The sequence below is a fragment of the Psychrobacillus vulpis genome (assembly GCF_006861825.1).
In the GTDB taxonomy this organism is placed as follows: domain Bacteria; phylum Bacillota; class Bacilli; order Bacillales_A; family Planococcaceae; genus Psychrobacillus; species Psychrobacillus vulpis.
Genome location: NZ_VDGI01000024.1, coordinates 1 through 47,644 on the forward strand (window position 1 = coordinate 1; position 47,644 = coordinate 47,644).

49 protein-coding genes are annotated in these 47,644 nt (G+C 35.6%); 14 read left to right on the forward strand and 35 right to left on the reverse strand.

The window, feature by feature from the left end:
- Positions 1–203: 203 nt before the first annotated feature.
- From bshC to FG384_RS17065, 10 genes are all read right to left on the reverse strand, one after another.
- Entirely contained in the window at positions 204–1,820 is a 1,617-nt protein-coding gene (bshC, locus tag FG384_RS17020; RefSeq protein ID WP_166462473.1) for a bacillithiol biosynthesis cysteine-adding enzyme BshC, read from the reverse strand.
- A gap of 68 nt (positions 1,821–1,888) precedes the next feature.
- Positions 1,889–2,275, reverse strand: a complete 387-nt coding sequence (locus FG384_RS20480) for a DUF3397 family protein (RefSeq protein ID WP_142643887.1) — start codon at positions 2,273–2,275, stop codon at positions 1,889–1,891.
- Entirely contained in the window at positions 2,259–3,149 is an 891-nt protein-coding gene (locus tag FG384_RS17030; RefSeq protein WP_142643888.1) for a ketopantoate reductase family protein, read from the reverse strand. Before FG384_RS17030 ends, FG384_RS20480 begins: the two co-directional genes overlap by 17 nt.
- 555 nt (positions 3,150–3,704) lie before the next feature.
- A complete protein-coding gene (locus FG384_RS17035) occupies positions 3,705–5,246 on the reverse strand; it encodes an acyl-CoA carboxylase subunit beta (RefSeq protein WP_142643889.1) in 1,542 nt (513 codons plus the stop codon).
- Between the two features lie 187 nt (positions 5,247–5,433).
- Positions 5,434–5,646, reverse strand: a complete 213-nt coding sequence (locus tag FG384_RS17040) for an acyl-CoA carboxylase biotin carboxyl carrier protein subunit (protein ID WP_142643890.1) — start codon at positions 5,644–5,646, stop codon at positions 5,434–5,436.
- Complete coding sequence (locus FG384_RS17045) at positions 5,643–7,004, reverse strand: acetyl-CoA carboxylase biotin carboxylase subunit (RefSeq protein ID WP_142643891.1); 1,362 nt, start codon at positions 7,002–7,004, stop codon at positions 5,643–5,645. The genes FG384_RS17040 and FG384_RS17045 overlap by 4 nt, the downstream gene beginning before the upstream one ends.
- A 218-nt stretch (positions 7,005–7,222) precedes the next feature.
- Positions 7,223–7,621 carry a transcriptional regulator gene (locus tag FG384_RS17050; protein ID WP_142643892.1) on the reverse strand — a complete coding sequence of 133 codons (399 nt, stop codon included), beginning with the start codon at positions 7,619–7,621 and terminating at the stop codon, positions 7,223–7,225.
- Positions 7,622–7,724: 103 nt separating this feature from the next.
- Positions 7,725–8,489, reverse strand: coding sequence for an enoyl-CoA hydratase/isomerase family protein (locus FG384_RS17055; RefSeq protein ID WP_142643893.1), 765 nt, complete (start codon positions 8,487–8,489; stop codon positions 7,725–7,727).
- A gap of 91 nt (positions 8,490–8,580) precedes the next feature.
- A complete protein-coding gene (gene rpmF, locus FG384_RS17060; RefSeq protein ID WP_093263953.1) occupies positions 8,581–8,754 on the reverse strand; it encodes a 50S ribosomal protein L32 in 174 nt (57 codons plus the stop codon).
- A gap of 24 nt (positions 8,755–8,778) precedes the next feature.
- Positions 8,779–9,312, reverse strand: coding sequence for a YceD family protein (locus FG384_RS17065; protein WP_142643894.1), 534 nt, complete (start codon positions 9,310–9,312; stop codon positions 8,779–8,781).
- A gap of 234 nt (positions 9,313–9,546) precedes the next feature.
- Between FG384_RS17065 and FG384_RS17070 the strand changes: the two genes are divergently transcribed.
- On the forward strand, positions 9,547–10,761 hold the full coding sequence (locus FG384_RS17070) for a nucleotidyltransferase (RefSeq protein ID WP_142643895.1): 1,215 nt from the start codon (positions 9,547–9,549) through the stop codon (positions 10,759–10,761).
- Between the two features lie 4 nt (positions 10,762–10,765).
- On the opposite strand, the gene FG384_RS17075 is transcribed toward FG384_RS17070, so the two are convergent.
- Positions 10,766–11,812: a SepM family pheromone-processing serine protease gene (locus FG384_RS17075; protein WP_205961814.1), complete on the reverse strand. Its 1,047-nt coding sequence runs from the start codon at positions 11,810–11,812 to the stop codon at positions 10,766–10,768.
- Between the two features lie 92 nt (positions 11,813–11,904).
- Here FG384_RS17075 and FG384_RS17080 point away from each other — a divergent pair, with 92 nt between their 5' ends.
- Positions 11,905–12,786, forward strand: a complete 882-nt coding sequence (locus FG384_RS17080) for a hypothetical protein (RefSeq protein ID WP_142643896.1) — start codon at positions 11,905–11,907, stop codon at positions 12,784–12,786.
- A gap of 940 nt (positions 12,787–13,726) precedes the next feature.
- Here FG384_RS17080 and coaD read toward each other — a convergent pair.
- The 3 genes from coaD to FG384_RS17100 are packed head-to-tail and all read right to left on the reverse strand — an operon-like array spanning position 13,727 to position 16,215.
- Entirely contained in the window at positions 13,727–14,212 is a 486-nt protein-coding gene (gene coaD, locus FG384_RS17090; protein WP_142643898.1) for a pantetheine-phosphate adenylyltransferase, read from the reverse strand.
- A gap of 1 nt (position 14,213) precedes the next feature.
- Complete coding sequence (rsmD, locus tag FG384_RS17095; protein ID WP_142643899.1) at positions 14,214–14,780, reverse strand: 16S rRNA (guanine(966)-N(2))-methyltransferase RsmD; 567 nt, start codon at positions 14,778–14,780, stop codon at positions 14,214–14,216.
- A 16-nt stretch (positions 14,781–14,796) separates the two neighbouring features.
- Positions 14,797–16,215: a hypothetical protein gene (locus FG384_RS17100; RefSeq protein WP_142643900.1), complete on the reverse strand. Its 1,419-nt coding sequence runs from the start codon at positions 16,213–16,215 to the stop codon at positions 14,797–14,799.
- A 43-nt stretch (positions 16,216–16,258) separates the two neighbouring features.
- Between FG384_RS17100 and FG384_RS17105 the strand changes: the two genes are divergently transcribed.
- Positions 16,259–16,654 carry a DUF7147 family protein gene (locus FG384_RS17105; RefSeq protein ID WP_338101354.1) on the forward strand — a complete coding sequence of 132 codons (396 nt, stop codon included), beginning with the start codon at positions 16,259–16,261 and terminating at the stop codon, positions 16,652–16,654.
- Positions 16,655–16,662: 8 nt separating this feature from the next.
- Here the strand turns inward: FG384_RS17105 and FG384_RS17110 are convergent, their stop codons facing one another.
- The gene (locus FG384_RS17110; RefSeq protein WP_142643902.1) at positions 16,663–16,935 is read right to left on the reverse strand and encodes a YlbG family protein; all 273 of its coding nucleotides are present in this window, start codon (positions 16,933–16,935) and stop codon (positions 16,663–16,665) included.
- Positions 16,936–17,071: 136 nt separating this feature from the next.
- On the opposite strand from FG384_RS17110, the gene FG384_RS17115 reads away from it, so the two are divergent.
- Positions 17,072–17,974, forward strand: coding sequence for a glycerophosphodiester phosphodiesterase family protein (locus FG384_RS17115; protein WP_142643903.1), 903 nt, complete (start codon positions 17,072–17,074; stop codon positions 17,972–17,974).
- Positions 17,975–18,327: 353 nt separating this feature from the next.
- On the opposite strand, the gene FG384_RS17120 is transcribed toward FG384_RS17115, so the two are convergent.
- Positions 18,328–18,777, reverse strand: coding sequence for a YlbF/YmcA family competence regulator (locus FG384_RS17120; RefSeq protein ID WP_142643904.1), 450 nt, complete (start codon positions 18,775–18,777; stop codon positions 18,328–18,330).
- A gap of 82 nt (positions 18,778–18,859) precedes the next feature.
- Here FG384_RS17120 and FG384_RS17125 point away from each other — a divergent pair, with 82 nt between their 5' ends.
- Positions 18,860–19,357 (forward strand): PaaI family thioesterase, encoded by a 498-nt coding sequence (locus tag FG384_RS17125; protein WP_142643905.1) that lies wholly within the window; start codon positions 18,860–18,862, stop codon positions 19,355–19,357.
- On the opposite strand, the gene FG384_RS17130 is transcribed toward FG384_RS17125, so the two are convergent.
- Positions 19,306–20,736, reverse strand: coding sequence for a UDP-N-acetylmuramoyl-L-alanyl-D-glutamate--2,6-diaminopimelate ligase (locus FG384_RS17130; RefSeq protein ID WP_166462474.1), 1,431 nt, complete (start codon positions 20,734–20,736; stop codon positions 19,306–19,308). The genes FG384_RS17125 and FG384_RS17130 overlap by 52 nt on opposite strands.
- Before the next feature lie 138 nt (positions 20,737–20,874).
- Between FG384_RS17130 and FG384_RS17135 the strand changes: the two genes are divergently transcribed.
- Positions 20,875–21,606, forward strand: coding sequence for an amino acid kinase family protein (locus tag FG384_RS17135; protein ID WP_142643907.1), 732 nt, complete (start codon positions 20,875–20,877; stop codon positions 21,604–21,606).
- Here FG384_RS17135 and FG384_RS17140 read toward each other — a convergent pair whose 3' ends face one another.
- Positions 21,607–22,683 carry a CAP domain-containing protein gene (locus FG384_RS17140; RefSeq protein WP_142643908.1) on the reverse strand — a complete coding sequence of 359 codons (1,077 nt, stop codon included), beginning with the start codon at positions 22,681–22,683 and terminating at the stop codon, positions 21,607–21,609.
- Positions 22,684–22,835: 152 nt separating this feature from the next.
- Between FG384_RS17140 and FG384_RS17145 the strand changes: the two genes are divergently transcribed.
- Positions 22,836–23,201 carry a YugN family protein gene (locus FG384_RS17145; protein WP_142643909.1) on the forward strand — a complete coding sequence of 122 codons (366 nt, stop codon included), beginning with the start codon at positions 22,836–22,838 and terminating at the stop codon, positions 23,199–23,201.
- Positions 23,202–23,302: 101 nt separating this feature from the next.
- Complete coding sequence (gene ytvI / locus FG384_RS17150) at positions 23,303–24,364, forward strand: sporulation integral membrane protein YtvI (RefSeq protein ID WP_240793462.1); 1,062 nt, start codon at positions 23,303–23,305, stop codon at positions 24,362–24,364.
- 496 nt (positions 24,365–24,860) lie between these two features.
- Here ytvI and FG384_RS17160 read toward each other — a convergent pair whose 3' ends face one another.
- The 7 genes from FG384_RS17160 to cyoE all read right to left on the reverse strand — a co-directional run bounded on the left by FG384_RS17160 (position 24,861) and on the right by cyoE (position 31,394).
- Positions 24,861–25,322 carry a DUF420 domain-containing protein gene (locus FG384_RS17160; protein WP_205961815.1) on the reverse strand — a complete coding sequence of 154 codons (462 nt, stop codon included), beginning with the start codon at positions 25,320–25,322 and terminating at the stop codon, positions 24,861–24,863.
- Positions 25,323–25,359: 37 nt separating this feature from the next.
- Positions 25,360–26,268, reverse strand: a complete 909-nt coding sequence (gene ctaG, locus FG384_RS17165) for a cytochrome c oxidase assembly factor CtaG (RefSeq protein ID WP_142643933.1) — start codon at positions 26,266–26,268, stop codon at positions 25,360–25,362.
- Between the two features lie 157 nt (positions 26,269–26,425).
- Entirely contained in the window at positions 26,426–26,761 is a 336-nt protein-coding gene (gene ctaF, locus FG384_RS17170) for a cytochrome c oxidase subunit IVB (RefSeq protein WP_142643912.1), read from the reverse strand.
- A 1-nt stretch (position 26,762) separates the two neighbouring features.
- Positions 26,763–27,389 carry a cytochrome (ubi)quinol oxidase subunit III gene (locus FG384_RS17175; protein ID WP_142643913.1) on the reverse strand — a complete coding sequence of 209 codons (627 nt, stop codon included), beginning with the start codon at positions 27,387–27,389 and terminating at the stop codon, positions 26,763–26,765.
- A gap of 2 nt (positions 27,390–27,391) precedes the next feature.
- Positions 27,392–29,254: a cytochrome c oxidase subunit I gene (locus tag FG384_RS17180; protein WP_142643914.1), complete on the reverse strand. Its 1,863-nt coding sequence runs from the start codon at positions 29,252–29,254 to the stop codon at positions 27,392–27,394.
- 33 nt (positions 29,255–29,287) lie between these two features.
- Positions 29,288–30,370, reverse strand: coding sequence for a cytochrome c oxidase subunit II (gene coxB / locus FG384_RS17185; protein WP_142643915.1), 1,083 nt, complete (start codon positions 30,368–30,370; stop codon positions 29,288–29,290).
- 100 nt (positions 30,371–30,470) lie between these two features.
- Positions 30,471–31,394 carry a heme o synthase gene (cyoE, locus tag FG384_RS17190; RefSeq protein ID WP_142643916.1) on the reverse strand — a complete coding sequence of 308 codons (924 nt, stop codon included), beginning with the start codon at positions 31,392–31,394 and terminating at the stop codon, positions 30,471–30,473.
- 324 nt (positions 31,395–31,718) lie between these two features.
- On the opposite strand from cyoE, the gene FG384_RS17195 reads away from it, so the two are divergent.
- Positions 31,719–32,630, forward strand: coding sequence for a COX15/CtaA family protein (locus tag FG384_RS17195; RefSeq protein ID WP_142643917.1), 912 nt, complete (start codon positions 31,719–31,721; stop codon positions 32,628–32,630).
- 1,062 nt (positions 32,631–33,692) lie between these two features.
- Here the strand turns inward: FG384_RS17195 and pyc are convergent.
- From pyc to FG384_RS17210, 3 genes are all read right to left on the reverse strand, one after another.
- Complete coding sequence (gene pyc, locus FG384_RS17200; RefSeq protein ID WP_142643918.1) at positions 33,693–37,133, reverse strand: pyruvate carboxylase; 3,441 nt, start codon at positions 37,131–37,133, stop codon at positions 33,693–33,695.
- Between the two features lie 16 nt (positions 37,134–37,149).
- The gene (locus FG384_RS17205; RefSeq protein WP_142643919.1) at positions 37,150–38,313 is read right to left on the reverse strand and encodes an FtsW/RodA/SpoVE family cell cycle protein; all 1,164 of its coding nucleotides are present in this window, start codon (positions 38,311–38,313) and stop codon (positions 37,150–37,152) included.
- A gap of 212 nt (positions 38,314–38,525) precedes the next feature.
- A complete protein-coding gene (locus FG384_RS17210; protein ID WP_142643920.1) occupies positions 38,526–38,807 on the reverse strand; it encodes an Fpa/YlaN family protein in 282 nt (93 codons plus the stop codon).
- A 356-nt stretch (positions 38,808–39,163) separates the two neighbouring features.
- On the opposite strand from FG384_RS17210, the gene FG384_RS17215 reads away from it, so the two are divergent.
- The gene (locus FG384_RS17215) at positions 39,164–39,661 is read left to right on the forward strand and encodes a peptidyl-prolyl cis-trans isomerase (protein WP_142643921.1); all 498 of its coding nucleotides are present in this window, start codon (positions 39,164–39,166) and stop codon (positions 39,659–39,661) included.
- Positions 39,662–39,672: 11 nt separating this feature from the next.
- A complete protein-coding gene (locus FG384_RS17220) occupies positions 39,673–39,876 on the forward strand; it encodes a YlaI family protein (RefSeq protein WP_142643922.1) in 204 nt (67 codons plus the stop codon).
- A gap of 113 nt (positions 39,877–39,989) precedes the next feature.
- Here FG384_RS17220 and FG384_RS17225 read toward each other — a convergent pair whose 3' ends face one another.
- Together FG384_RS17225 and typA are read right to left on the reverse strand one after the other, a co-directional pair.
- Positions 39,990–40,316: a YlaH-like family protein gene (locus FG384_RS17225; protein WP_240793463.1), complete on the reverse strand. Its 327-nt coding sequence runs from the start codon at positions 40,314–40,316 to the stop codon at positions 39,990–39,992.
- Between the two features lie 21 nt (positions 40,317–40,337).
- Positions 40,338–42,185: a translational GTPase TypA gene (gene typA / locus FG384_RS17230; protein WP_142643923.1), complete on the reverse strand. Its 1,848-nt coding sequence runs from the start codon at positions 42,183–42,185 to the stop codon at positions 40,338–40,340.
- A gap of 106 nt (positions 42,186–42,291) precedes the next feature.
- Between typA and FG384_RS17235 the strand changes: the two genes are divergently transcribed.
- Positions 42,292–42,477, forward strand: coding sequence for a YlaF family protein (locus FG384_RS17235; protein WP_142643924.1), 186 nt, complete (start codon positions 42,292–42,294; stop codon positions 42,475–42,477).
- A 35-nt stretch (positions 42,478–42,512) separates the two neighbouring features.
- Here FG384_RS17235 and FG384_RS17240 read toward each other — a convergent pair whose 3' ends face one another.
- Positions 42,513–43,304: an inositol monophosphatase family protein gene (locus FG384_RS17240; RefSeq protein WP_142643925.1), complete on the reverse strand. Its 792-nt coding sequence runs from the start codon at positions 43,302–43,304 to the stop codon at positions 42,513–42,515.
- Positions 43,305–43,407: 103 nt separating this feature from the next.
- Positions 43,408–43,605 carry a hypothetical protein gene (locus FG384_RS17245; RefSeq protein WP_142643926.1) on the reverse strand — a complete coding sequence of 66 codons (198 nt, stop codon included), beginning with the start codon at positions 43,603–43,605 and terminating at the stop codon, positions 43,408–43,410.
- Positions 43,606–43,761: 156 nt separating this feature from the next.
- On the opposite strand from FG384_RS17245, the gene FG384_RS17250 reads away from it, so the two are divergent.
- Positions 43,762–44,385, forward strand: coding sequence for a YktB family protein (locus FG384_RS17250; protein ID WP_142643927.1), 624 nt, complete (start codon positions 43,762–43,764; stop codon positions 44,383–44,385).
- Between the two features lie 86 nt (positions 44,386–44,471).
- Here the strand turns inward: FG384_RS17250 and FG384_RS17255 are convergent, their stop codons facing one another.
- Both FG384_RS17255 and FG384_RS17260 read right to left on the reverse strand, forming a co-directional pair.
- Complete coding sequence (locus FG384_RS17255) at positions 44,472–44,741, reverse strand: UPF0223 family protein (RefSeq protein WP_142643928.1); 270 nt, start codon at positions 44,739–44,741, stop codon at positions 44,472–44,474.
- A 15-nt stretch (positions 44,742–44,756) separates the two neighbouring features.
- Positions 44,757–45,713, reverse strand: a complete 957-nt coding sequence (locus FG384_RS17260) for an NAD(P)H-dependent flavin oxidoreductase (protein WP_142643929.1) — start codon at positions 45,711–45,713, stop codon at positions 44,757–44,759.
- Positions 45,714–45,893: 180 nt separating this feature from the next.
- Between FG384_RS17260 and FG384_RS17265 the strand changes: the two genes are divergently transcribed.
- Positions 45,894–47,363: an aminotransferase class I/II-fold pyridoxal phosphate-dependent enzyme gene (locus tag FG384_RS17265; protein WP_142643930.1), complete on the forward strand. Its 1,470-nt coding sequence runs from the start codon at positions 45,894–45,896 to the stop codon at positions 47,361–47,363.
- Here FG384_RS17265 and FG384_RS20045 read toward each other — a convergent pair.
- On the reverse strand, positions 47,356–47,644 hold a 289-nt coding region (locus FG384_RS20045), incomplete at its 5' end, for a hypothetical protein (RefSeq protein ID WP_205961816.1). The genes FG384_RS17265 and FG384_RS20045 overlap by 8 nt on opposite strands.

The following is a 47,644-nucleotide window of genomic DNA, read 5'->3' on the forward strand; positions in this document are numbered from 1 at the left end:
ATCAAATTCACCAGGTTTATTTAGTATACATAAAAACATAAAACGTTAGATTTCTACTCGTTCCAATCTACTTAAATAATAGTTGTAAATAAAGTACGTAAATAAACTTGACTGGACGTAAGAAAAAGACTGTAGGCAAACTCAAATTTCTTTGAGTTTGCCTACAGTCTGAAATCTCCACATATGAATGTGGAGACTCCGGATTAAAGAAATGCGATATGGTGCTTACCATTAAATTCATAAGGAAGCTCTAAAAGCTGATTTACTAAATTAGGTCCAACTTCATTCAAGAGCTGAAGTGGGGAATAAGTACGTTCTTGTAATCCACCATTAGGAGTCAACTCCATTATCATTCGATCATAACGGTGAATCGAGGCATCTAGCTTTCCAATGAAATTATCTTCAATTGCATTTTGGATATATTTCAATTGATTTTCATGATAGCGCAAGTTTTTTTCAACTAAAGGCGATAACTTTATATCGTCCGATTGAAGTAACTCGTCTAACTCAGTATATTTAACTACTAGCTGTTGTTTAATGGAATCAATCAACGCTGGAACTTTTTCATTGCGATTGTCGTTAATATATTGAAGCTTAGCTGCTTCTACTGCCCCATCCCATATATCAGGTACAGAGAAAGAAAATTTTTCCAACAATGTTTGGGTTTTTATATTTACAATCGAAATGCTCAGCCTTGGCATAATTACCGGCATCTTCATATCAAATAGTTCAAATGCATTTTTCAAAATTCCCCAGTAAGCAATTTCGCCAGGTCCTCCAATAAAGCTTAAGACCGGAAAAACCATTTCTTGCATAAGGGGTCTTGTAACGACATTATTACTTAGTTTTTCAGGATAACTTATCGCGATTTCCATCAATTCATCTTCTGAAAAAGAAATTCCTTTTGCTTCATGGACAAATTTGTTGTCTTTTCTTTCTAATAAGAAACGTTCACCATTTTCTACGTAAAATAAATGGGCGGCATTTTCTTTTGCTTGAATTGGCATACCGAATCCTGATTGTTCAAATGCTTTTTCATTTTCAAAAACTATTTTCGCCAATTCCGATGACTGCTTCACCATTTTTTGAAAATATTCACTTTCTAGTTTTCGGAATGGTTCATATGCTGCATCTATAAAAAGCAGTCCTTCCTCTTGAAAAAGATCGTTCATCATTGCGGCAAAAAAATCACTATACGTTAAGTTATTTTCTAAAAGATTATTTATCTTGGAGAATAGCTCCTTCGTATATAAAGTTTCCGGTAAACTTTGGAATAGTTCTTCCATGTAGCCGCTCATTAGTTCATTATCAAATTTCGTTACGGAAGCCATTTGCTTGATTTTGGATACTTCTGGGTAGACGACCTTCTGAAGTTTTCTTCCTCTTTCTATGTAAACATGATTAATCTCGTCTATATCATGATCTTCTCCTGCTATCCAGAAAACAGGGATTACGGGAACTCCAAGTTTTTCTCTTTGCTGTTTTGCTAAAGTAATAACGGAAATAGCCTTATGAATAGAGTACATCGGACCAGTAATTATTCCAGCCTGCTGTCCTCCAATAATGATAATCCCATTGTCTTTCAATTCTTCTAGGTGTTTTTTACTTTTTTCAGATATTCCAAACTTGCTCATGTAATTCGTTAATACATTTACGAGTTCACTTCTTTTATGCTTACTAAAATCAGTTTCCTGAAGTCGATTTTGAAGTGCTGTTTGATTCCATTCATAATGAAAGAAAGAAGATAGGCTAGCTGTATCTTCTAAATATTTCTTATAAAATGAGGAAGCGAATGGTTGTGTGTGTTTCTCTAATCGCACGATTTTTCCACCTCTTTAATATAAATACTTAACGAGTATATCATTTCACAACCCTTAGTGAAAAATTATTAGCTTATATAATATAATACATATCGGATAACTCCGATTATCCAAATAAGTGCGTAAGCTATGCATAATAAAAGAAATAATGATCTCCAAATTTTACGGAGAAGAGGGATTATTTCGATTTCCTTTTCAGTTCTCCAATCAAAATAAGTAAAAATCGTAGCAATTATTAACGACATAATGATTAATGAGAATAGGATATTTTTTGAAAACAGCACGGAGACTGCATTAGAAACTGAAAAAAACAATATTAGCGTTGTCACATCTGCTGCAATTCCGAATGACTTTTTTCTTTTATGTAATAAATATTTTGATATTAGAAATGTAAGTAAAAATAAGAGAAAAGGAAACACTAGAAAAATAGAAAGTATTTTAATAATTACAATCACCTACTTTATTCATTTCTTGAAGTAATAGATAAAAAGTATTTAATACGGGCAATATTTTATCCCTTTTTCGAGCTTCTCCAATGACTGCCCCCACAATTGTATCAATCTCCATCAAACGACCTTTTTCATAATCAGCCAGCATGGAAGATCGATTATATTCAGTTTGTTTGCAAAGTTCGACAACATCTTCCCAAGTTAGTAGTTCTTGCCAACCCTCAAAAGCTCCCATCAATTCATCATACATATTTCTTAAAATGATAAAGTAGGATTCATTTTTAATTAGTTCACCATTTTGTACTTTTGCAATAGTAGTTAAAGGATTTATCAAACAGTTTAATAACGCTTTTCGAAAAAGAATTTGTTCAATATTAGAAGTGAACTGGATCGGAAACATATCCGAAGAACTTTCAATTAACATATCTACCTTTTTTCTGAGTCCTTTTAAAATACCAACCGTTGTTAATCCGATTCCAAGATGACTCACGGTAGTTGGGTTTACTTTTGAAGCACCATGTAAAACAGATCCAATTGCTATTGTTTCTTGTTTTAACTGTTCAACATAAGAGAGATGAAGTAAACCGTTTTGAATGAATAATAATGGAGTTTGTTTAGGAAGTGAATCTAACCCTACTTTTAATTGTCCTAGATGATGATATTTCACAGCAACAATGATCAAGTCCATTGATTCCAATAATTCTATTTCACTTACTTGCTTACAATGAATAAGTTTAGGTGCGTTGTGTTTTTTTTCTATGTAAAGTTTTTCATTTTCATTGTTTTTTCTCACCAAAAATGTAACTTCATGCTTTGCTTCCGCTAAATAGGCACCAAACAGCATCCCTATTGCGCCTGCTCCAATAATACCTATTTTCAAAATAAACACCTCCAACTATAAAAATGTTCAGCTCCTATGTCAGCTCCAACAATTGTCTTCTGCAAAATGTTCTGCTCAGGAGTGCAATAAATAAGGAGCGAGGAGGCTGAAGTGACGCCCGCGGCAATGGAAGTCATTGAGAAACTCGAATTAGTATTTTTGTAAGAATTAACTTGCTTTATTTATTTAAGAGAATTTAGCGCGACGCATGAGACTCCTGCGGGAAAGCGAGACAGACGAGACCCCGCACGAAGCAGAGCGAAGGAGGAGGCTCGTCGCTCGCCCGCGGAAAGCGAATTCCTAAGCGATAAATTCTCTTAAGCCCTATTTGATAGTATTTTTTTTAGAATAACACTTTTTCAGTGACCTCCGGAAAGGGAGCCGTTTCAACGATTTTCGGGAGTATCGCCTTTTTGAACGATTTACTAGAAATGAGAAAGTAGAGTAAAGTGTGGAAATTGTTTAGGTTCCACCTCTACTTTTAGCTTTTTAGACAATCTCTTTTATCTTATGAAAAAGGCCTACCCTTAAGGTAGACCTTATTTTTAAAATTTATTATACAGGAAGCACAGGATGTTTTCGAGGTGCTACAGGAATTTCTTTGTTCTCATAATACTTCAGACGATTTGCAAGTTCGTTGCGTAAATCACTTGGTGCCACAATCTCATCAATAATCATCTCAGATGCTAGTTTATAAATATCAATTTCTTCTTTATATTCTGCATGCTTCTCTTGAACAAATTTAATTTTTTCCTTTGGATCTTCGATGGCTTCTATTTTGTTTGAATAAACTGCATTGACTGCTGCTTCAGGTCCCATTACTGCAATTTGTGCAGTTGGAAGTGCAATACATACATCTGGCTCGAATGCAGGTCCTGCCATTGCATATAAACCTGCTCCATACGCTTTACGAACAATGACTGATATTTTTGGTACTGTTGCAGAGCTCATCGCTGCGATTAATTTCGCACCGTGACGAATAATTCCAGCTCGTTCTACTTTCGTTCCGATCATAAAGCCTGGAACGTCCGCTAAAAACAGCAATGGAATAGAAAAAGCATCACAAAGTGAAATAAATTTCGCCGCTTTATCAGCAGAATCTACAAAAAGTACTCCACCTTTTGCTTTTGGTTGGTTTGCAATAATTCCTACTGCTTGTCCTTCGATACGCGCAAAACCAGTAATTAACTCTGGAGCAAATAGTTTTTTTACATCAAAAAAAGAATCTTTATCAATTAAAGCATCAATCGCTTCATACATATCGAAAGGTGCATTTTGATTTTCTGGAATAATCGCTTCTAAAGTTCTTCCTTCTTTCGCTTGCTTTGGCTCCACTTTTTTCGGCTTTTCTGTGAAATTAGCAGGGAAAAAGCTTAAATAACGCTTTGCTTCGGCTATTGCCTCTTCCTCTGAAGTTGCTAGCACATCTCCACAACCGCTGATTGTACAGTGCATGCGAGCTCCGCCCATTTCTTCCAGAGTTACTTTTTCACCAATTACTTTTTCAGCCATTCGTGGAGATCCTAAATACATGGAAGCATTTCCTTCTACCATGATTACCAAATCACAAAATGCTGGTATGTATGCACCACCTGCAGCAGATGGTCCAAACAACAAACAAATTTGTGGTATGAATCCAGAAAGCCTTACCTGATTGTGAAATATTTTTCCCGCTCCACGGCGATTTGGGAACATATCTAACTGATCTGTAATACGCGCTCCTGCTGAGTCTACTAAATACAACATAGGCACTCTATTTTTCTCAGCTATTTCTTGAATACGAATAATTTTCTCCACCGTGCGGGAACCCCATGAACCTGCTTTTACTGTTGAGTCATTAGCCATTACGCAAACCGTTTGACCATTTACTTTCCCAGTTGCAGTTACAACACCGTCTGCCGGTAAATCGCCAGCTTCTACATTAGCGAAGCGACCATCTTCTATATATTCCCCATTATCGAATAGTAAAGCTAATCGATCTCGAACAAATAGTTTGTTTTGTTCTTTCATTTTTTCGTGATACTTTTCATGACCACCAGCAAAAATCGACGTTAACTTACTTTCTAATCGTTCGTTATACGCTTTATTTTCTCCCACTTCGAAAGCCCCCTTACTAGAAAAGCATAAGGCGCCAGCTTGTCAGCGACAAGCAAATGACGGTTTCCGAGGATGCAGCTCTTCAGCCACTGGAGGAAACTGGCATTTGACCTCGAGCTGACGGCGCCTGAAGCTAGACAGTTATTAAGTAAAAAAGTAATTCTACCTATCTATTAATGTTCATTAATTATTCAAATGTAATAAGAACGTCGCCTTCATTTACGAAATCGCCAACTTGTGCATTAATAGTAGCTACTTTACCTGCTACTTCTGCTTCCACTGGAATTTCCATTTTCATTGACTCCAAAACAAGCACTACTTGTCCAGAAGATACTTCTTCTCCTACTTCCACGTTTACGGTAAATACAGTACCTGCCATTGTCGATTCTAAATTTTTCATTTTGAAACTTCCTCCCTTTGTTGTTGCATCCATTCCCCTAAAACAGATGTTGAATACACTCCACTTTTAAAGCTATCTGCATTTAAAAATTGATAAAACAAATTAATATTTGTTTTCACACCTTCTATTTTAGCAGAAGAAAATACTTTTTGCGCTTTCTCTATTGCCTTATCTCTATTTTCTGCGTGAATAATTACTTTGGATATCATTGGATCATAGAATGGAGTCACTTTATTTTCTTCTTCATAACCTGCCTCAATTCGAATATCCTCGACATCGCCCCAATATTGTCGAGTAATCGTGCCTGGTGATGGGAAGAACGTTTTTGGATCTTCTGCATAAATTCTAAACTCCAAAGCATGACCTTTTGTAGAAATAGATACTTGTTCTTTCACAGGTAATTCTTCTCCAGCAGCTACTTTTAACTGCCATTCTACTAAATCAAAACCTGTCACTGCCTCCGTAACTGGATGTTCCACTTGAAGTCTTGTGTTCATCTCTAGGAAATAAAATTGATGATTTTGATCCACAATAAATTCCACTGTACCAGCGTTTACATAATCTACAGCTTTTGCGGCATTTATAGCAGCTTCAAACAATTTTTCGCGCGCTTCTTGAGGAAAGTTAGGCGATGGTGACTCTTCTATTACTTTTTGATTTCTTCGTTGTACCGAGCAATTACGTTCAAATAAATGAACTATGTTTCCATAAGTATCTCCAAAAATTTGTACTTCAATATGTCGTGATGCATCGATAAATTTCTCTAGAAATACAACATCATTTCCAAAGTAAGACTTTGCACGTGTTTTAGTGGAATCGAAATGTTTCTCTAAAGTTACCTCGTCGTCACAACGAATCATGCCAATACCACCACCACCAGCACTTGCTTTAAGCATGATAGGATACCCTATATTAGAAGCAGCTTTTTTTGCTTCATCGATGGAAGTTAAGCCATGCTCTGTTCCTGGAACAACTGGAACGTTCGCTTCTATCATTGTTAACCTCGAGCCAATTTTATCTCCCATTTTTTCGATTGTTTCGGCTTTTGGTCCGATAAAAAGGATTCCTGCAGCTTGAGCTTTGCGAGCAAAATCTGCATTTTCCGATAAAAATCCATATCCTGGATGAATCGCATCCACTTGTTCTTTTATAGCAAGTTCAATAATATCATCCACTTTTAAATACGATTGTTGTACTGGACTTGGACCAATTAAAAAAGCAAAATCCGCTTCTTTCACATATGGTAAATCTTGATCTGCATCCGAGTATATTGCAACTGTCTGTATATTTAACTTTTTACAAGTTTTAATAATACGTCTAGCAATTTCTCCCCTGTTTGCAATTAATACTTTCTTCATAAATTTCCCCCCTAGGTTAAAAAACCGACGCCATTTTACGTATACCAAATTGCTGGCGTCGGTATCAAGATTTGTAAAAACATGAACCCCATCTCTATTAGTCTATACGAATAATGAAAGCGATTTCAACTAAATCTCGAAATTTTTTTAAAACAAAGCAAAAGAGAAAGTGCAATTTTTAAGAAACAAAAAAAGCCTCTACTACTAGAGACTTCTTTTTAACGGTGATCTATATGTGTAATCCCTTGTCTAACCCAGTTTACTAATTGTTCGTAATCTCTTTTTAGTAAGTTGTATGCATCCGAGATTTGGTCATACGATTGTTTCATTTCATCATAACTTTCCATTGCCAATTGAAGATGATTTTGCAAAGATGAAGAGTCTGGAACTTCTCTTGAATGTACTTCTCTCACGGAACCTTCTTTTTTGAGGACAATTGGACGAAGATTTTTATTCCACCGAAAAGCGCAGGCTTGCTTGGAGCGACCTAACAAAATGCTTGCTTCTTGAAATCCAGAAATTTGCGTATGGCCTTGCTCTATTTTCTTTAAAACTAACTCTTTTAAAAGATTGTCTTCTTCCGAAGTCCAACTATCTTTTCTAATTTTAACATTCATGTTTATCACCCTTTGCTTTTTTACTAATATATGCAAAGTGGGTACAAATAGACTCTAAATATTATTTCTTTTTTATATAAAAAATGCATGGTGTTATTTAGCTTTATACTTTCTTATTTTTTAAAAAGGTATTAACTGCATCATGGTGAATTTCTTGCTCCCAAAGAATAGAACAAGCAGCAACTTCCTCCATAATTCGATCGTATAATTTTGTTTGTTCCCATTTTCGAATTGCCTGCATTTTATAAGCTTGGAGAACTGTAGCATGGGGAACGATCATTTTCTCGATAAATTTCTGTAGAGCATCCAATTTCTCCCCTTCAAAAACTTCTGTAGCCCATCCAATGGCCAGAAGATGATCAGATGGATATGGCACTGCTTCTGTTAGCATTTGAAGCGCATGATCATGTCGCATTCCTTTCTCCAACAAATAAGTTCCGCCTCCCCAACCAGAAGTAATTGCTAATTTACCTTGAATAAAACCACATTTTGCATCTTTTTTTACTAGACGATAATCACATAATGTTGCTATTTCACACCCTCCACCAACTGCTGTACCATTTATAAGTGCAATAATAGGAATAGGCAAAGTAGCTACTTCATATAAAACTTTTGCAGTTTCACTTAACATTCTATAGGATTCTTTTTCCGTTTTTAATTGATGAAATACGGATAAATCTCCACCAGAACAAAATGATTTCTCTCCAGCTCCAGTAATAACCCCTATTTTAAGGGAATTGTTTGTTTTTATTTGATTTATGAACTGCTTAAATCCTTCCATTACTTCCGCGTTGATAGCGTTGTGAATAGTTGGTCTATTTATTTCAAAAATGATTGTTTCATCTGTTATTTCGATTGTATATGCCATATCCATACCCCTTTATGAAAATGTATATAGAGAAAAAGGCTACCAAAGAGCCATGGTCTCTTTGGTAGCCTTTTAAGGAACAAATACTGAATTATTTGCTCACTACTTCTTTCCCTTTGTATTGACCGCATGATTTACAAATACGGTGAGCCAATTTCATTTCACCACAATTTGAACAAGCAACCATACCAGGTACGGATAATTTAAAATGTGTACGACGTTTTCTTTTTACAGTTTTAGAAGTTCTTCTAGCTGGTACTGCCATTGGTGGCACCTCCTTACAGATCTATTATTCGTCTGTTTGATCAAAATACTTAGCTAATTCAGCAAGTCTTGGATCCAATTTTGGTTGATCATCTTCTTGCAAATCATTCAGATCATCATCTGTTGTATACGTCCAGCCGCTCCCACCTTCATGTTTAAATTGGTCTGCACCTTCTTTAAACACTTGCATTGGAATTTCTAGAAGAACTAGTTCCTCTAAAACTGGATCTGCATCAATAACATCACCTTCAACAATATGCATGTTATCATAGTCAAAGGCAGATGCATTTTCAGACCAGCTGAAAATTTCAACAGATTGAATCTCAAATGGATATTCTACATCTTCCCAAGTGCGAGCACAAGGTAATGTTAGAGTTCCTGAAAGCTGAAAATGACAAGTCATTTGCGCTGCACCAAACGTACAGTGCCCTTCTACATGAACGGGTGAAATGTTTCGAACGTCCTGGTTTCGTTTCTTCACATTTTCGAGAGAAACGAATTCATCTAACGTCATCCCGTTATCACGATATTTAGCTAATTGATGAATTGCCCATTTCATACGATTATCACCTCAAGACAACAAAGTTGATTATATAATGACTGTATTTAGATGTCAAGATAATTTCTTGTCACTACATTATTTTAACATTATAATCTCTATAAGGAAAGCGTAAGTGCTAATGTTTGTCCCAACTAGAATGTGGAGTTATTTCCCATCCACGAAAGAGCTTAAACTATGGCATGGAAGAAAGTTATACTTTCTTATCTGATAAGGAAAGGGTTTGATTGGTAGATGAAAGCTACTGGAGTTGTTGTCGAATACAATCCATTTCATAATGGCCATTTACATCATTTAAAGCAATCACGATTAAAGACAAATAGTGATGTTATCATCGCTGTAATGTCCGGTAATTTCTTACAACGCGGAGAACCAGCTCTAGTAGATAAATGGACTCGTGCGAAAATGGCACTTTCTGCTGGAGTTGACTTAGTTATCGAGCTACCTTATGTTTTTGCAACAGCCCAAGCTAGTGATTTTGCAAAAGGAGCTATTTTTCTATTGGAAGCATTAAAGTGCGAATCTTTTTGTTTCGGTAGTGAGGAAGGTTCTATGGAAGCATTTCGTCATACATATCAACTATTATCGACTAAAAAAACAGAATATAATACAGCTATATCAAATTTTATGAAACAAGGGATAAGTTATCCTAAAGCATTAAACGAAGCTTATAGATTCATCTCTGAAAGCTCTTCACTCCCTTTAGTTGATTTGTCTAAACCAAATAATATACTAGGGTATCATTATATAGAAGCTGCATTTCAATTAAATGCTTCTATAAAGCCTGAAACCATTCATAGAATTGTTGCAAATTATCATGATGAAGCAAAGCCGAACGAAACTATTGCAAGTGCGACAGGGATTCGAAAAGTATTATTCGATGAAATGGACTTTACTGCAATAGAACATTTTTTACCAAGTACTAGCTTAAATGAATTACAATTGTGGAAATCTAACTTTCAAATTTTTGGAAGTTGGGAACGCTTTTGGCCTATTCTTCGGTTCGTTATTTTACGTCATACAAAAGAACAATTGGCTAATTATGCAGAGGTAACGGAAGGTATGGAAAATGCAATCTGGAATGCAGCAATGAGAAACGAGACCTTTCTCTTATTTATGCAACAAATAAAATCTAAGCGTTTTACTTGGACAAGGATTCAACGGATGCTGACGCATATTTATACCGAATTCACTTGGGAACAGTTGAAGAACATGGATTTGCCAACTTATATACGACCGTTAGCTATGAATAAAAACGGACAAGCCTATTTACAATCAATCAAAAAAAACTTACAAATTCCTTTAGTAAGTAGAGTTGCAGCATGTAAAGACAATAACATGCTCGAACTGGACTTACGAGCTACAAATTTATATTATCTTGGTTTGCAAACTGATTATGGGCAAAAAATGATTGGAAGTGATTATAAAATCACTCCAATCATTCGATAATGCTTTATTTTGGCTCTAATTGATTTAAGTAAGCTAGAGCGTCATCTACTGTTTTCACAGGCACAATTTTCATTTTTGTGCCTATTTTTTTTGCCGATTTCATCGCCTCTTCATAATTGGAAGTAAGTCCAGGATTATTAGCTAAAATGGTAGGATCTATAACGTCATCTGGAGCAAACATAATTTCAATTCCTTTTCGATCAGCTGCAATAACTTTTAAATCTATTCCACCAATTCGACCTACTGTACCATCTGGTTTCATTTCTCCTGTTCCAGCGATATTATATCCTTTTGATATATCTTCAGGCAGCAATTGGTTTAGAATTTCTAATGTAAACATGAGACCTGCAGAGGGTCCTCCGATGTCTTCGGAATTCATATGAATAACAGGAGTAGTTTCCACTTTTTTGTCTTCTGTATAGGAAATACCGATACTAGGTTTATCAAGAATATTAGGGATTGTTCTTAGTGTAGCTTCCTTTTGAAGTTTCTTCCCATCTCTCTCAACCGTCATCTGTACCGTGTCACCTTCTCCTTTTCCACTCAGATATGTTTTGAGTTTATCCTCAGTTAAATCTGATAAATCATCCATCGCAATAATTTTGTCTCCAGGTTCTAAAATTCCATCAGCAGCACTATCTTTTAAAACATTAAAAATAAATATGCCATTATTTATTATTGTATAGGGCTTTTTCGCTCGATTATAAGCTACCGTAATAGCATTAAATTGAGAATCAGACATAAGCTTTAATTGACGAACATTATATTCTTTTTCATCTTCATCTTCATTACGAATTTGATTTGCTTTGTATATTTTTTGATTGTCGACTATTTTAGCATATAAATACGTTAATGGAGTGGCCTTTGCTAAGGAAATTGTTAATAGACTCAACTTTCCTTCATCGTCTTCATCTCCGCCTTCAACTTGGACAAATGGCGATAATTCGTACGCTCCACCAGGTTTTGATATATATGATTCCATTGGATAAAAGGCTAGGGATGCTACTAGCACTAGAATAAGAAGGAGAATTATTGGTTTTCTCTTCATCATGATTTATCCCTCCCTTTCATTTTTTACACTCATAAGTTTATCACTTCCATTTTTTTCTGACAAAACAAATGATAAATAAAGGATGAAATAATTTGCACAAAATAATTACAGTTGGTAGTTGGGCACTTATTATACTTCTTTTTTTACAACCAGGTGTAGCGCATAAAGGAGCAGTAGAAGGGATGCGTATATTTACAACAGCACTACTCCCTTATTTACTTCCATATTTAGTTATTACTCAAATGTTCATCCGATCACAAAATACTTTTTTGAAAAGTCAAAACAAATTCAAACTATATATGAATATTTACTTCCTTACTGCTATCGGTGGATTTCCAAGTGGTGCTGCAATTATTTCTTCTTTAAAAGAAATAGGAACATTAAATGATCGTAATGCTAGTTGGTTGCTTGCTATTTGCCATGCTCCGAGTCCAATGTTTGTTATTGGATTTGTAGGTATTGATATTTTCCATGCCGAAATTGCTGGTTTCAAGTTGTTAATCATTATTCATGTAGTAAATTTTATATTCCTTTTATTATTCATCTTTTTTTCTCGTCCTATACAAATGAATACGGAGACAACTAAGATATCCTCTTCACCTTTTCAAGAAAGTATTAAAGAAACTTCACAAATATTACTACTTATTGGAACAACTGTTGTTTTCTTCACAACTGTTAGTATTATCGTATTCGAGTCTGTTAAAGAGGTATTTCCGTCAATCTCACCGCTCTTATTAGTATTTGTAGCTTCTTTTTTTGAGATGACTGGAGGAATAAGTCTTGCTGGTGAAATACTGGCTGGAAAGCATATGTTACCAGTAATTGTAGCATTAATCATTGCATTCAGTGGGATAAGTATTCATATGCAAATAATTGTCTTAGCACAAAAAGCTGGAATATCTATTCGACGTTACTTACTTTTCCGTGTAATTCACATGATTATCATCCCTCTAATTTTCCTACTATCAACATAAAAATTACTTATGTGCCTGAAGATATTTCGTTCACTCACCATACTACAACACGAAAAAAACCTTGCAACCTGTTTGCAAGGTTAGACTGTAGACAAACTTAAAGAAAATTGAGTTTGCCTATAGTCATTTTTATTAATAATAAAAATTGAAAACAGTCGATTTCCGGCGGGCGAACGCTTTCCGCGGGCGTGGCTCGACTTCGATCGCTATGCTTGTAGCGAGGAGATTGAGGCAACGCCTGCGGAAAGGGAGCCGCTTCAACGATTTTCTTATTTCTTGGACTTTGGACAACCTTATAAGACAAAGTCGATTTATAGGGACTTTTCAGTGCCCTTAACTTAGCTAGAACACTGTAATCTAGAAAATTGTTGAAAAAGGCGACACTCCAGCGGGAATAGCGTTCGTCGAAGACCCTGCAACGTAGCGAGTAGGGCACTGAAAAACCTACGTTTTTATCATTTCAATCTTTATAAATATTTTTCACCATTAGTTAGTCTCTCTATTATAAACGAAGAAGGTTTTTAGAAGAATAGGTGGGGGCTAGTTGATTGGAGGGGAAGGCGGCGACTCCAGCCGGAATAGCATGAGCTGAAGACCCTGGACTGAGCGTAGCGAAATTAATTTTTGCGACGAGCTTGCGCAGGAGCAAGGGAAGCGGCTGAAGCCATGCCGGCGGAAAGCGTCCGCCTGTAACGGAAATCAACGATTTCCCAATAAAAAGAGAGTATGTGAACAACTTGTCATTCACCATACTCTCTATGAAATCTCTTGGAGGACTTTTTCAGTGCCCTCTTAGCGAGGAGGCTGAGGCAACGCCCATGGTAAGCGAGTTGTAAGCTTCGGAGTCCATAATATAATCCTAAGTAATTTTAAACAACTGTTGACAACTGGTTTTTTAGAGTCTGACATCAGTCTGAAGCCTTGCAAAATGTTTGCAAGGTCAAACTGTATTATATTTCTTTTTAAGAGCTACTTCCACTTGTGGGGGAACCAACTCACCAATATGACCACCATATTTGGCAACTTCTTTTACAATACTCGAGCTTAAAAAGGAGTATTGATTTTTGGTCATGATGAAAAAGGTTTCAATCTCATCATTTAATACTCGGTTCATCGATGTGATTTGCATTTCGTATTCGAAATCGGAAACTGCACGCAATCCACGTATAATAGCACTTGCATTAACACTTTCAGCATAATCCATTAATAATCCGGAAAACGTTTCTACTTTAACATTAGAAAGATGAGAAGTTGCCTCTTCGATTAACTTTACTCTCTCATCGACCGAAAAAAGAGGATTTTTGGATGAGTTATTCAAAACTACAACATTAACTTGGCCAAAAACAGCTGCTCCTCGATTAATAATATCTAAATGTCCATTGGTAATCGGATCAAAGCTCCCTGGTACGACTGCAATTTTAACCAACTTAATTCCCCTCTTCTATACTTTTGCGATAAATAGAAATGACCGTACTTCCGTATGTTTCTCTTCTAGTAAGTGTAAAATTTCCTAACTCGGATGCTAATTCAACGTTTTTTTCATGCTCACAAACGATAATTCCCGTGTCTTTCATACATCCTATTTCTACAATTTTTTTTGCGAAATCATAAAATAATACTTTATCGTATGGAGGATCCACAAACAACAAGTCTATTTGAAGGCTCCTTTTCTCAAACGCTTTCACCGCTCGAGAAGCATCGATTTTGTATAATTCGCTAGATGCTTCCAAACGGCATTTCTTTAAGTTCTCTCCTATTGTTTGCATTGCTTTTTGATCTTTTTCGATAAAAATACAAGTATCGATTCCTCTACTTAATGCTTCTATACCTAAATTTCCACTTCCAGCAAATAAATCAACAGCAACTCCACCTTCAAAATAAGGACCAATCATATTAAAGATAGATTCTTTCACTTTATCTGTCGTTGGTCTTGTGTTTGTTCCTGGTACTGCTTTTAGAGGCAAACCTTTCATAGATCCTGAAATTACTCTCATGTTATTTCTCCTAGCCTTAAAATAACGCGGATTGGGTAATATTCACTCGTTTATCTTGTTTTTCTATATCAAGTAAAAACAAACGAATCATCCACGCTTCTTCGATGTAACGAACTGATCCTATTTTTTCAAATGGTTCAGACATTGCGTCATATCTTTTTTCATTTAATACATAAAACGGTTCTTGAATTGGAAAGCGGAAGGCTCTTGTTGCGTTTTGAACATATAATCCTTTATTTGTTTCATTTAATGAATACCCTAAAACAGAAAGTAACGGTTCAGCCGGATACAATATTTTCCCATCTTTAAACAGTATCTTCATATCTTCTTGCTGCAACTCATTAATATATACAGTTCTAGGATCTTCAAATAGTAAAGGAAAATAATCCTCTTTTGACTGAACATTAAAAGTAAAGAATGATGTTTTTAAATCCAATGTTTTGGATAACAGTTCGTCCATTTTTTCTGCATTCAATTGTTTATTTTTAGTTATAGCGGTTTTCCATTCCTCTAGTTGCTTGGATGTAAAATAGTTATTGAGAGTCTCATACATCCAAATAGCTTTTTCAGACCCAATTGGTTGATTGAGCAAATAACTACTAATCACTTCCGCTAATAACGATTCATTTGAATCTAGTCCGTATGTAGATTGTACATTATTTACGATTAACTCACGCTGAATGGCAGCAATGTTCTCATCATTAAAGAAAACAATGCGAGATGTATTCGTAATATGATTATTTTCCGACAAGAAAACTGCTACATGCTCACTGTTGGGTAAATGTAATTGGTTTAATTTGCTTAAAAGTTCTTTTGATACTTCCTTTTTCGAATAAAAAGTAAAATAATCATCTTCATACATAACAGGTATAACTTCTTTTTGCCAGTATAGTTCTGTTATATTACCTGGACCATATGCGAGCGTATAATCGATTAGATCTAATGATGTGTTTCCAATTATAGGCAGGCCACTAACCCACATTCCGCCTCTTTTTAGTTCATCCGTAATATGAAGAGTCGTGTATGAAACTCCACCTTTTTCAAGATTTGCAAAAATACCGGATAATATCTTTCCATCTTGAATCCCCTCTAATAAGGGTATTTCGTAAGAGATACTTTGGTTAGAAGCATCCCCTTCTTTGAACGTATTTAAATCTTCTGATAATCGGCTACAAGTGTCACCTTGACTTAAGTTACAACTTCTATTCTCACTTGAAATTGGCCAAGAAACATTCAATTCCTCATTTGGAATATTTTTAAAATGTTGCTTAACGATCATTCTATCTTTTTTCAATTTTACTTCAATATCTTGTTCGTAAAAAAAGGACTTGCCCTCCTCCTCTAAGCTCGAGGAATAGACGTGATACTGAAATAGTAGAAGTACACTATTTACAACAATGAGTATCATGGATAAAAAACTTACAACAATTTTCATAGAATTGTCCTCCAACAAAGTGGTAAGATGAATTGGAAAGGAAGTGTTTTCATTGATTCAACGTTTTATAGAGCTTGGTGAAGGCTACGGTGATATTTTCGAACTTTGTGAACTAGCACGTTTAAATCAAAATCGAATTCATCGTGCATTTATTTTTAAATCCAAAAAAGACAATAAAGAAAATTACTCTATTGCAGTTGCCCTTAAACCAATAAATTCCGCTAATTTTTTTCCTATTTATATATGCCGAGAAGGAATACCAAATATCAATCCAGTTCCACAAAGACTTTCAACTTTTCAAAACGCATTAAAAGAGTTACAAGTGGAACCAGTCCAATTAGAGATAAAACACTCTTCCACTTTTGTAGATAGAGAGTTGTTCTATCATTATGTGATCGGAATTTTACGTTTAAACCATTTAATACCACCATTACAATAGATTCGAGCTTATAAACCGATTTTGTAATCGTATTCTTTCGCTTTGTCTGGTTTACTATTTTCAAATTCAGTTTTTAAAAATGGGCGAAAAGATTCCAAAATTTCTTTCACAAAAGGAAGTTTATTCATCTTTTGTTTAGCATTTTCAATCTGATCTTGATCACAATACAATACGACATATTTTAGCCGTTTTGAGATATAGTGAACATGGCCATATTTTCGTAAAGATTTTGCTTGTTTTAAATGATGCACATAGACAACTAATCCTTGTCTTTCTGTCATACGTTTCCCCTCATTTCTTCATCTCAAGAATAACATATGCATGAAATTGATAGCAACAACAACTAGCTGACAGTTAGGAGTCAGTTAGTTATAATAAGAAAAACCTTTCGTTTTAAAAGGAGGATTAAAAAATCTTATGGGTAAAAAAACAAATGTAGCCATTGCCATTGCAGCAGCGGCTGGAGCAGCCTGGGCTAGTACAAAAGCTCTTTCAAAGCCCCAAAGTCGCTCCACAAAAGAGGCACTTGAATATGACCATCCTATAGTATTAGCTCATCGAGGTGGATCTGCACTTGCTCCTGAATGCTCTCCCTCAGCTTTTGAAAATGCAGCTAAACTTGGGGTACACGGCTTCGAAATAGATCTACGTTTAACAAAGGATGAAGAAATTATCGTTTTTCATGATGAATATCTGGACAGAGTGACAAACCTTACTGGGAGAGTTGCAGACTATACATTAGCTCAACTTGAAGAAGCTGATTTAGGTTATAACTTTATAGACTTAGATGGGGAAAATTCTTATAGAGATTGTGGAGAACAAATAATGACATTGGGGGAACTACTAGATAAATACCCTCAAATGCTTATTAATATGGATATTAAAGATGCACCACAAACTTATGAGGGTAGTTTGATGCCTTCTAAACTTTGGAGACTATTAGAAGAGAAACAAGCATTCCAACGAGTAGTTGTTACAAGTTTTTACGACGAACAAATTGATCGGTTCAATTTATATGCTCAAAATACAGTAGCACTTGGAGCAGGGGAAAAAGAAGTTAGGAAGGCATATACTGCATTTACTAGTCAATTTAAACATCTGTATCATCCAAAAGCGGATGTGTTTCAGATTCCTGTAAAATCTAATGTGTTTCCTTTAGATAGTGCTAGTTTCATTAAGTTTTTGACTTCCTTAAACATCCCAGTTCATTATTGGACAATCGATGATCCTAACATAATGAAAAAGCTTATAGCTAACGGTGCGAAAGGGATTATTACTGATCGACCTGACTTAGCAATTGAAGCATTAAAATTCGATTAAGAAAAACCGGGCAAAAGACGCCCTGTCCTTATAAGAAGAGTAACCGTAGAAATATCGTCGATTTCCGCTACGGCGGGGAAAGCGAGACAGACTAGACCCCGCACGTAGCGAAGCGTAGGAGGAGGCTCGTCGCTCGCCCGCGGAAAGCGTCCGCTTGTAACGGAATCCTTTGACAAAAAGACCATGAATACTGTGTTCATGACATACTTTCTTATTTTTTAAAAAAGCGCAAGGTGCGCCTACTTTGAATCTGCATAGATACTAGTAGAAAAGGTTATGCTTTCTTGTCCTAAAAAAAGGATGTGTGCACGCCTCTAGGCATTTGCACACATCCTTTTTTAAAACAATCATTATTATGCAGAACAGGAGCAAGAGCCACCTGATCCACAGCCACTTCCACAGTTGGAACCGCTTGATGAAAAAAATGGATTGCTCACTGGCACTTTGACACCTTCTGAAACGGATTTACCAATAATTAGACTAATCTCATCTAATAAATCTTGCAACTCGTTTTCAGCAACTTTCAAAGTTGCTATTACATCTACCATATCCAGATTTCTTTTAGTTACTCGAATATCCTTCATGACAGTTGAGTAATCTGGATGGTATTTTCCGAATCGTTGAACCTCTTCGTATTGATCTTTTAGTTTGGTGAAATGATTTATCTCACGAACTAGATTCGAATTTGTATATACAGCACGATGTGCATTTAAGTATTGATAAAATTGTTCAGAGGTTAGAACCATATTACATAGAATATCTGACTGGTCCATTATTGTGGCCCATTCGTTGGTCATTATCATATTGTATACCTCCACTCTTTCATCATAACAGAAAACTAGAAACAATTGCTAAACTATTAACTTGTTGTTAGGAGTAAAAATAATGAATGAATTACAATCTTTGATAAATCAAGTAACAGAAAATGCTTCCGAAGTTGAAATTGGTATACTAACGGATTTCTTAAAAGGGTTACGTAATAAACAACAAAAAGAAGCTCCTACATATTTAAACGCAGTTTTTCATATGGACACACAGTTTGAAAATGAATCTTGTATCGTTACACTACCTGTAACTCCACTTACTCATAATAGCTTTGATATGCCTCATGGCGGTATCATTACTACACTAGCAGATAATGCGATGGGTTTTCTTGTAAACAAAGATTTGCTACCTGAAGGGAAAGGTGCTGTAACATCCAATATAACTATTCATTTTGTGAAAGCAGCAACCGAGAAAACATTAATTGCTACTGCTTCCTATTTACATAGAGGTCGTCAAACATTAGTTTTAGAATGTACAGTAACGCAACCAAATGGCAAAAGAATTGCTTATGCTACTGGATCTTTTTTTGTCATTAATCCATCTAACTCTTCAAAATAATTCCTGATTACTTCATGGTCAGAGAAAGGGACAACAGAATCTTCTATAATTTGTTCTTGCTCATGTCCCTTTCCTGCTATTAATACGATATCTCCTTTTTTTGCAATACTTAAAGCTAAAATAATTGCTTGTTTGCGGTCCTTTTGAATTATTACTTTTCCTTTATCCGCCCCACACATAATATCATTGATAATATCATCAGGATGTTCATTTCTCGGATTATCGTTTGTAATAATAGCTTTTGTTGAAAATTTAGTAGCTACTTCCCCCATCCACTTTCTTTTTTGTTTATCTCGATTTCCTCCGCATCCAAAAACAACAAATACGTTCTGTTTCGCGTAAGCAGAAATTGCTGATAAACTAGCTTCTAAAGCATCAGGGGTATGTGCGTAGTCAACTAATACCTCAATCCCCTCTTTATTATTAATGCGTTCTAATCGCCCTTTAGGAAGTTTTACTGTTCTAATTTCACGAAGTGGTATTCGCAAAGCAACTAACACTGCAATTGCTGCAGCTAGGTTCATCCCATTATAATAACCACTATTAGTCATTTCTACTTGCAGTTCTTCATTGCTTATACGAAATCTATATTTTACATTCTCATTTGTATAGTCTATATTTTGATATACTACTTCATTCTTTTTGTTTTCTCCAAATCGAGTTACTGGTATATGAGCTCTATTGCCTACTGACTTACACCAAGAATCATCATCATTAACAACTAGCTTCTTGGATTGTAAAACAAGCAATTCTTTTGATTTCTTATATGGGACCATTCCACCATGAAATTCAATATGGTCTTTTCCGATATTCAGAAATACACCAACATCTATAGGATAGTTACTTAATCTTTGATCTAACAATCCTTGAGATGATGCTTCCAGTATGATAAACTCCACATTTTGTTCGTAACAATATTTTACAACTTGTATAAAATCATAAAATGGTAATGTTGTATTGCTTCGTAAACATAGTTCTATTTTTTGTCCATTAACAAATACACCTAATGTTCCTATTACACATACTGATTTACTTTGTTGCATTAATAGCTGTCCAATAAATGACGCAACTGTTGTTTTTCCGTTCGTCCCTGTTATTCCGATTGTTTTCATTTTCTTTCCGTATAGCTCATATGAAATAGTTGATATTCTTTGAATAAAACAGTTCATTTCTATTGGAATAATTATTTGGGGAACACTACAGTCGTGAATATAAACTTCTGTCAAGACGGCAATAGCCCCCCTTTGAATTGCTTCTTCTATATATGTTCGATCATTTGTTTGTGAAACAAATACATCTCCTTCCTTAATTTGTTTAGAATGATCAATACATCTGTTTATTTTTACACACGCTAAGTTGCCAATAATCTGATACTGCAATCCTTCTAATAATTCTTTTAAAGGATAAATAATTATCCACTCCCTACACCATTCTTGTATTCCCGCATAAAGTAAAATGAATTCCTTGTATCGTATGAACGGAGTGTTTGAAATGTCACGAGTAAAGTGGATGAAGTTATGATTGTGCAAAAGTATGGTGGTATTGCTATGCAGGATCGTCAAAGTAGACAATTAGTTATTGCACGAATCCAAAAAGCGCTCATAAACCACCAAAAAGTGCTTGTTGTTGTATCTGCCATGGGAAGAAAAGGTCAATACTACTCAACTGATAGTCTTCTAGATCTAATACCTAGATCTAACGATAGTGTTGAATCAGATTTACTTTCTGCATGTGGTGAGTTAATCTCTGCCTCTGTATTATGCGCAGAGCTTAAAAAGGAAGGTGTTCCTGCTACTCTCTTGTATGGGAAAAGCGCAGGAATAATAACAAATGAAGCATATGGAAATGCGGATATATTAAAAGTGGATACAAATAAATTATTAGCAGTATTCCATGAATTCCCGTGCATAATAGTGCCCGGATTTCAAGGTATTTCTGAACATACAAACACATTTACTACATTAGGTAGAGGTGGAAGTGATCTAACTGCTGTAGTATATGGACATCATTTAAATGCAGAAGTCGTGGAATTTTATAAAAATGTTCCAGGAGTGATGACTTCCGATCCTTTTCAAAATAAATCCGTCCAATTAATCACTACTATGTCTTACGAAGAGTTACAAAAAATAATTATTGAACCGGTTGAAATCATACAAAAAAAAGCAGCCAAATTTGCTGCTCTTCACAAAGTACCATTGCATATCCGTTCTCTATATGAAGAAAGAGATGGAACATTTGTATTTCATTAATTATTGTTTATCTTCTTTTGCAATTGGTCTTTCAATAAAATTTTGAGTGTAATAATTACCATATACTCCTACTCCCGTATGTGTATACCATTTCCCTAAAATTGTGTCTCTATGGCCTTTTGAATTTAACCACCCATTCACGGCTTCGCCAGCATCAAAATAAAAAGCTGCTGAATTTCCTCCTGCACGTGTAAAATCAATTGAAGAGTGCCTTAATGTGTCACTAAATTTAGGGACTTCAAATGACTCATTGATCACTACATTGTTTTTGGCCATTTCCTCACTATGGGTTCTTGCAATATTTTGCAACTCCAATTCAGACTCTAGAACCTTTAATCCATGCCTCAACCTATATACATTCGTTATTTCAAATATTTGACGCTCATTTGCACGATCAACTGAAACTTGTAAAGAAGAAGACGGTGTTGTAGTTTCTATCATCTTGCCATTGTACAAAATATCATATGGTTTTTGTAATAATAAAGTTTTAGGATCTGAAAACCGAACTGCTTCTAATTCATTATCTTGAGAATCAATGTATAGTATTGCTAATAAATCATCAAACTGAACTAATATTCGATTATTTATATCTTTATCATTTAAAGAAAAAGTATAGACATTCGAGTCAATAGATATAGTTATTTCCGGCTGTACTATTGTAAATCTGTAAATATCTTCTAATGATTGTCCAATTTTATATGGTGTTACATCCACTTTGTTCCCAACTACAAAAGCTTGTGTAACTGTATCTTCTGATATTCCTATTAATTGATAGTTCGAAAAAGAGTTATTATAAACCCACCAATCATATCCAAATACAGTGGGTTCAATTCGATTTGGCTTCCCTAACAATTTGGTTACTTCTTGTGACGATTTGCCAATCAACACCGAAATACCTTTGTTAGGTCTTGAAAAAATACTGTTTGTTTCTACTATCTCTGTTGATTCTTGAGGAATAACCTGTCCGGAGTTATTCGACCCAGTAATAAGTTCATTTTCCTGTACTGGATTATCAAAATATATAAAAACTACTAGTACTATAGCAATAGCAATAAGTATTCTAAATAGATTCTTCATCTCATTTTACTCCTTAACGTTTACTCCATTTCCACTAGTATAACAAGCTTATACACAAAGACACAATGTTGTCATTGCAACATTTTCAAATTTGAATTAATATTAATGAGAAAGTATTCTTTGGTATTTTGAACGTGAAGGAGGACAATTCAATGTATTTCGAAAATACAGGTATAGAAAACACTGTCATGGAACTTAATTTATTAGATGACCTTATGAAAAAGAACGGATTAATCCGTGCAGGTCAATGGGATTACGAACGCGTAACTTATGACAAAAAGTATGAGATAAAAGAAGGCACATACTATCTTCGAGTGTTTGGCTTCACTAAAGACGGTGATGTAGGAGCACATGAAGGAAACATCACATTATTAAAACCAGTTATTGGGAAACACTACTATCCACACGGAGTAGAGTATGGAGAAGATGAAGTATTCCCTAATCATTTATTAAAGTCATGTGAACAAACATTAACAGCTCTTAAAGCAGATTTAAAAGCTTTCGAAATAAACGCTTAATAAGAACACGCTAGAGAAATTTTCTCTGGCGTTTTTTCATGTTCAAAAATACAAATTTTGTCTATACTTAATGTAACAAACAAGAAAAGGAGGTATCGCTATTGCTAAATAGGATTTTCAATAAAAAATATATTAAATACTTTTTTATTCTCCTTTTCCTTTTATTGATTGCTATTTTTATCTTGCCTGTATCCGTTCCAATCGTCTTAGCTTTGCTTACTGCTATTTTACTTGAACCCATTGTCAAATTTACGCAACAAACATTTAAATGGTCTAGAAAACCAGCTGTCATTACCAACTTCATCTTATTTTTAACTATCATTACCGCAATTCTATATTTTGGTATTACAAAACTTATTAGTCAGTTAATAATCACAACTAAAGTAGTTCCAAATTATTTAAACAATTTGACCGGAATGTGGATAGATATGCAAAATAATCTATTTAAGTATACTGAAGGTTTACCTGTAGAAGTTGTGACTTCCATACAAAAAAAATTCGAAGATACATTAAAAAGTTTGCAAGATTCCCTTCTTGATTTACTTAGTTATTCAAATATTACAGCACTCTTAACGAATATTCCAAACTTTTTAGTGAGCTTTATCGTGTTTATTGTCGCCTTATTTTTATTTATGCTAGATTTAGAAAAATTACGCATTAAATTTTTCCACTATTTATCTGAGAGTACAGCTGAAAAAGTACGATTCATGTCAGAAGGCATAAAGAAAGTAGCTTTTGGATTTGTTAAAGCAAACATCTTGGCGAGCTTCTTTATATTAGGTGCAGCCCTCATTGGCTTATTTATTATTGTACCAAAATATGCTATTGTGATGTCTATTATTATTTGGATTGTTGATATTATACCCATTCTAGGTTCTATCATTGTTCTTGCACCTTGGGCACTCTATCATTTCCTTACAGGAGATGCTGTATTAGGAACAAAGCTTACTATTCTTGCAGTTATATTAATCATAATTAGAAGGACAGTCGAACCTAAAATAATGGGATCACAAATGGGAATATCCCCTCTAGCGGTACTAATAGCAATGTTCATAGGCGCTAAATTATTTGGATTCCTTGGATTTTTAATAGGACCTCTAATTGTAATTCTATTTATTACTGCTAAAGAATCAGGAATGATAAAACTTAACTTCAAAATATAAATAAAACGAGGCTAGGACAGAACTTTAAACTTCTAGGAGAAACACGAACATTCTGATCGGCAGAAACACCACCGGATTTCCGCTTCAGGCGAACGCTTTCCACGGGCATGGCTTCAGCTTCCTCGCGGGCAAAACCGGCCCACTGTGGGATCTTCAGCTCATGCTATTCCCGTTGGAGTCGTCGCCTTCCGCTGCAATCCTAGGTAGAGGACCAATTACAGCGGAAAAAAGTTGGCGAGACTCCTGCGGGAAGAACAAGCGTACTGAGACCCTGCAGGAGCGCCAGCGACGAAGCGGCTCAGTGCTTGCCCGCGGAAAGCGAGTAACTTTTCGCAGCGGCAGCCTTATGCCCTCTTCCTTTTGTTGCTGCATAGTTTAAACTAAAAATCCGAACGATTACAGGAAGAGATAATCTACTCCTGCATAATCGTTCGGATTTGTTATCCCAAAGTACTTCTGTCCCAACCCTGTTTATTTCTTTATATACTTGTATTCATTATCCACCAATTATTGCTTTTATTACAGAAGTTGTCTCTCCTCCATGATAAAACACATAAAGTAGTAGATAAACTGCAACACCTGTTATTGCTACAAAGAACCAAATAATACTTGTAATTGGCCCAATTTTACGATGTTTCACAATATTGTTCTTTAACCCTAAATAGATAGTTACGATACCAAAAACAGCACCAGTTGTCGCTAATGTAATATGAAAGATTAAAAACACAGTATAATATATTTTTATATCGTCAGGTCCACCAAATGCTGTATTCCCGATAAATATTGTTCGAGAAGCGTAGATAATAAAAAATATTAATGCAGATATAGCAGCAGCCAACATTGTTTTTTTATGTGCCTCGATATTTTTTTGCTTTATTAATATCCATCCAATTGCTACTAAGACGGCACTTAATACGATAAAAAACGTGCTTATAGTAGGTAACACTGGTAAACTCATCATTCATTCTCCTCGAAAAAACATGTATTTAATTTTGTTAAGCTCTGCTCGAATTATGAAGATTATCCAAAGCCTCTTTTGTTATGTCATCTGCATTCTCTTGCTCTGTGCGATACCACTCAAAGAAAATGGAAAATAGTAGAACTCCATAAATAATTTCTTGAATCACTTTCATAATAATACCACCAAGCTGTTGATCTTCAAATGGTGGCATATTAGAGAATAGCTCTGGTCCAGACAAGGAAAGACCAGCTAGCGTACTAGTTGGCACGCAAAGCTCCATCGCTTTTAGCCAAGCGTCTGGATTAGAATATGTGTCATATAATGGTGTTCCTGAAAATATAATTAAAGCACATGCAGGTGTTATTAAAACGGCACTACCTATAATGTAACCGATTTTTTTCAATCCGTGTAGCTTTCGTTCTCCTTTTATATCGACAATTGACCACCACATGAAAACTGCTGAAATAAACAAGATGAATGTATATGTACTATGTAACCCCTCATCTAATTTAATGTAGTCAAAAACTAAAGGAATATGGTAAATAGAAAATAAAGCTGAAAACGTAATTAGTGCAAATAAAGGTTTAGTTAAAATAGGAAAAACTTTCCTAACAACTGGAAGGTCAATAACTACTTTCCATACCCACCACGGAATACCTTTCATTAAAATAGGTGGGACCAAAAGTAATAATAAAGCCATTTGCGTCATATGAAATGAAAACATAATATGTCCCATCAGATCAATTGGGGACCCTTTAATAACATATAATATTACTAAGCCTGTTAGAAAATATGCAACTTCTTTCTTGCTTAAAGGTTCTGATACTTTAAAGTCTTTTCTCCATTTAACAGTAATGAGAAAATATAATATCGTTATTACAACTAAAACGCCAATCATAACAGGACTCCATAATGCTTGAAAACCAAATATACTTAAAGGCATACGTATTCTCGCTCCTTCTACATTTCTTCCCTTATTATAATGCTCTATTGCTATAACTTCAATGAACGAACTATGACAAATCAGAAAAGAGGTTGGCATTAAAGAATAGAAAAACGAGACAAAGAATATTCTAAGTCTCGTTTTTTTTATCATTTTATTAACCCCACCAAATAATTGTTAGGAACGTTAGTATGAATGTAAATGCAAATAACGCGCCTGTGTACAAGAAGAATGCTGCTATACCATGATTTTTTTCATTCATATGCATGAAGTAGTAAAGTTGTAATACTACTTGAACTGCAGCTAGTAATAAAATTATTGGGGCGATATAGTATTTGGAAAATCCTGCAGCAACTGCACTAAATGCAATTAATGTTAAAAAAATCATAATTGCAAATGAAGTTATTTGACTGCGCATTGCTTCTTTTCTTTTTCGCTTACTATATTCGAATTCTGTTTGGGATTTCACAAAAACTTGAGCGTCGTGTGACATATTAACCAACAACTCCCATCAAGTATACTACTGTAAAGATGAATACCCATACTACGTCAATGAAGTGCCAATATAATGAAGCAGTATAGTATTTTGGTGCATTATACAAACTAAATCCACGTTTTGCATTACGTAAAATTAGTAAAATGATCCAAACCAATCCAATAACAACGTGGATACCATGAGTTCCAACTAATGTAAAGAAAGCAGAAGAGAAAGCACTTTGTCCGTATGTAAAGCCAATATGGACATAGTGATTAAACTCATAAATTTCTAAACATAAGAATCCAAGACCTAGAAGAACAGTAATTGCCATCCAAGTTTGCATTCCTTTAAAATTATGGTTTTTCATATGATACATAGCGTAAACGCTTGTTAATGAAGATGTTAATAGTAACATTGTCATTACAAATACAAGTGGTAGTTCAAATAATGTTTGAGTTGAATACTCCATACCACTTGGCCCTTTGTTTTTAAGTGCTAAATAAGTAGCAAACAAACTAGCAAATAGTACAGTTTCTCCACCTAGAAACAACCAGAAACCTAAAAACTTATTCTTACCTTCTAAAGTTACTTGCTCTGGATGTTCTGGCCAAGTTTGTGGGGTGTACTTCGTATTAAAGTCCATTATTATTTACCCCCTTTTTCATTCATTAAATCTTCTTTATGAATATGATAACCATGATCATCCTTCAATGAACGCACTGCCATTGAAAGAAGTGTAATTGCTAAACCAAGTACTAATACAGGAACAGCCCATGTTTTTTCTCCATTGTATAGAGCTCCAAAAGCAGCTACAAATAAACCAACAGTCATTACAAAAGGAATAAATGAATTATTAGGCATATGGATATCAGAAATTGGTTCTGCATATGTCATTCCTTCTTTATTACCTTCTTGTTTTTCAATCCAGAACGTATCAAGTCCACGAACAAGTGGAGTTTGTTTAAAGTTATAGAATGGTACTGGTTGAGGAATAGCCCACTCTAACGTACGACCATCTTCCCAAGGATCATTTCCAACAGGTACATTTTTAGCAACTGTAATAATGATGTTAATAACAAGAATAATAACACCGATTGCCATGAATACAGCACCTATTGAACTGATTAAGTTGAATAAATCCCAACCTTGATCTGCTCTAAATGTAAATACTCGACGTGGCATCCCCATTAGACCTAAGAAATGTTGAATAAAGAATGTCATGTGGAAACCGATAAAGAAGAACCAGAAAGTCCATTTACCTAGTTTTTCACTTAACATTTGGTTGAACATTAAAGGCCAATACAAATGCAATGCTGCTAAAATTGCAAGCACTACCCCACCAACAATTACGTAGTGGAAATGGGCAACGATAAAGTATGAATCATGTAATTGGTAGTCAAGCGGAGCAGCAGCTTGCATAACACCAGTTACCCCACCCGCTACGAATGAAGGAATAAATCCTAAAGCGTACAACATTGGAACTGTAACTTTAATACTTCCTCCCCATATCGTAAGCAACCAGTTAAATATCTTCATACCTGTAGGAACAGCAATAGCCATTGTCGCAACCGCGAAAATTGCGTTAGCTGTTGGTCCTAAACCTACTGTAAACATATGGTGAGCCCATACCATGAATCCTAAGAAACCGATTAAAACAGTCGCAAATACCATGGATGAATAACCGAAAAGACGTTTACGAGAAAATAATGCGAATATCTCAGAGAAAATACCAAAAGCAGGTAATATTAAGATATATACTTCAGGATGCCCGAAAATCCAGAATAAATGCTCCCAAATAATTGTATTACCACCCATTGTATGATCAAAGAAGTTTGCTCCGAACATACGATCAAGGATTAAGAAAAACAATCCAATAGTTAATGGTGGGAAAGCAAATAGAATTAGTGCACTAGCAACAAATGTTGTCCAAGTCATTAACGGCATACGCATGTAAGTCATACCTGGAGCACGCATATTAATAATTGTTACAAGGAAGTTAATACCTCCAATATAAGTACCAGCACCAGAAATTTGAAGTCCTAGAGCATAAAAGTCAATCCCATGCCCAGGTGACGCTAGTGATAATGATGCATAAGAAGTCCATCCTGCATCAGGTGCGCCTCCCATGAACCAAGATAGGTTAAGGAAAATACCACCGAACAAGAATAACCAAAATCCAAGTGCATTTAGAAATGGGAACGCTACGTCACGTGCCCCAATTTGCAAAGGCATAACTGCGTTCATAAATCCAAATAATATCGGCATGGCCGCAAGGAAAATCATTGTTGTACCATGCATTGTAATAATTTCGTTAAATAAACCCGCACTCACGAAATCATTATCTGGTTTCGCTAATTGAATACGAATAAGCATTGCCTCAATACCACCGATTACGAAAAACAACCCACCGGCAGCGAGGTAAAGGATAGCGATTTTTTTATGGTCTACTGTTGTTAAATAGTCCCATACAGATGCGCCAAAGCCTTTTTTCTTTGCGATAGAGCTCACAACTTTAACCTCCCTCATTTTATATCTATTGAATTACTTTTCAACAGATAATCCCATTAAGTATTCTGCAAGAGCATCTAATTGCTCCTCACTAAATTTGTCGCCATTGTTGATTGCTTCAGGTTGTGGCATCACGTTACCTGGTTTGTAACTTTGTGGATCGTTAATCCAAGCTTTTAAATTTTCTTTGTCATGATCCATGAATCCTGCAACACGATTACGGTCACCAAATGTACCTAAGTTAGGACCCATGCTTCCAGCAGTTCCTGCCGCAGAAGTTGCGTGACAAGCGATACAGCTTGTGTTGAAGATTTCTTCCCCTTGAGTAGCAAGATCACCTTGTGCAACATGTTCAGTTGATTTAGCTGACTCTACCCAAGCATCGAAGTCTTTACGATCAAGTGTTTTTACTTTGAAATCCATTAATGCGTGTGAAGGACCACAAAGTTCCGCACATTTCCCGTAGAACACGCCATCTTTCAATCCAGCAGATTCTTTATCGAATTCTAAATAGAATTGGTTTACGTTTTCTACGTTTGTATCCATTTTACCGCCAGCTGTTGGAATCCAGAATGAGTGTTTTACGTCAGCAGCTTTTAAGTTAAAGTAAACTTTTTCATTTGTAGGTACTACAAGTTCTTGTGCAGTAACAATACCTAAATCTGGGTATTCAAACTCCCACCAATAAAGTTTCGCAGTTACATTTACAGTTACTGCTGTCTTATTACCTTCTTCGTTTACTTCACTCATTCCAGCTACATCCGCGTGCTTATATGTATAAGCAACAGTTGGAACAGCAAGAATTAATAGCAGTATGATTGGAATAACTGTCCAAATAATTTCTAAAGTATGACTTCCCTCAACTTGTTTAGGAATAACATTTTCTCCTACTTTTGAACGTCGGAATTTCACTAAAGCAAGTACATAAATAATTACTACTACTAAAATAACTAATGCCATAATAGCTGAAGATAGTAATAATAAATTATATTGATCTCTTCCGACTTGTCCTGCAGGTGTTAGCGTTGATAAATATTCTTCGCCACAACCCGATAAGAAAATCGTTAGAGCTGCTAACAGTGAAAAAAGTCGCCATTTTTTAAGCCCTTTCATCATAGCTAAATCAAACCCCTCTTTCATAGTTGTATTCATGTGCAATTGGACTGTGGTACTGTTTTATGTGAATTCTTGTTGACTAAAGAAAGAATTCCAGTAGTTAAATAAAAATTGAAAAGATGATCATTGATACAAATAGGATGGTCATATAGTTTAATGAATAAACAAACATACGAGAAGCCCACTTCAGGTCATCTTTTGCCCGGAAGCCTTTCAACGCAAGTAATAGCCAGCCTATATTTAAAGCAGTTGCTAAAATGAGAAAGAAGATTCCAAGTTCCATTAACAAAAATGGTAATGGGAACAAAAGAAGTACCCATAGAAGCATTGAGCGTTTCGTGCGTTCGAATCCTTTTACAACGGGTAGCATTGGTATACCAGCCGCTCTATATTCTTCTGTTCGTTTCATAGCCAGAGCATAAAAATGCGGTGGTTGCCAAGCGAACATGATTAAGAATAATGCAAGAGCTCCAAAGCTTAAGCCCGGTTCTACTGCTGCCCATCCGATTAGTGGAGGAATTGCACCAGATATACTTCCTACTACCGTATTACTAACATGCTTTCGTTTTGACCACATAGAATAAAGAACTACATAACTAATAATACCTGCCAGTCCCCAAACTCCCGCAGAAGTTGAAGCCATAAATAACAAAATTTCACCTACAACTAATAAAGTAAGAGAAGTTATCAGCACGGCAGTCGGTTTAAACCTTCCAGTAACTGTAGGTCTCGCTTTCGTTCTCTTCATAATTGGATCAATATCTCGGTCTATGTAGTTATTCATTGCCCCAGATCCAGCAATTATAAACGCTGCACCAAATAGTGTATAAAATAACAAATCTAATTCGTGAAGAAAATTACGGTTAGTAAATTGAAAAGCTAACCAAATACCAGTAAACGTCGTTACTAAATTCGAATTGACAATCCCAATCTTAATAAGTGCTAGAAAGTCTTTGATGAAAGAAGTTGTTTCTGGATCCTTGTCAGTCTCGGTAGTAGCGGTAATTAAATGACTATTTGACATGCTGCCCCTCCTTTCAATGTTGTAAGCATATTCCGCTACCTTTTACTATATCGAAAAACCTCTATAATTTCTATAGTGAAAAAAGTATTTTCGAATAATAAGTTCTAGTTGAGTCCCTTTAATAAGTGAACATATCAATAGTAAATCATTTTGCTCATTCATTTGTGAAGGTTCAAGTACGAATTTATGAACAATTTGTGAAATGCTAATTTCATCTACAAGTGTTCAGTGGATAAACATTGTATTTTCCCCGATGTTTCGATATTATCTAAAAGCAGATACCGTCTTTTTTAGACGAACAAGATACATAAAGTAGGTGGCGCATTGCACATTCATAAAAATTTAAAATGGTTAGCTGTTGCTTCTACTGTTGGAATGCTACTCATTCTCCTAGGAGGAGCTCTTGTTACAAAGACCGACAGCGGTATGGGTTGCGGAAGACATTGGCCTGGTTGTAATGGTCAGCTAATTCCCGACGAAATTACTTCAGAAGTGTTAATCGAATTCTCTCATCGAGTTGTTACAGGAGCCGTAGGATTTTTAATCGTAGCCTTAGCTATTTGGGCTTGGCGTGCCCTGGGAAATGTACGTGAAACGAAATTCTTATCAATTATGGCTGTCTTTTTCCTTGTACTCCAAGCACTCATTGGAGCTGCACAAGTAAAATGGGGACAAGGTGATTTCATTTTAGCTCTTCATTTTGGAATCTCTCTTATTTCATTTGCAGCAGTTTTACTACTTACATTACTAATTTTTGAAGTCGATCGAAAATTTGACACGGATAAAATTAGAATTGGTAAAACATTAAAATTTCATACAATTGGAGTTACACTTTATTCATATGTAGTTATTTATTCTGGAGCTCTAGTTCGTCATACAGAATCTAGTTTAATCTGTAGAGATTGGCCACTTTGCAGAAATGACGAGTTTTCTTTGCCTACCAACTTATATGAATGGGTTCAAATGGGGCATCGAGCAGCAGCAGGACTAATTATTATTTGGATATTAATAACTGCTATTCATGTTATTAAGAACTATAAAGACCAACGTGCTATTTATTGGGGTTGGATTATCGCATTAATTCTAGTACTTTCTCAAGGTGTTACTGGTATGTTGGTAGTTTTAACAAAGTTAAACTTATATGTTGCGTTATTACACTCATTATTTATCTCTTTGTTATTTGGATTACTATGTTATATGATTTTATTGCTTTCGAGAAGTCGATTACAAAAGTGAAAAAAGACTGTAGACAAACTCAAAAATTTGGGTTTGTTAACAGTCTTTTTTCATTCAAATGGTATTGACTAAAACTAGCGTTGATTTCCACTACGGCGAACGCTTTCCGAGGCGGCACGTGAGCCTCCTCGGCGCAGGTTGAGGACACTGAAAAAGTCCCTATAATTCGATTTTGCCAAATGAGGTAGTCTAATATTCCAGTAAATAGGAAAATCGTTGAAACGGTTCCCTTTCCGCGGGCATTGCCTCAGTCTCCTCGCTTTGCTGCTGGGTCTTCGACTAACGCTATTCCCGCAGGAGTGTCGCCTTCTTCAACGATTTTCTAGAACTAAAAAAGTAGAGTGTGGATGACACTGAAAAATTCCTAATAATTCGACTTTGCTAGAGGGGGTTGTCCAATCGCCCAATAAATAAGAAAATCGTTGACACGGCTCCCTTTCCGCGGGCGTTGCCTCAGTCTCCTCGCTTTGCTGCGGGGTCTTCGACTAACGTTATTCCCGCAGGAGTGTCGCCTTCTTCAACGATTTTCTAGAAATGAAAAAGTATTTATTAATACAAAGATGGGTTTTCAGTGTCCTTTATTGTAGTGAGGATTGGCGATTCTCCGCGAAAAGCGAGTAGTTTTTTCCGTTCAACTAGTCTTCATTCATTTTATTTGAAAAAATATGGAACCCTTTCTAGCTAATCACTTTAATTTTATTTGCTTTAGGGATACCTTCTCATAACAACTACTAGATTCCTTATACATAAAGGAAAAATCTACGAGAATCCTGCGAAAAAACGGAGCGTCCAAAACCCCGCACGAGAGCAGCGAGGCCACTGAAAAACTCAAAATTATTATTTTTATAGGAACTATGTGCTGTATTTCATTTAAAGAATTTAGCGCGACGCATGAGGCTCCTACGGGGTCTCACCTGGGCGCGCTGTCTCCAAAGGAGTCGCCGCCTCCGTTCCAATAAACTTGTGTACGTTTTTACAAGGCATTCAGAATACGAACATTCTAAATGCCTTTTGTCTTCAATCTGAAAAGACTGTTTGACATAACGTCAAACAGTCTTTTTTCTATTCTTTTTCAATCTCGATTAATAGATCTCCAGTTGAGATTGCTTCGCCAGCGACTACTAGAATATTTTTTATAATACCGCTAAACGGTGCTTGAACAGTCGTTTCCATCTTCATCGCTTCCGTTATGAGTAAATGTTGGCCTCTCTTTACTTTACTACCAATTGATACAGCAACTTTTAAAACAGTACCTGGCATAGTAGCTCCAATATGCCGTTCATTTGTTACATCTGCTTTTTGTTTAGTCAGATGACTCACTTCAATGGTCATATCTTGAATAGAAATTTCACGTGGTTGCCCATTCAATTCAAAATAAATTATTCTGTTACCATCATTTGTTGGTTCACTTATAGAGACTAATTTTATTATTAACGTTTTTCCTACTTCAATCTCAACTTCGATTTCTTCCCCAAGTCTCATTCCGTATAAGAAAGTTGGAGTATCGAGTACAGAAACATCACCAAAGTTTTTTTCAGTAGCAGAATATTCTTCAAAAACTTTTGGATATAATGTATATGCTAAAATTTCTTGATTTGTAACAGGGCGCCCTAATTTATTGAATAATTCTTCACTCACCGCTTGAAAATCTACAGGCTCTAATAATTCACCAGGACGAACTGTTATCGCTTGACGGTCTTTTAAAACTACTTTTTGAAGTTCATTTGGAAATCCCCCGAATGGCTGTCCGATATATCCTTCAAAAAACTCAATTACAGAGTCTGGAAAGTCAATCATTTTTCCACGTGTTATTACGGAGATTTCGTCTAAATTATTTTGCACCATGAATAGAGCCATATCTCCAACTACTTTAGATGATGGTGTAACCTTTACTACATCTCCAAATAACAGATTTACACGGGAATACATTTCTTTTACTTCTTCCCAACGCTCTCCTAAACCTACTGCTTTTGCTTGTTGTTGAAGATTACTATATTGTCCGCCTGGCATTTCATGTACATAAATTTCAGTATGTGGACTCATCATCCCACTTTCGAAATCTTGATAATATTTACGAACGTCTTCCCAATAATAGGATATTTTTTCGAAAGCATCTACATCCCCAATAACTTCTCTACTTCCGCCTTTCATCGCATAGCTTAAAGTGCTAGCACTTGGTTGAGATGTCAAACCTGCCATTGAGCCTAATGCAGTGTCTACAATATCCACACCAGCCTCAATTGCCTTTGCATACGTGTAAATTCCATTACCACTAGTATCGTGTGTGTGCAAATGTATTGGTAAATCTACTGTACTTTTTAATTCACTTATTAGCCTATATGCAGCTTCTGGTTTAAGTAAACCAGCCATATCCTTAATCGCTAAAATATGAGCTCCTACAGCTTCTAATTCCTTTGCCATATCTTTATAGTACTGGACTGTATACTTGGTACGAGTATGATCTAAAATGTCTCCCGTGTAGCATATAGCAGCTTCTGCTATCTTTCCAGACTGTCTAGTCGCATCAATAGCAACTCCCATTCCTTTAATCCAGTTCAAACTATCGAAAATACGGAATACATCGATTCCAGCATCTGCAGATTTTTGAATAAACTCTCTTATAACATTATCCGGATAATTTTTGTATCCTACAGCATTAGCTCCACGGAACAACATTTGGAAAAGAACATTCGGAATCATTTCTCTCATTTTCAACAAACGGTCCCAAGGATTCTCTTTTAAGAAACGGTACGCAACGTCGAAGGTTGCCCCTCCCCACATTTCATAAGAGAAAAGATTATGCAACACTTGAGAAGATTCTTTTGCAATTCCAAACATATCATACGAACGAACACGTGTTGCAAGAAGCGATTGATGTGCATCTCTAAATGTTGTATCTGTTAATAAAACACCTTGCTGTTCCTTCACCCACTTGACAAGCCCTTCCACACCTTGCTGTTCTAAAATTTGCTTTGTACCTAGTTTAGGTTGAGTTGTCAAATCCATTTTCGGTTTTCTTGCAGAACTAAAAATAGGTTTAGACTTATGCTCTATTCCTGGAAAACCGTTCACTGTAACGTTTCCGATATAATTTAACAGTTTAGTTCCACGGTCTTTTCTATTTGGGAATAAAAATAATTCGGGAGTAGAATCGATAAAACTTGTATTAAATTGGCCCGATATAAAACTTGGGTGTTTCACTACATTCTCCAAAAAAGGAATATTTGTTTTAATCCCTCTTATTCTAAATTCTTGCAAATTTCTGTCCATTTTAGCCGCAGCTTCCCTGAAAGACATCCCCCAAGTAGAAACTTTCACTAACAACGAATCATAATATGGTGTAATAACCGCTCCTTGAAATCCGTTTCCTGCATCTAAGCGAACTCCAAATCCACCACCAGACCTATACACCATAAGTTTCCCTGTATCAGGCATGAAATTATTTAATGGGTCTTCTGTTGTTACACGTGACTGTATCGCAAATCCGAAAAGAGGAATATTTTCTTGACTAGGAATTCCAATCTCTTCGCTAGTTAACGACGACCCATCTGCAATTTTAATCTGTGCATGAACAATGTCTATACCTGTAATCATTTCCGTAATCGTGTGTTCTACTTGAATACGAGGATTTACTTCTATAAAGTAAAATTCCTCATCTGTCACTAAAAACTCTACAGTACCGGCGTTTATATATGAAACATTGTTCATTAATTGCACGGCTGCACGACATATTTTGTCGCGCAATTCTGAATTTAAAGAATTGGAAGGGGCAATTTCCACCACCTTTTGATGCCTTCTTTGTATCGAGCAATCACGCTCATATAAGTGAATTAAATTTCCATGTGTATCACCAAGAATTTGAACTTCTATATGTTTTGGTTTATCTATAAATCTTTCTACGTACACTTCATCTGATCCAAAAGCAGCTTTCGCTTCGGATTTTGCTCTTTCATATGCGCTTATTAAATCTTCTTCAGAAGGTACAACGCGCATACCACGGCCCCCACCACCTAGGGATGCTTTTATCATTAATGGATAGCCATATTGCTTACCAAATGCACGAACATCTTCCAAATCTTCAACTGGCCCAGTACTTCCTGGTATAACTGGAATACCAGCTATGACTGCTTGTTCACGGGCTTTTACTTTATCTCCAAACATATCTAGATGCTCAGAAGTTGGCCCTATAAAAATAATTCCTTCTTCTTCACATCTTCTTGCAAATTCAACGTTTTCTGATAAAAATCCATACCCTGGGTGAATAGCGTCTGCATGGCTTTCCTTCGCTATACGAATAATATCTTCAATATCCAAATAAGCATCAATCGGTTTTTTTCCTTCACCTACTAAATAGGACTCATCTGATTTAAAACGATGGAAAGAACCACTATCCTCTCTTGAATAAATGGCAACTGTTCGAAGGTTTAACTCCGTACATGCTCGAAAAATTCGAATCGCAATTTCCCCTCTGTTTGCTACTACAATTTTATTAATCTTTCTCATCCCCGAACACCCCTCATCATTTTGTTTTCTCGTACTTAACAAACATTGAGACATTCATCAATATACCCATCGCTGCGGATAATAATATAATCGAAGTTCCTCCATAACTAATAAATGGAAGTGGAACTCCCGTAAGTGGGATAATTCCCAACATACCACCTAGATTAACAAAAGTTTGAAATCCAATTATACTTCCTATACCTGCTGCTATCATTCTAGCTTGGGGATCTTTTGTTGATATGGCAATCATAATCGCTTTGAACACAATGAAAAATAACCCCATTAATACGATTAATACACCTATCATACCAAGTTCCTCAGCAATAATCGCCATAATAAAATCGGTATGTGGTTCAGGTAAGTACCCAAATTTCTGATTGGAGTTTCCTAAGCCTAAACCTTTCAATCCTCCAGAACCAATTGCTATATATCCATTTACTATTTGATAACCGTATCCTTGCTCGTAATCGAATGGATTAAAGAATGCTTCTAATCGACCACGACGGTGAGGTGTCAATAATTGGTCTTTCATTAAATAAATTGCAACTAGTCCCATCGAAATTACAACACCGATTAATCCAATAATTTTTGCAAATGATTTGAATTTTATCCCACTAGCTGCAATTACAGAAATTGCAACAAAGCTAATAATCATCGTATTCCCTACATCCGTTTCCATCATGATAGATACGAATACAAAAAACAGCACAATTAATGGCGGACCCACAGATTCATTTAACTTATCTAATGTTCCATTTTCATGTTTTTTCGTGAAAATTCCTGCAAAATATAATACAATTACTATTTTTGCAATTTCTGATGGTTGAATGTTCCCAAATCCTAAATGAATCCAACTTTGCGAACCACTTTCTCCACCTGATCCAATAAAATGCACTAAAAATAACAGTACAAACATGACAAGAAGCATCAATTGCATGACAACTTTATTCTTATAATGTTTATAAGGGAATAGTGCAGCTAATAAGAACGCTGGAATACATAAAATTAAGTTTATTTTTTGCTTATTAAAAAAATAGTCGGGTTCCCAACCATAGTTAATGACAGACCAGCCCATACTAGCACTGTAAATCATAACAAGACCAAATAAACATAATGCTAAATAAACAAAAAATAAGGGATAATCAAAGTTTTTTAAATATCGTTTAATATACGGAATCATCTTGTAAACCTCTGTTTCATAAATAAGAATAGTAGAATTATTGTTAAATAGTATATTGATTTTTTTATAATCAAGACAGTATAAACTTTACACATGGTATCTGTCTACCCTCAGGTGCTTATACTAAGCACTTTTTGAAAATAGGAATCTACTATATTTTTATTTAATTCTAGAAAAAAAACTCAAACAGTCAACTTGTTTGAGTTTTGGAATTATTTTTCTGTATGGATATCATGTAAAATCGATAACTCTTTTTCTAGCGAAGCCATTATATCTTTTCCTTCACTTTTTTCTAAAAGTCCAAGCTTTACCGCAAAGTCAATCTCACGTGATAGACCAAACATTTGTGTGTCAAGAACCTCTTCGTAAAGAGGGCATTGAGGCATCGTTAAGTTATCCATTTGAACTTTTATAAGTTGCGCAATTTTCTCCGCATCCTTTTTCAAAAGTTCTAACGCTTTTTCTTGATACGAAAGTTGTATATTAGTATCCATGAGGACGCCCCCATTTTTTATTATTTCTAATTCTTAACCTCCCTAAAGTGTATCTTTTGCAATGAAAAAATGCAAGTGTTCTCTTACTTCCTTTTCTAACAGATTAAGAAAACAACTCTCTTTTAGTTTCTAACTTTCCAGAGTCATTCGCATAATTGCTCGTCTTAGAAGTTCGAAGTTCATCCTCGACCCTAAAGCAGCCGATCTTTAGTCGTTGCAATACAAGTTTACGAACTTAAACTAATTTCCTCTTGTATAATCATCATTGCTTTTCTTTTTTAGTTAATTATTCTTTTAGACTTTTCATTTTAACGGTATACTTATATGGAGTTATTAGTTTAGAGGAGGCAATTTCGTTGGAATTTATTATCCCTATTAAAGGCGAAGTAAAATTTAATATTACATTAGATCCTACTGTATGGATTTTTGATGATCGAAGAATTGATTTAGATGAGTTTTTTTCTGGAAAGTATGAATATAAAGACGAGTTAGAAGAGTATACAAAGGTTACCTCAGCACATTGGTCCCGTGAAATTATTGAAGGTGCTACTTATCCCCCAACTTTAAAAACAGAAAAAAAGTACGAGCGTACAAAAGTACTAACAAGTACATTTGGTGTAGAACTAAAACAATTCATTCTTAATGCAGAACCATTAAAAAATGCTACAATACTTGTTGTCGAAACGTCCGAAGGTGATCACTCATTCCCTTTCACGGAGCTTGACTCTTTACTGTTGAAGTTTAGTCATAAAGGAAAACCACTACGTGAAGATGGTCCTGTCCACGTTTTAAAAAAAGATGGGTCAAATATCAATAATCCAATCAAATATGTAACAGCATTTCGCATAGAATAGGGGTGAACAATATGAAGGTACAATGTGCCATTTGTGATCGAATTGACGAACTGTCTAATGATCTACCTCTTGCAAAAAAATTAAGAAACCGTCCTATTCATACTTATATGTGTCCAACTTGTCATGATCGTATCGAAGAAAATACTAATGCTCGTTTAGCAACAGGCAAGTTTATTTTTTATAAAAGTTCGAAACTAATCGAAAATGAATTTTAACTAACGGACAAAAGAGAAATAAGAATTAAGCTTTAGAAAAGTGAACGAGTCACTTCCCTCAAGCTTTTCTAGATATCCATTAATCATTTCCTATACAAAAAAGTTCCACACCGTTAGGTAGTGGAACTTTTTGTTTTTTCAAGTCGTAAACGAATTTTGTATATAATTAGGATTAGAGCAGCCACAATTAATCCTTCTACAACCGGAAGGAAAAATGCTAAAAATGTGAGCACTAAACACCCAATAAATAAAAATGCGTAAATGACGATATTTTGTCCTAAACGTAACTTTTTTGCAAATCCTAGCTTGTATACAAGTACGGATAGCAAAAATATCATTAGAAATAATACATATCCCGCTATATCGTAATTTGGCATTGTTTCGTATATATATCTAGCAATACTAGACATTTTACCAAATACGAATTGCTTTTCCTCCAAGGTTATTCACCCTTTCAGTTCCTATTCAAGTTCTGCACTTTTCTTTTTCTTTGTCACACGTTCACGTTCGTTTTTCTCTAGAATCTTTTTACGCAAGCGAATAGATTCAGGAGTTACTTCACAGTATTCATCATCGTTCAAGTATTCAAGAGATTCCTCTAAAGTCATTAAACGAGGTTTTTTCAATGTTGTTGTTTGCTCTTTATTTGCAGAACGAATATTGTTAGCTGCTTTTACTTTTGTGATGTTGATGGTTAAATCATTATCACGAGTATGTTCACCAACAATCATTCCTTCATATATTTCAGTACCTGGTTCAACGAAAATTGTACCACGATCCTCAACACCTAGTATACCGTAAGTTGATGCTGTTCCTGTTTCCATAGATACAAGAACACCTTTACTACGTCCACCAACACGGCCAGCAGCCATTGGTTTATATTCTTCGAACGTATGATTAATGATACCATATCCACGAGTCAATGTTAAAAATTCTGTCGTATACCCGATCAAACCACGTGCAGGAACTAAGAATACCAGACGTACTTGTCCACTACCGTTGTTGATCATATCTAACATTTCACCTTTACGAGCACCCATCGATTCAATAATTGAACCAACGTTTTCTTCAGGAACGTCAATTTGCACACGTTCTACTGGCTCACAACGAACACCGTCCACAAGCTTTACAATTACTTCTGGTTTAGATACTTGTAATTCGAAGCCTTCACGACGCATATTTTCGATTAAAATAGATAAATGCAGTTCTCCACGTCCAGAAACAATCCATGCATCTGGCGAGTCTGTAGGATCTACACGTAAAGATACATCAGTTTGAAGCTGTGCATCTAAACGCTCTTGAATTTTACGAGAAGTTACCCATTTTCCTTCACGTCCAGCAAACGGACTGTTGTTTACTAAGAAAGTCATTTGAAGCGTTGGTTCGTCAATATGCAGAATTGGCAATGCATCCGGATGTTCTACTGGACATATCGTTTCACCGACATTGATATCTTCCATACCAGAAATCGCGATTAAATCACCAGCAGAAGCAGTTTGAATTTCTACACGCTTCAAGCCCATGAAACCAAAGATTTTCGTTACACGGAAGTTTTTAATAGATCCATCAAGTTTCATAAGTGACACTTGTTGTCCCACTTCCATCGTCCCTCTGAATACACGTCCAATACCGATACGACCAACATAGTCGTTGTAATCAAGTAATGATACTTGGAATTGAAGAGGTTCCTCACTATTATCAACTGGAGCTGGAATTTTCTCTACAATTGCATCGTAGATTACTTGCATGTTTTCTTCTTGATCAGCTGGATCATCTGAAATGCTTGCTGTTCCATTAATTCCAGATGCATAAATAACTGGGAATTCCAATTGCTCATCGTTTGCCTCAAGCTCGATGAATAATTCAAGCACTTCATCTACTACTTCAGCAGGGCGTGCGAAATCACGGTCAATTTTATTTACAATAACGATTGGTTTAATATTTTGCTCTAAAGCTTTTTTCAACACAAATCGAGTTTGTGGCATACAACCTTCATATGCATCCACGATTAATAGAACACCATCTACCATTTTCATGATACGTTCAACTTCACCACCAAAATCGGCATGTCCAGGTGTATCTAAAATGTTGATTTTTGTATCTTTATATTGAATCGCAGTGTTTTTTGCTAATATAGTAATTCCACGTTCGCGCTCAATATCACCAGAATCCATTGCTCTTTCATCCACATGTTCATTTGAACGAAACGTACCAGATTGTTTTAATAATTGGTCTACTAATGTAGTTTTCCCATGGTCAACGTGTGCAATAATTGCAATGTTTCGTAAATCTTGACGTAAATTTGTCATATTTCCACTCCATATTCTTTTTTCGAGTCCATAACTGTGTTATTATATCACAAGGTGAAACTAAAGTAATAATTTTTTTTAACAATTATTTTTGGAGGTAATTAATTTGGGCAATATCAAATGGATTTTTGTTCTATTTTCTATCGCTGCCATCCTATCAATGGCATTTATCGGAATTGCAGTTGCGCTAAGAAGTATTCCCTTTATTATAATAAGCATTGTCTTACTTTGCATCGTCATGGGATACGGCTTTAAAACAAAGAAAAAAATGCGAGACCAAGGTTTATTATAATAAGTAATCAGCAAGAGATTTGTCTTGCTGATTTTTTATTTTAAACGAATATAGTTCGTTATTAATTCCTTATGTAAACCTGGTTTAGATATGATAAAAGTATTTTGTTGCAATAAATTAATAGGCTCATTCGAAAGATTTGTTACAATTGCCCCTACTTCTTTTGCAATCACCATACCTCCTGCAATATCCCATGGAGACAATCGCATGGATATATATGCATCTAGTTTTCCTGTTACAACATACGATATCTCAATTGCTGCAGATCCATAAGATCTTGTCCCTCTTACTGTTTGTAAAAGTTTACCCATACCTTCATGCTCGATGTATTTATTTGGTACTACCCAACTTGCATTAATACCAATGATAGATTGCTCTACTATTGCTTGTTTTACCTCTGGGATACGAATATCATTAAAAAATGCTCCTTCTCCTAGTGATGCAGATATTAAATCATCGTCCATTACATTATATATATACCCAAGTATCCCGACTCCATCTTTGTATATACCTAAAGATATTGCAAAGTTCTTTTTTTGGTGGATAAAATTCATCGTGCCATCGATTGGATCAAGCATCCAAACAAAACCTTTTAAATCTTGTAGTGAATCTCCAAACCCTTCTTCACCAAAAATACGATGATCAGGAAAATCTTGTTTAATATGACGGATAAAAAACTGTTCCGTTTCTTTATCAATATTTGTTACTAGATCATTCGCTTCTGACTTACTTTCAATAATCAACTCCGTCGCAAAGGAGGATTTAATTCTTCTAGCAGCTTCCTTTATTAAAGATTTTGCATATTTGTCAAGCTTATGTATGTTCACCACAACCATCCTTTCTTACCACTGTCTTCTTAGTATAAAGAAAAAAACACCCGCTGTCTTTCCATTAGCAGGTGTTCTCTAAATGAGAGTAAAATAGTATCCTTCAGTTGAGTGCATTAAGTCCCTCCAACTGCTGATAAATTTCTTTTAACCTTTCCTTCGTATCATTTATTAACTTTTCATCTTGACTATTCATCGCGTCGAAAAGTGTAGCTAGTTCATAATCCAACTCTAATTTTAATGTTTGAATTATTCCCTTTTCAATATCGTTTTTTCGAATAATGTGAACAACCTGTCTCATCACTGACACCCCTTCTCTTTTAAATAAATGTAATTTTCTGAACATTTTTAATAATTTATGCCGAAAATAATTTATTGTCAACTTTAAAATCCTACTTACAAGATTTTTACCCATATTTACTATAAAATAAACATACAAAGTGAAAGGAGTTTATAAATGAATAAAACTTTTTGGGAAGACAAAGATTTTAATGTTTTTCAAATAGATGGATTAGAAAATAGAATGGATGCATTAATTGCAAATGTACGTCCAAAGTTCGAGGATTTAGGAAATCATTTCTCGCTATATTTTTCTAGTGTTCTAGGGAACGAATATTTTCCACATGTAGCAAAACACGCAAGACGCTCTGTTAATCCTCCTAAGGATAGCTGGGTAGCCTTTGCTCCCTATAAAAGAGGCTATAAAGCATTGCCGCATTTCCAAATCGGCCTATGGGGTAGCCATCTATTTATCATTGTTGCAGTCATCTACGAGGCTCCTGACAAGGTTCCTATCGCAGAACGATTAATAAAGAAAAAAACAGTGTTCAACAAACTTCCTAATGATTTTATCATTTCAGGGGATCATATGAAGCAGGACGCAACTTCCATTAAAGATGCGAAGAAAGAGATACTTGTGCAATTATTAACTCGTCTTCGTGATGTTAAAAAGGGAGAATTTCTTGTAGGTAGACATATATCTAGAGAAGATGCAGTTAAACTTTCAGAAGATCAGTTTTTACAACTTGTAGAAGAAACCTTCGAACAGTTAATTCCGATCTATAAAGTTATGATAAATTAGGAAAGTCTAACTTAATCAGCGACTGTCTATTAAATGATAAAATACCTCCAATAGCTGCATCATAGACAAGCTATCGGAGGTATTTATCATGCTTTTATCAATACCCCATCTTCTTTTTCTTTCATTTGTTTGATGACAGGATAACTTGCATAGCCGCTTTCTTTTTCAAATTCACGAAAATATGTTTTTTCCTCTGCTATTGATGGTACGATTTCTTTAAAGCGTCTATATTTTTTCATTAATTCTTCTCGCTTCACTCCTTTTTCATAAGCTTTTTCAATAGCTTCAAAAAATTGCACGACATCTACTATTTCATTTGTTGACCAATCAATGGAGAATGGGTATGTATATTCCATTTCTCAGACCTCCTATTATTTCCATTTTTTTCTTACTTCCATAGCTTCACTAACCATTCGTTGGATTAACTCTTCCACAGAAGGTTCATCTTTTATTAAACCGACCCCTTGACCGGCCCAGCCAAAACCTTTTTCAATATTTCCCTCATAGATAAATTGCTTATTTGCCTCTCCGCTAACATAATCCTTTAAAGCATCATATGTCGGATTAGCTTTTTCAATACTTAGTATTGTTTCTGTCCAATCATTTTTGATAGCTCTTGCAGGTGCTCCGATTGAACGCTTAATAACCGTAGTATTTGTTTCTTCACTTGCAATTAATACATTTTTATAAGCTGTTGAAGCGTGCACACATTCCTTTGTTGCGATGAATCGTGTCCCCATTTCAATTCCTTCCGCTCCAAGAGCGTGAGCAGCCATCCAGCCCCTGCCATCAGCAATTCCTCCCGAAGCAATTACAGGAATAGAAACAGCGTCAACTACTTGTGGTATTAAAACCATAGTACCAACATCATCTCTGCCAAGATGACCTCCTCCTTCTTGCCCAACAACCATTACAGCATCGGCACCGAGTTGCTCCGCTTTTAGTGCTTGTCGCTTAGCTGCTACTAAAACTAATTTTTTTATTTTTGTATTTTCCAGCTTTTTTAGAATAGGTGCAGGATTTCCTCCAGTCATTGTAATTACAGGTACATTTTCATCAATCGCAACTTGTAACATATGTTCATATGGTCTTCCTGTTTGGCCTATAGCAAAGTTTACCCCAAATGGTTTTTCCGTAAGTATTTTAACTTTACGTATTTCCGCACGTAATTCTTCAGGAGTTTTTAAGCTCATTGCAGTTACTTGACCAAGTCCCCCAGCATTTGAAACAGCAGAGCATAAGTCGGAATAAGCCAAATAAGCCAGCCCTCCTTGAATGATTGGATACTTAATATCCAATAAGTTCGTCACCCTTGTTTGAAAGCTCATCATCATCCCTCCAATTGCTTATAAGTTTATAAGAAATAACTCTTTGATTCAATTCACAATTATTTTTATAGTAATGCATCGGCTGAAGTGCTATAATTCTCTTGTTTTAAAAAAGTGAAAGACGTTTTTTTCGCGTCTGGAGCAAAACATAAAAAATTCTTACTAGAGGTGGTATGAGCGTTGTCACAATTAGAAACTCCTTTGTTCGATGCCTTACTTAAGCATCGAAATCGTCATCCTATCCAGTTTCATATTCCTGGGCATAAAAAAGGGAAAGGGATGGACCCTGCATTTCGAGAGTTTGTTGGAGATAATGTACTTTCCATAGATTTGATCAATATAGCTCCTTTAGACGATTTACATTCACCTAAAGGTGCTATTAAAAAAGCACAACAATTAGCTGCAGAAGCATTTGGAGCGGACGAAACATTTTTCTCCGTCCAAGGTACAAGCGGTGCTATTATGACAATGATTCTTACTATTTGCGGGCCTGGAGACAAGTTACTAGTGCCACGAAATGTTCATAAATCTATTATGTCAGCAATCGTTTTTGCAGGAGCAATTCCAGTTTTTATTCATCCAGAGGTGGACAATGATTTAGGGATCTCTCACGGAATATCTGCGGAATCTGTTGAAAAAGCATTGAATGCGCATCCGGATGCAAAAGGATTACTCGTTATTAACCCTACTTATTTTGGTTTTGCTGCTGATTTAAAAAAGATTGTAGATATTGCACATGGACGAGGTATACCAGTAGTTGTAGATGAAGCACATGGGGTACATATTCATTTTCATTCTTCACTACCAATTTCAGCAATGGAAGCTGGTGCAGATATGGCTGCAACTTCAGTCCATAAACTTGGAGGATCGATGACACAAAGTTCTATCTTAAATGTCAGAGAAGGTTTGGTTTCTGCTAAACGTGTTCAGTCAATTCTTTCTATGCTAACAACTACTTCTACTTCGTATCCCCTTCTTGCATCATTAGATACTGCAAGACGGCAGTTAGCGATTCACGGAGAAGATTTAATCAATGACGTAATTAGACTAGCCAAAGATACTCGAAAGAGAATTAATAATATACCGCACTTACGATGTGCTGGAGAAGAAATTTTACAGACTTCTGCTACATTCGATATGGATCCAACAAAGCTATTAATCAGTGTAAAAGATCTAGGGATTACTGGTTATACCGCTGAGTCTTGGTTACGAGAAAACGCTAATATTGAAGTCGAGCTTTCTGATTTGTACAATATTCTTTGTTTATTTACAATTGGGGATACAAAAAAAGAGGCAAATATATTAGTGAATGCCCTCGTGAGAATGGTAGCTGCATTTGAATCAGATGCAGTAGTTGTAGAACCTTCAGTTAGTTTACCAGATATCCCTGGTCTTGCAATGTCCCCACGTGATGCCTTTTACGCTCAAACAGAATCCATTCCGCTTTTAGAGGCAAGTGGACGTATTTCTGCCGAGTTCGTGATGGTGTATCCACCTGGTATTCCTATTTTTATTCCCGGGGAAATAATTACCCAAGGGAATATTGATTATATACGTATGAATATTGAAGCGGGACTTCCCGTACAAGGACCAGAAGATGATACATTAGAAATGATTCATGTTATTAAAGAGCAAAAAGCTATCATTTAAAAAAGAGAAGTGAACTAATCACCTCTCTTCTGACTGTAGACAAACTCAAGTAATTTTTGAGTTTGCTTACAGTCTTTTTTCTTTTAAAATTAAAAAAGAATGTGTTTTCCATTATCCCAATAAAAAAGAAAATCGTTGAAACGGCTCCCTTTCCGGAGGCCACTGAAAAAGTCCATATAGTTTCACTTTTAATGTAGTTCCCCCGTAGTTTTCCGAAGCTTACCGCTCGCTTTCCACGGGCGAAGAATTTAGCCTCCTCGTCGCAAGCTCCTGTGGGGTCT

Bases quoted from the DNA above. Each gene is read 5' to 3' on its own strand.
- FG384_RS17050 (WP_142643892.1), bottom strand. From the start codon at position 7,621: ATGAATGTTAAAATTAGAAAAGATAGTTGGACTTCGGAAGAAGACAAT.
- FG384_RS17070 (WP_142643895.1), top strand. From the start codon at position 9,547: ATGAAAGCTACTGGAGTTGTTGTCGAATACAATCCATTTCATAATGGC.
- FG384_RS17115 (WP_142643903.1), top strand. From the start codon at position 17,072: ATGGGTAAAAAAACAAATGTAGCCATTGCCATTGCAGCAGCGGCTGGA.
- FG384_RS17110 (WP_142643902.1), bottom strand. From the start codon at position 16,935: ATGACAGAAAGACAAGGATTAGTTGTCTATGTGCATCATTTAAAACAA.
- FG384_RS17245 (WP_142643926.1), bottom strand. From the start codon at position 43,605: ATGAGACAGGTTGTTCACATTATTCGAAAAAACGATATTGAAAAGGGA.
- FG384_RS17255 (WP_142643928.1), bottom strand. From the start codon at position 44,741: ATGGAATATACATACCCATTCTCCATTGATTGGTCAACAAATGAAATA.
- FG384_RS17075 (WP_205961814.1), bottom strand. From the start codon at position 11,812: ATGATGAAGAGAAAACCAATAATTCTCCTTCTTATTCTAGTGCTAGTA.
- FG384_RS17145 (WP_142643909.1), top strand. From the start codon at position 22,836: ATGTATTTCGAAAATACAGGTATAGAAAACACTGTCATGGAACTTAAT.
- rpmF (WP_093263953.1), bottom strand. From the start codon at position 8,754: ATGGCAGTACCAGCTAGAAGAACTTCTAAAACTGTAAAAAGAAAACGT.
- FG384_RS17065 (WP_142643894.1), bottom strand. From the start codon at position 9,312: ATGAAATGGGCAATTCATCAATTAGCTAAATATCGTGATAACGGGATG.
- pyc (WP_142643918.1), bottom strand. From the start codon at position 37,133: ATGAGAAAGATTAATAAAATTGTAGTAGCAAACAGAGGGGAAATTGCG.
- ctaF (WP_142643912.1), bottom strand. From the start codon at position 26,761: ATGTCACACGACGCTCAAGTTTTTGTGAAATCCCAAACAGAATTCGAA.
- FG384_RS17160 (WP_205961815.1), bottom strand. From the start codon at position 25,322: ATGAGTTTACCAGTGTTACCTACTATAAGCACGTTTTTTATCGTATTA.
- FG384_RS17250 (WP_142643927.1), top strand. From the start codon at position 43,762: ATGAATAAAACTTTTTGGGAAGACAAAGATTTTAATGTTTTTCAAATA.
- FG384_RS17205 (WP_142643919.1), bottom strand. From the start codon at position 38,313: ATGATTCCGTATATTAAACGATATTTAAAAAACTTTGATTATCCCTTA.
- ctaG (WP_142643933.1), bottom strand. From the start codon at position 26,268: ATGCCTTTAAGTATATTTGGTTTTCAAGCATTATGGAGTCCTGTTATG.
- FG384_RS17140 (WP_142643908.1), bottom strand. From the start codon at position 22,683: ATGAAGAATCTATTTAGAATACTTATTGCTATTGCTATAGTACTAGTA.
- cyoE (WP_142643916.1), bottom strand. From the start codon at position 31,394: ATGTCAAATAGTCATTTAATTACCGCTACTACCGAGACTGACAAGGAT.
- FG384_RS17045 (WP_142643891.1), bottom strand. From the start codon at position 7,004: ATGAAGAAAGTATTAATTGCAAACAGGGGAGAAATTGCTAGACGTATT.
- rsmD (WP_142643899.1), bottom strand. From the start codon at position 14,780: ATGAGAGTAATTTCAGGATCTATGAAAGGTTTGCCTCTAAAAGCAGTA.
- FG384_RS17135 (WP_142643907.1), top strand. From the start codon at position 20,875: ATGATTGTGCAAAAGTATGGTGGTATTGCTATGCAGGATCGTCAAAGT.
- FG384_RS17040 (WP_142643890.1), bottom strand. From the start codon at position 5,646: ATGAAAAATTTAGAATCGACAATGGCAGGTACTGTATTTACCGTAAAC.
- FG384_RS17260 (WP_142643929.1), bottom strand. From the start codon at position 45,713: ATGAGCTTTCAAACAAGGGTGACGAACTTATTGGATATTAAGTATCCA.
- FG384_RS17055 (WP_142643893.1), bottom strand. From the start codon at position 8,489: ATGGCATATACAATCGAAATAACAGATGAAACAATCATTTTTGAAATA.
- FG384_RS17210 (WP_142643920.1), bottom strand. From the start codon at position 38,807: ATGGATACTAATATACAACTTTCGTATCAAGAAAAAGCGTTAGAACTT.
- FG384_RS17125 (WP_142643905.1), top strand. From the start codon at position 18,860: ATGAATGAATTACAATCTTTGATAAATCAAGTAACAGAAAATGCTTCC.
- FG384_RS17175 (WP_142643913.1), bottom strand. From the start codon at position 27,389: ATGGACTTTAATACGAAGTACACCCCACAAACTTGGCCAGAACATCCA.
- typA (WP_142643923.1), bottom strand. From the start codon at position 42,185: ATGACAAATTTACGTCAAGATTTACGAAACATTGCAATTATTGCACAC.
- FG384_RS17220 (WP_142643922.1), top strand. From the start codon at position 39,673: ATGAAGGTACAATGTGCCATTTGTGATCGAATTGACGAACTGTCTAAT.
- coxB (WP_142643915.1), bottom strand. From the start codon at position 30,370: ATGATGAAAGGGCTTAAAAAATGGCGACTTTTTTCACTGTTAGCAGCT.
- FG384_RS17120 (WP_142643904.1), bottom strand. From the start codon at position 18,777: ATGATAATGACCAACGAATGGGCCACAATAATGGACCAGTCAGATATT.
- FG384_RS17100 (WP_142643900.1), bottom strand. From the start codon at position 16,215: ATGAAAATTGTTGTAAGTTTTTTATCCATGATACTCATTGTTGTAAAT.